This window comes from Rhizobium sp. 01T444, from assembly GCF_056398305.1.
Map to the genome: position 1 here is coordinate 54623 of NZ_JBFTPD010000026.1, position 47275 is coordinate 101897.

52 protein-coding genes and 2 pseudogenes are annotated in these 47275 nt (G+C 60.1%); 28 read left to right on the forward strand and 26 right to left on the reverse strand.

Going from position 1 to position 47275, the window contains the following annotated elements; genetic code table 11:
• The first annotated feature begins 36 nt into the window (after positions 1-36).
• Both AC1DTN_RS27830 and AC1DTN_RS27835 read left to right on the forward strand, forming a co-directional pair.
• The gene (locus AC1DTN_RS27830) at positions 37-693 is read left to right on the forward strand and encodes a glutathione S-transferase family protein (RefSeq protein WP_477923497.1); all 657 of its coding nucleotides are present in this window, start codon (positions 37-39) and stop codon (positions 691-693) included.
• Positions 694-888: 195 nt separating this feature from the next.
• A complete protein-coding gene (locus AC1DTN_RS27835) occupies positions 889-2115 on the forward strand; it encodes an NAD(P)-binding domain-containing protein (protein ID WP_477923498.1) in 1227 nt (408 codons plus the stop codon).
• A gap of 470 nt (positions 2116-2585) precedes the next feature.
• On the opposite strand, the gene AC1DTN_RS27840 is transcribed toward AC1DTN_RS27835, so the two are convergent.
• Positions 2586-2966 carry a pentapeptide repeat-containing protein gene (locus AC1DTN_RS27840; RefSeq protein ID WP_439015439.1) on the reverse strand — a complete coding sequence of 127 codons (381 nt, stop codon included), beginning with the start codon at positions 2964-2966 and terminating at the stop codon, positions 2586-2588.
• Between the two features lie 464 nt (positions 2967-3430).
• Here AC1DTN_RS27840 and AC1DTN_RS27845 point away from each other — a divergent pair, with 464 nt between their 5' ends.
• Positions 3431-3802 (forward strand): COG4315 family predicted lipoprotein, encoded by a 372-nt coding sequence (locus AC1DTN_RS27845; RefSeq protein WP_007797316.1) that lies wholly within the window; start codon positions 3431-3433, stop codon positions 3800-3802.
• Between the two features lie 321 nt (positions 3803-4123).
• Here the strand turns inward: AC1DTN_RS27845 and argS are convergent, their stop codons facing one another.
• Complete coding sequence (gene argS, locus AC1DTN_RS27850; RefSeq protein ID WP_477923500.1) at positions 4124-5827, reverse strand: arginine--tRNA ligase; 1704 nt, start codon at positions 5825-5827, stop codon at positions 4124-4126.
• A 409-nt stretch (positions 5828-6236) separates the two neighbouring features.
• On the opposite strand from argS, the gene gltS reads away from it, so the two are divergent.
• The 3 genes from gltS to aac(6') all read left to right on the forward strand — a co-directional run bounded on the left by gltS (position 6237) and on the right by aac(6') (position 9147).
• Positions 6237-7442: a sodium/glutamate symporter gene (gene gltS, locus AC1DTN_RS27855; RefSeq protein WP_477923502.1), complete on the forward strand. Its 1206-nt coding sequence runs from the start codon at positions 6237-6239 to the stop codon at positions 7440-7442.
• A 188-nt stretch (positions 7443-7630) separates the two neighbouring features.
• On the forward strand, positions 7631-8653 hold the full coding sequence (locus AC1DTN_RS27860; protein ID WP_477923504.1) for an alpha/beta hydrolase family protein: 1023 nt from the start codon (positions 7631-7633) through the stop codon (positions 8651-8653).
• Between the two features lie 50 nt (positions 8654-8703).
• The gene (aac(6'), locus tag AC1DTN_RS27865; protein ID WP_439017233.1) at positions 8704-9147 is read left to right on the forward strand and encodes an aminoglycoside 6'-N-acetyltransferase; all 444 of its coding nucleotides are present in this window, start codon (positions 8704-8706) and stop codon (positions 9145-9147) included.
• Positions 9148-9265: 118 nt separating this feature from the next.
• On the opposite strand, the gene AC1DTN_RS27870 is transcribed toward aac(6'), so the two are convergent.
• Positions 9266-10036, reverse strand: coding sequence for an alpha/beta hydrolase (locus AC1DTN_RS27870; protein WP_477923506.1), 771 nt, complete (start codon positions 10034-10036; stop codon positions 9266-9268).
• Positions 10037-10239: 203 nt separating this feature from the next.
• On the opposite strand from AC1DTN_RS27870, the gene AC1DTN_RS27875 reads away from it, so the two are divergent.
• Entirely contained in the window at positions 10240-11235 is a 996-nt protein-coding gene (locus AC1DTN_RS27875; protein WP_477923507.1) for a cupin domain-containing protein, read from the forward strand.
• Positions 11236-11264: 29 nt separating this feature from the next.
• Here AC1DTN_RS27875 and AC1DTN_RS27880 read toward each other — a convergent pair whose 3' ends face one another.
• Both AC1DTN_RS27880 and AC1DTN_RS27885 read right to left on the reverse strand, forming a co-directional pair.
• The gene (locus AC1DTN_RS27880; RefSeq protein ID WP_439015445.1) at positions 11265-11750 is read right to left on the reverse strand and encodes a RidA family protein; all 486 of its coding nucleotides are present in this window, start codon (positions 11748-11750) and stop codon (positions 11265-11267) included.
• 336 nt (positions 11751-12086) lie between these two features.
• A complete protein-coding gene (locus AC1DTN_RS27885) occupies positions 12087-12458 on the reverse strand; it encodes a VOC family protein (RefSeq protein WP_477923509.1) in 372 nt (123 codons plus the stop codon).
• Between the two features lie 68 nt (positions 12459-12526).
• Here AC1DTN_RS27885 and AC1DTN_RS27890 point away from each other — a divergent pair, with 68 nt between their 5' ends.
• The gene (locus AC1DTN_RS27890; protein ID WP_477923511.1) at positions 12527-12973 is read left to right on the forward strand and encodes a MarR family winged helix-turn-helix transcriptional regulator; all 447 of its coding nucleotides are present in this window, start codon (positions 12527-12529) and stop codon (positions 12971-12973) included.
• A gap of 327 nt (positions 12974-13300) precedes the next feature.
• Here the strand turns inward: AC1DTN_RS27890 and AC1DTN_RS27895 are convergent, their stop codons facing one another.
• From AC1DTN_RS27895 to AC1DTN_RS27905, 3 genes and pseudogenes are all read right to left on the reverse strand, one after another.
• Positions 13301-13390 (reverse strand): hypothetical protein, encoded by a 90-nt coding sequence (locus AC1DTN_RS27895; RefSeq protein WP_405049750.1) that lies wholly within the window; start codon positions 13388-13390, stop codon positions 13301-13303.
• Positions 13391-13394: 4 nt separating this feature from the next.
• Positions 13395-13660: pseudogene (locus AC1DTN_RS27900) on the reverse strand (integrase); the annotation flags it as partial.
• The gene (locus tag AC1DTN_RS27905) at positions 13657-14670 is read right to left on the reverse strand and encodes an AraC family transcriptional regulator (RefSeq protein ID WP_477923513.1); all 1014 of its coding nucleotides are present in this window, start codon (positions 14668-14670) and stop codon (positions 13657-13659) included. The pseudogene AC1DTN_RS27900 and the gene AC1DTN_RS27905, both read right to left, overlap by 4 nt.
• A 153-nt stretch (positions 14671-14823) precedes the next feature.
• On the opposite strand from AC1DTN_RS27905, the gene AC1DTN_RS27910 reads away from it, so the two are divergent.
• From AC1DTN_RS27910 to AC1DTN_RS27920, 3 genes are read left to right on the forward strand one after another with little or no spacing between them, the layout of a single operon-like run.
• Positions 14824-15348, forward strand: a complete 525-nt coding sequence (locus AC1DTN_RS27910) for a hypothetical protein (RefSeq protein WP_477923515.1) — start codon at positions 14824-14826, stop codon at positions 15346-15348.
• A gap of 55 nt (positions 15349-15403) precedes the next feature.
• Complete coding sequence (locus AC1DTN_RS27915) at positions 15404-16834, forward strand: DUF1254 domain-containing protein (protein WP_477923556.1); 1431 nt, start codon at positions 15404-15406, stop codon at positions 16832-16834.
• Between the two features lie 33 nt (positions 16835-16867).
• Entirely contained in the window at positions 16868-17050 is a 183-nt protein-coding gene (locus tag AC1DTN_RS27920; RefSeq protein ID WP_477923517.1) for a hypothetical protein, read from the forward strand.
• A 179-nt stretch (positions 17051-17229) separates the two neighbouring features.
• Here AC1DTN_RS27920 and AC1DTN_RS27925 read toward each other — a convergent pair whose 3' ends face one another.
• From AC1DTN_RS27925 to AC1DTN_RS27935, 3 genes are all read right to left on the reverse strand, one after another.
• Positions 17230-17643, reverse strand: a complete 414-nt coding sequence (locus AC1DTN_RS27925; protein WP_477923518.1) for a hypothetical protein — start codon at positions 17641-17643, stop codon at positions 17230-17232.
• A gap of 10 nt (positions 17644-17653) precedes the next feature.
• Positions 17654-20095, reverse strand: coding sequence for an arylsulfatase (locus AC1DTN_RS27930; RefSeq protein WP_477923520.1), 2442 nt, complete (start codon positions 20093-20095; stop codon positions 17654-17656).
• A gap of 159 nt (positions 20096-20254) precedes the next feature.
• The gene (locus AC1DTN_RS27935; protein WP_477923522.1) at positions 20255-21019 is read right to left on the reverse strand and encodes a bestrophin-like domain; all 765 of its coding nucleotides are present in this window, start codon (positions 21017-21019) and stop codon (positions 20255-20257) included.
• A 278-nt stretch (positions 21020-21297) separates the two neighbouring features.
• Here AC1DTN_RS27935 and AC1DTN_RS27940 point away from each other — a divergent pair, with 278 nt between their 5' ends.
• From AC1DTN_RS27940 to AC1DTN_RS27960, 5 genes are all read left to right on the forward strand, one after another.
• Complete coding sequence (locus AC1DTN_RS27940; RefSeq protein WP_477923523.1) at positions 21298-23100, forward strand: adenylate cyclase; 1803 nt, start codon at positions 21298-21300, stop codon at positions 23098-23100.
• A 235-nt stretch (positions 23101-23335) separates the two neighbouring features.
• A complete protein-coding gene (locus AC1DTN_RS27945; RefSeq protein ID WP_477923558.1) occupies positions 23336-24115 on the forward strand; it encodes a DUF2092 domain-containing protein in 780 nt (259 codons plus the stop codon).
• Positions 24112-24324: a hypothetical protein gene (locus tag AC1DTN_RS27950; RefSeq protein WP_477923525.1), complete on the forward strand. Its 213-nt coding sequence runs from the start codon at positions 24112-24114 to the stop codon at positions 24322-24324. Before AC1DTN_RS27945 ends, AC1DTN_RS27950 begins: the two co-directional genes overlap by 4 nt.
• Before the next feature lie 15 nt (positions 24325-24339).
• Complete coding sequence (locus tag AC1DTN_RS27955; RefSeq protein ID WP_477923526.1) at positions 24340-25626, forward strand: alpha/beta hydrolase; 1287 nt, start codon at positions 24340-24342, stop codon at positions 25624-25626.
• A gap of 195 nt (positions 25627-25821) precedes the next feature.
• Positions 25822-26547, forward strand: a complete 726-nt coding sequence (locus AC1DTN_RS27960; protein ID WP_477923559.1) for a hypothetical protein — start codon at positions 25822-25824, stop codon at positions 26545-26547.
• A 93-nt stretch (positions 26548-26640) separates the two neighbouring features.
• Here AC1DTN_RS27960 and AC1DTN_RS27965 read toward each other — a convergent pair whose 3' ends face one another.
• The gene (locus tag AC1DTN_RS27965; protein ID WP_477923527.1) at positions 26641-27093 is read right to left on the reverse strand and encodes a nuclear transport factor 2 family protein; all 453 of its coding nucleotides are present in this window, start codon (positions 27091-27093) and stop codon (positions 26641-26643) included.
• Positions 27094-27205: 112 nt separating this feature from the next.
• Here AC1DTN_RS27965 and AC1DTN_RS27970 point away from each other — a divergent pair, with 112 nt between their 5' ends.
• Positions 27206-28183, forward strand: coding sequence for a LysR family transcriptional regulator (locus AC1DTN_RS27970; RefSeq protein ID WP_477923528.1), 978 nt, complete (start codon positions 27206-27208; stop codon positions 28181-28183).
• A 204-nt stretch (positions 28184-28387) separates the two neighbouring features.
• Here AC1DTN_RS27970 and AC1DTN_RS27975 read toward each other — a convergent pair whose 3' ends face one another.
• The 5 genes from AC1DTN_RS27975 to AC1DTN_RS27995 all read right to left on the reverse strand — a co-directional run bounded on the left by AC1DTN_RS27975 (position 28388) and on the right by AC1DTN_RS27995 (position 32408).
• The gene (locus AC1DTN_RS27975) at positions 28388-28795 is read right to left on the reverse strand and encodes a cupin domain-containing protein (protein WP_477923529.1); all 408 of its coding nucleotides are present in this window, start codon (positions 28793-28795) and stop codon (positions 28388-28390) included.
• Positions 28792-30273 (reverse strand): 4-hydroxyphenylacetate 3-hydroxylase family protein, encoded by a 1482-nt coding sequence (locus AC1DTN_RS27980; protein WP_477923530.1) that lies wholly within the window; start codon positions 30271-30273, stop codon positions 28792-28794. Before AC1DTN_RS27980 ends, AC1DTN_RS27975 begins: the two co-directional genes overlap by 4 nt.
• Before the next feature lie 10 nt (positions 30274-30283).
• Complete coding sequence (locus tag AC1DTN_RS27985) at positions 30284-30808, reverse strand: flavin reductase family protein (RefSeq protein ID WP_477923531.1); 525 nt, start codon at positions 30806-30808, stop codon at positions 30284-30286.
• 85 nt (positions 30809-30893) lie between these two features.
• Positions 30894-31598 (reverse strand): GntR family transcriptional regulator, encoded by a 705-nt coding sequence (locus AC1DTN_RS27990; RefSeq protein WP_439015457.1) that lies wholly within the window; start codon positions 31596-31598, stop codon positions 30894-30896.
• Positions 31599-31775: 177 nt separating this feature from the next.
• Entirely contained in the window at positions 31776-32408 is a 633-nt protein-coding gene (locus tag AC1DTN_RS27995; RefSeq protein WP_477923533.1) for a TetR/AcrR family transcriptional regulator, read from the reverse strand.
• A gap of 124 nt (positions 32409-32532) precedes the next feature.
• Between AC1DTN_RS27995 and AC1DTN_RS28000 the strand changes: the two genes are divergently transcribed.
• The 3 genes from AC1DTN_RS28000 to AC1DTN_RS28010 all read left to right on the forward strand — a co-directional run bounded on the left by AC1DTN_RS28000 (position 32533) and on the right by AC1DTN_RS28010 (position 35163).
• A complete protein-coding gene (locus tag AC1DTN_RS28000; protein ID WP_477923535.1) occupies positions 32533-33525 on the forward strand; it encodes an NADPH:quinone oxidoreductase family protein in 993 nt (330 codons plus the stop codon).
• Between the two features lie 132 nt (positions 33526-33657).
• Positions 33658-34392: a phosphotransferase enzyme family protein gene (locus AC1DTN_RS28005; protein WP_477923537.1), complete on the forward strand. Its 735-nt coding sequence runs from the start codon at positions 33658-33660 to the stop codon at positions 34390-34392.
• A gap of 195 nt (positions 34393-34587) precedes the next feature.
• Positions 34588-35163 carry a GTPase domain-containing protein gene (locus tag AC1DTN_RS28010; RefSeq protein WP_113325092.1) on the forward strand — a complete coding sequence of 192 codons (576 nt, stop codon included), beginning with the start codon at positions 34588-34590 and terminating at the stop codon, positions 35161-35163.
• A gap of 81 nt (positions 35164-35244) precedes the next feature.
• On the opposite strand, the gene AC1DTN_RS28015 is transcribed toward AC1DTN_RS28010, so the two are convergent.
• On the reverse strand, positions 35245-35703 hold the full coding sequence (locus AC1DTN_RS28015; RefSeq protein WP_477923538.1) for a DUF3237 domain-containing protein: 459 nt from the start codon (positions 35701-35703) through the stop codon (positions 35245-35247).
• Positions 35704-35878: 175 nt separating this feature from the next.
• Here AC1DTN_RS28015 and AC1DTN_RS28020 point away from each other — a divergent pair, with 175 nt between their 5' ends.
• The gene (locus tag AC1DTN_RS28020; RefSeq protein ID WP_477923539.1) at positions 35879-36763 is read left to right on the forward strand and encodes a LysR family transcriptional regulator; all 885 of its coding nucleotides are present in this window, start codon (positions 35879-35881) and stop codon (positions 36761-36763) included.
• Positions 36764-36772: 9 nt separating this feature from the next.
• Here the strand turns inward: AC1DTN_RS28020 and AC1DTN_RS28025 are convergent, their stop codons facing one another.
• Positions 36773-37582: an AraC family transcriptional regulator gene (locus tag AC1DTN_RS28025; protein ID WP_442205534.1), complete on the reverse strand. Its 810-nt coding sequence runs from the start codon at positions 37580-37582 to the stop codon at positions 36773-36775.
• A gap of 73 nt (positions 37583-37655) precedes the next feature.
• On the opposite strand from AC1DTN_RS28025, the gene AC1DTN_RS28030 reads away from it, so the two are divergent.
• Positions 37656-38597 (forward strand): NmrA family NAD(P)-binding protein, encoded by a 942-nt coding sequence (locus AC1DTN_RS28030; protein WP_477923540.1) that lies wholly within the window; start codon positions 37656-37658, stop codon positions 38595-38597.
• A 692-nt stretch (positions 38598-39289) separates the two neighbouring features.
• Positions 39290-39934, forward strand: a complete 645-nt coding sequence (locus tag AC1DTN_RS28035) for a VOC family protein (RefSeq protein WP_477923541.1) — start codon at positions 39290-39292, stop codon at positions 39932-39934.
• A 332-nt stretch (positions 39935-40266) separates the two neighbouring features.
• Here AC1DTN_RS28035 and AC1DTN_RS28040 read toward each other — a convergent pair whose 3' ends face one another.
• Positions 40267-40671 (reverse strand): PAS domain-containing protein, encoded by a 405-nt coding sequence (locus AC1DTN_RS28040; protein WP_477923543.1) that lies wholly within the window; start codon positions 40669-40671, stop codon positions 40267-40269.
• Between the two features lie 245 nt (positions 40672-40916).
• Entirely contained in the window at positions 40917-41636 is a 720-nt protein-coding gene (locus tag AC1DTN_RS28045; RefSeq protein WP_439015462.1) for a helix-turn-helix transcriptional regulator, read from the reverse strand.
• A gap of 84 nt (positions 41637-41720) precedes the next feature.
• Here AC1DTN_RS28045 and AC1DTN_RS28050 point away from each other — a divergent pair, with 84 nt between their 5' ends.
• On the forward strand, positions 41721-42152 hold the full coding sequence (locus AC1DTN_RS28050; RefSeq protein ID WP_477923547.1) for a RidA family protein: 432 nt from the start codon (positions 41721-41723) through the stop codon (positions 42150-42152).
• Between the two features lie 202 nt (positions 42153-42354).
• Here the strand turns inward: AC1DTN_RS28050 and AC1DTN_RS28055 are convergent.
• From AC1DTN_RS28055 to AC1DTN_RS28065, 3 genes and pseudogenes are all read right to left on the reverse strand, one after another.
• Positions 42355-42639, reverse strand: a pseudogene (locus tag AC1DTN_RS28055) (helix-turn-helix domain-containing protein); the annotation flags it as partial.
• A 91-nt stretch (positions 42640-42730) separates the two neighbouring features.
• Positions 42731-43594, reverse strand: a complete 864-nt coding sequence (locus AC1DTN_RS28060; protein ID WP_439015464.1) for a class I SAM-dependent methyltransferase — start codon at positions 43592-43594, stop codon at positions 42731-42733.
• A 35-nt stretch (positions 43595-43629) separates the two neighbouring features.
• A complete protein-coding gene (locus AC1DTN_RS28065; protein WP_113325720.1) occupies positions 43630-44277 on the reverse strand; it encodes a TetR/AcrR family transcriptional regulator in 648 nt (215 codons plus the stop codon).
• Positions 44278-44350: 73 nt separating this feature from the next.
• Here AC1DTN_RS28065 and AC1DTN_RS28070 point away from each other — a divergent pair, with 73 nt between their 5' ends.
• The 3 genes from AC1DTN_RS28070 to AC1DTN_RS28080 are packed head-to-tail and all read left to right on the forward strand — an operon-like array spanning position 44351 to position 45903.
• Positions 44351-44566, forward strand: a complete 216-nt coding sequence (locus tag AC1DTN_RS28070; RefSeq protein ID WP_162748203.1) for a hypothetical protein — start codon at positions 44351-44353, stop codon at positions 44564-44566.
• Positions 44559-45452: an NAD(P)/FAD-dependent oxidoreductase gene (locus AC1DTN_RS28075; protein ID WP_477923549.1), complete on the forward strand. Its 894-nt coding sequence runs from the start codon at positions 44559-44561 to the stop codon at positions 45450-45452. The genes AC1DTN_RS28070 and AC1DTN_RS28075 overlap by 8 nt, the downstream gene beginning before the upstream one ends.
• Positions 45453-45462: 10 nt before the next feature.
• Positions 45463-45903 carry a RidA family protein gene (locus tag AC1DTN_RS28080; RefSeq protein ID WP_439015466.1) on the forward strand — a complete coding sequence of 147 codons (441 nt, stop codon included), beginning with the start codon at positions 45463-45465 and terminating at the stop codon, positions 45901-45903.
• An 89-nt stretch (positions 45904-45992) separates the two neighbouring features.
• Here the strand turns inward: AC1DTN_RS28080 and AC1DTN_RS28085 are convergent, their stop codons facing one another.
• Complete coding sequence (locus AC1DTN_RS28085) at positions 45993-46577, reverse strand: glutathione binding-like protein (protein ID WP_439015467.1); 585 nt, start codon at positions 46575-46577, stop codon at positions 45993-45995.
• Positions 46578-46701: 124 nt separating this feature from the next.
• Here AC1DTN_RS28085 and AC1DTN_RS28090 point away from each other — a divergent pair, with 124 nt between their 5' ends.
• On the forward strand, positions 46702-47079 hold the full coding sequence (locus tag AC1DTN_RS28090) for a winged helix-turn-helix transcriptional regulator (RefSeq protein WP_439015468.1): 378 nt from the start codon (positions 46702-46704) through the stop codon (positions 47077-47079).
• Positions 47080-47091: 12 nt separating this feature from the next.
• On the opposite strand, the gene AC1DTN_RS28095 is transcribed toward AC1DTN_RS28090, so the two are convergent.
• Positions 47092-47275 (reverse strand): hypothetical protein (locus tag AC1DTN_RS28095; RefSeq protein WP_477923551.1); only part of this gene is annotated, 184 nt, incomplete at its 5' end.

A 47275-nucleotide genomic window follows, 5' to 3' on the forward strand; every position in this document is an offset into this window, starting at 1 on the left:
CGCTCGTCTTCCAGACGGACAGGAAGGAGAACGATCATGACGATTACCATAACCGCCTTTGAACGCTCGCCCGATCGCGGCAAGGGTCTGGCGCGTGACATGCGCGTTCGCTGGGCGCTCGAAGAAGTCGGCCAGCCCTATGAGGTTCGCCTTGTCTCGTTCAAGGCGATGAAACAGGCGGCGCATCTTGCGCTTCAGCCTTTCGGGCAGATTCCGACCTATGAGGAAGGCGATCTCGCCCTCTTCGAATCCGGCGCCATCATCCTGCATATCGCCGAGCGCCATCCGGGCCTGCTGCCCGATGATGCCAAAGCCCGCGCCCGCGCCATCGCCTGGATCTTCGCCGCCGTCTCCACGATGGAACCCGTCATCGTCGACCGCGAAACCGCCAGATATCTGGAGGGCAAGGAGAGCTGGTACGAAGAGCGTCTGGCCTACGTCAACGACCGCATCCGCAAGCGGCTCGGCGAACTCTCCGCCCGGCTTGGCGATGCCGACTGGCTGGACGGCACATTCACCGCTGGCGACCTCGAGATGGTCTCGGTGCTGCTGAGGCTGGAGGGATCGGCCCTGCTGGACGAATATCCCAACCTCTGCGCCTACATCGCACGCGGGCAAGCGCGCCCCGCATATAAGCGCGCCTTCGAGGCGCAGAAGGCGGTGTTCCTGGCCGCATCGGCTGGCGGGCAATAAGTCTGATTAGGGCCGAAAGCCTCGACCGCTTTGCGCCCCCATTCCGGTCATTATCACAAAATTGGCGCAACGCATTCGGCCGGTCTCCGCCGTACTTGCCGGCATTGCGCTGACCACGACCTGTTAGGTCGGCGTTGTCCTTCCAGGTCGGCTTTGTTAGGCTCCTGCAGCTCTAGCCGGCCTGGAGACGCAGGAGTGCAGAACCGACACGACACTGTAGTTATCGGCGGCGGCCAAAGTGGCATGGCCATGAGCTACCATTTGCGCAAATGCAACCGAGAACATGTTGTTCTTGAACGCAAGCGCGTCGCGGAGCGTTGGTTGGGCGAGCGATGGGACTCGCTCCGCTTCCAATTCCCGAATTGGTCGTTGAGGCTGCCCGGATTCGAATACGCTGGCGATAGCCCGGACGCATTCGCGCATCATCGCGACGTTGGCAAGTTTGTCGAGGACTACGCAAAGTTCATAGATGCGCCGGTTCGCTGTGGCACGGAAGTCTCGTTGCTGCGTCGCGATCGCCACTCCGACCGCTTTCTCATTGAGACGAATGACAGTCTGTTCAGCGCATCGCGGGTCGTCGTCGCGACGGGCCCGTTTCAACGACCGTCGCTGCCGGCATGGTCGCGCGACCTGCCGCCGCATGTCTATCAAGTGCATGCAAGCGATTACCGAAACCCCGAGCAGCTCCCACCGGGCGCGGTCCTCGTGGTCGGTAGCGGTGCTTCTGGTTGTCAGATTGCTGATGAACTCAATGTCGATGGCCGTGTAGTCTATTTTAGCGTGAGCGCCCATCGCCGTGTGCCGCGCCGATACCGCGATCGCGACAACTTCTGGTGGTTCATGTCCATGGGCCGTTTTGATGTACCCATCAATAGCTTCCCAGGGCGCAAATATCCGACCACTACGGTGATCACAGGGGTCAACGGTGGGTATGACGTTGACGTGCGTCGCTTCATTCTAAAGGGGGGCGTCGTTCTCGGGCGGCTCGAGGGCGGCGCGGGCGGCAAACTCTACTTCAATGATGATGCCGAGTATGTTTTGACGGAGGCAGACCGAGCCTATAGCGACTTCAAGCATGCTGCGGATGAGTGCGCGAAGGCGAAATCACTCGACCTGCCCGTTGAAGATGCGAAGGACACGCCGGGACGGCCCGTTCCAGTTCTACCCATTCCAAACCTGGATTTGAAGACTGCAAACATCGCTTCCGTCGTCTGGTGCACCGGATACACCTTCGATTTTGGTTGGCTGGACATTCCGGTGTTCGACGAAGGCGGAGCACCTATTCAGGAACGCGGCGTCACCAACTGCCCGAATTTGTATTTCCTTGGGCTGCATTGGATGCACACATTCAAGTCCGGCCTGCTCTTTGGCGTTGGTGAAGACGCTGCGTATATTGCGGATCACATGGCCGAAGCCGGGTAATTCAACGAGGACCGCGCCGGGATGTGCGCAGCAGTGTGAAATAATCCGCGTTTCCAGGAGAGAAAGGGCGACTCGGCTGTTTGTGGACGGGTCCGCTTTGGGCGTTAAGTCGGTTTGGCTCCGACCAGATCATTTACTCTATCCGCCGGTGACCGCTTGGCCCCAAGAGCGGTCTTCCAACTCGACAAAAAATCGCTAATCGCGCTTGCAGTTACCAGAACACCTGAACGGCGAGGACGGCGAGAAAGGCAACCACCACCGCAGAAGCCATCCGTAAGACGGTTCGATTCGCCTGAGCGAGTACCTGTGGCCTGGGTTCTCGCTTGGGATTGAATTTGTGGCGACGTTTCGGTGACGCTCCCGCTTGCGACGATTTGTTTCCTGCTGCCATGGCCGTTCTGCTCAAGGTGGTGAATTTCAGGACGCCAATCTACGCTGTTTCTCGATGTGCACGAAGTCATCCACGGCCATCAGGTTTTCGCGTTTTCATAGGCCAGGAATAGATCGGTTACGAGAACGCCATTGATGCGCATCCCAGTCAAGTCGGCGTCTTTGATGTCTGAATCTGCCAACGTGACGCCGCTTATGGTCAACCGCGATAGGTTTGCATTCGTGATGGCGGCTCCAGACAGATTGACGTTGTTAAAGCGCGCATCCGCAAGGCTGATATCGTCAAAAAACGCTTCGCTTAAATTGGTGTCGGTGAATTTTGCCTTGGTCAAAACAGCGTAAAACCGGGCATCTGCAAGGTTCACGCCGTCAAAATTCGCACCTGACATATCGGCTCGCTCGTAATGAACTCCCTGCATCTGAGGGCCATCAAACTGGTTGTGTTCTTGGTGGTCGCTCATTGTCGTTTCCTCGGGTCAATCATGATTTTGACCCAAAGAATGCCAGATTGTGCAATCATTTACGACCGTCGAATCTGAAATAGAAACGAGCCCACGCCAATTCTGGCCGTGTCGTTTGTCGCGCAATTCCTAAAGCTTGCTACGTCGAAGGTTTTAGTTGCAAAATGTGTCGCAGGTTTTGGGATTTTTGCGTGTCTTCGCTCCAGCGCAAGCACAGGACAAGAAGCTCAACATTGCAATGCTCATGACCGACGGTGACTCAAATGACCGCTTTGGGGTCGAGACGTAACCCTTCTGCCATCATTGGCAAGGGTCCGCAGTTGGCGCTTCGTGGACCTTGTAACTATTGCTGGCCTGTCTTGTTCGTCCCCCATGGGCGGAACCGCTTTCACAGTTGGGCGTTTTTGTCAGTTAGATCGGGTACTGCTGGCATTCCGCCGGCACTGCCGAATGGGAGAAAAATCATGAGAACGATATTAATCGCGATAGGTGCGTTAACTGCTTTAACCGGTTCTGCTTTTGCGGCCGAGCCGGCCAAGATGGTCGAGACGAAAATGGGCAAGGTCCTGGCCACTGAAAAAGGCATGGTGCTTTACACATTCGACAAAGATACAAAAGGCAAATCCAACTGCGATAGCGATTGCCTGAAGAAGTGGCCGGCGTTCCACGCTGGAGCCAAGGCCAAGGCGGAAGGCGAATGGTCTCTAGTCAAAGCTGCGGATGGCAAAGAGATGTGGGCCTATGAGGGTAAGCCGCTTTACACCTATGTCGAGGATAAGAAAGCCGGTGAAGCCAACGGCGATGGCGTTGGAGGAGTGTGGCACGTGGCCAAATAGCTCCGGCAACGGTTCGAATGGGCGGTCGTCGGATCGCCCTGAACCCCAAGACCAACTTCTGGAACGGCCTATCTCTCTCTGTGGTTTCGCCGACAAACCCGGCCCGCCCGGCACGTCCGATGGAACCGACCGCTCAAGCCTGACTTTCCCAGCCTCGTCGATAATACAGATCGCAACTGACCGCAGTGACACGTCCAAGGCAGCATAAAACATCGTCGTCTCCCGTCATCTCGGTTGCATCGAGATTGTAATGGGAGCCTGCCCTTTGTGGGACCGCCCGATTACACATGCTAAGGGCCGGAAGCAGTCAAACCAATGGACTTACATACGCCGCACAGCTTCCATTCCAAGAAGCTCAAGACACTTTCCGATAACCCTTGCGACCAGCTTGCACGTGGCGAGCCGTCCCGACGGATCGTCCGCCTTCAGCACCGGGCAATCCGTGTAGAACCGGCTGAACGCATCCGCCACCTGATAGGCCCGATCAGCGATTTCGAAAGACTCGAACTGTCGCGCTGCCTCCGAAAGGGCGTGCGGATACCAGAGGCATTCCATCAGGACGGCACGTTCCGATGGATGGCTGATCGAGATTGTCTCGCCTGGAACGATGCTGGCCTCCGCAGCCTTGTCGAGGATCGAGCAGATCCGGGCGTAGGCGTATTGAAGGTACGGTCCGGTCCGTCCCTCGAAGGAGGTCATCCTGTCGATATCGAAGATGTAACCTGTCTTTCTTGGTGTGGAGAGGTCGGCGAACTTCAACGCGCCGAGGCCCACAACCGTGGCTGCTTGGCTGTCGGCGACCATTTCAGACGACTTGGCGAGCGCAAGATCGATCATGTCACCGAGCGAGGCTRCCGACCCGTCACGGGTCTTGAAGGGCTTGCCGTCATTGCCGCGGACTGTACCGAAGGTCACGTGCCGTAATTCGACGCCATCGGCATAACCTGCCGTGCGTGCCGCCGAAAACACGCTGGCGATATGGAGTGCCTGCCGATCGTCAGTGCAGTAAACGATCTGCTGCGCGCCGATGTCACGCACCCGCTGCCGGAGTGTTGCGAGATCGGTGGTACCGTAAAGGGCCGCTCCGTCTCTCTTCTGGAGAAGCAGAGGTGGCACATTGTCCGGAAGCCCGTCGCCGTAGACGTCGATGACAAGAGCCCCATCGCTCTCCCGCGCCAGCCCGCGGGTGGTGAGATCGTGGAGCATGGGCGCGACTTCCGCATGAGCATCGCTTTCGCCTTTGAATAGATCGAAATGCGCGCCGAGCATCTTCGCCGTGGCGGAGATCGATGCAAGGGAAATGGCCCGCATGCGCGCCCAGGCCTCCGCCAGAAGCGGATCTCCGTCCTGCAGCTTCGTGGTCAGCATCCGCGCGAGCGCGAGCGAAGCCTCGTCCTCGCAGGCAGCATTGCCTGACTTGTAAAGGGCGCCAAGCTCCTCGACGGTCATGGCATCAAATGCCGATGGATCGATGAAGTATGTGGGGTCACCTGCCTTCCATCCCGCGGCCTGAGCTGCGCCCAGAAGAAGCTTGCCCATTTGCAGGCCCCAGTCGCCAAGGTGAATGTCGGACAGAACGTCGTGACCGATCTCCACGAGGATGCGTCGCAGGCTCTCCCCGATGACGAAGGAACGCAGATGGCCGACATGCAGTGCCTTGGCGACGTTGGGTCCGCCAAAGTCAATGATCGTCCGCATCGGCTCCACCTTCTCTGCGGCGAGCGATGGATCGGCAAGCATGGCGCTTGCTTCCGCGGCAACGGCTGCATCGGCCAGCCGGAAGTTCACGAAACCTGGGCCGGCGACGGACACGTCCTCGAAAAGAGCACTCCGGGCTGCCTCTGCGACTTCCGCCGCAAGCACGCGCGGGTTCTTGCCCGCGGATTTCGCCAGCCGCATCATGTCGTTGCATTGGACATCGCCGAACTCGGGTCTGGTCGACCGGACGATGGAGGGGGCGGCTTCAAGGCCGTTCAGTTCATATGCGGAAGCAAGCGCGGCGAGCACGGCCGATTTTACGGACATGGATCATTTCCTGAAATTGCATGAGTAAAGGAGCACGGAAGCGTTAAGAGCTTCAGCGTCGCCGTTCTGCAATCTTCGGAGCCATGTTCATGTCGGGCCTCTAAGTTCGATTTTTCAATAGACCGTCCGATGACCGCTGGCAATCACGTGATCGACTGAATTTTTCAACCGCAACGATTGGAAGCGTCTCATTAAAATCTGCTGGCGATTGGTGGCTGACTGCGCGATCCGTGTTTCAATGACCAGCAAGGTCAACGCAAGCAGCGTCAGATTGGCTGTCGAGGCGCCAGATGCGAGATGGTGTCCTGGGAGCAGCGAGGGGACGAAACAATATTTTCACTGGTTCAGTCAAAGCGCGTGTGTCAGTGTTTTGCAACCGACAAGGCGCGTCTGGCGGTGAAGGTGGCACATGTCGACAATAGAGGTCCCGGGACTGCTGTCGTTCACCATAGCGATCCTCGTGTTCTTCGCGGGCGCGAACCTCAATCGGCTCATCCCCGCCCTCACCCGCTGGAGCATTCCGGAGGCAGTCACCGGCGGGCTCCTGGCAGCGTTCGTGACGCTCGTCGCCTATGAGTTCCTTGGCATCGAGATCAGCTTCGCGCTCGGCGCACGCGACCTGTTGCTGCTTTACTTTTTCACCGGCGTTGGCCTGAACGCGCGGCTCTCCGATCTCCTTGCCGGAGGCAAGCCGTTTCTCATCCTGCTGGCCGTCACGCTTGCGTTTCTTGTGATCCAGAACCTCGTTTCCATGGGGGCCAGCGAGGTGCTCGGTCTTCCAGAAGGCATGGCAATCCTTCTCGGGTCGACCTCGCTGATCGGCGGACACGGCACGACGATTGCCTGGGCTCCGATCGTGTCGAGCCGTTTCGGTCTCACAAACGCTCTCGAAATCGGCATTGCCAGCGCTACGCTCGGCCTGGTCGTCGCCAGCCTCGTCGGGGGACCAATCGCACAGTATCTGATCACCCGGAATGGCCTGAGCGGCCCCAAGGACGAGGAGTTGACGATCGGGGTGCCGCGGGATGCTGCCGATGGCCACGAAGACGATGTCAGCTACATCAGCCTGTTGCGTACGTTGCTGGTGACAAATGTCGCGATCATCATTGGCTACGCCCTGCACGAGATTATCCTTGAAGCCGGGATCAATCTTCCGCTGTTCGTCGTCTGTCTGCTGACCGCCATCGTGATGACGAACAGCATTCCGATCCTGGCGCCGCGCTTACCCTGGCCGACGCACACCCGCGGTCTGGCGCTTATCTCCGATCTCTCGCTGAACATATTCCTGGCGATGTCCTTGATGAGCATGCAGTTGTGGGGCCTGAGCGGGCTCGGCCTTTCGCTCGCGATCGTGCTGGCGGTGCAGACGCTTGTGGCCGTCGTCTACATCATCCTGGTCGTGTTCCCGGCCATGGGGCGCAACTACAATGCGGCGGTCATTTCCGCCGGCTTTTGCGGGATTTCGCTCGGAGCTACCCCGACGGCAATAGCCAACATGACGGCGGTCACCAAGATCCACGGAGCAGCAACCATCGCGTTCATCATCCTGCCGCTCGTCTCCGCATTCTTCATCGATCTTGCAAACGCAGCAGTGCTTGGGTTCCTTGTTCGGTGATTGGTCCCGCGGAGATATTTTCGTGAATCGTTCTGCGCACTCACTTGTCGCAAAAACTGTCGCTACGGCACGTCGAAATACGGAATCCAGCCCAATGGAAGTTTGAACAGGAAGCGACGATCCACGTTGACAATTTTAAGTAATTTTCCCCTCCTGTCAGAGGATAAAACTGGCGATGGATGGAGATCATGTTCAAGGTTGGCTTCACCAGAGGTAACGTAGAAGACAGCAGCCGATCGAATTGGGCTGGTGACGGCTCCCGGCCCCTGGCCTGGTCAGCATGGTATCCGACTGAAGATCCCTTAAGAAAAACCGCTGTTCCTGAGGAGCCGGTTCGATCCCTTTTCCTCACTGAGGAATCGGTGGACGATGCACGCCTGGCAAGCCGACAAGAGGCCTATCCCCTTGTACTGCTCTCGCATGGAACCGGGGGAACGGCAACCAGTCTTGGTTGGCTCGGTCAACGCCTGGCCAAAGCAGGCTTCGTTGCAATCGGCATCGATCATCATGGTAACACCGCTTCGGAACAATATCGTCCGGAGGGCTTCCTGTGCTGGTGGGAACGCGCTCGGGACCTGACCGTTTTGCTGGATTATCATACTGCCGAGGGACAATTTGCAGGGCAGCTTGATCTCGATCGCACCTTTGCGGCAGGGTTCTCTCTGGGCGGTTACACGGTACTGTCGTTGCTGGGTGCCATCACCGACATGACGCTGTTTCTCGACTGGGCTCAGAACAAGCCTTGGGGCAATGGTCCGAGAGAGTTTCCGGACATTGGGGAGCAGGTTACCCCACTGCTGGAAACCAGTGCCGTGTTCCGCGCCTCATGGAACCGGCAATCATCGTCCTATAAGGATTCAAGGATCAAAGCCGCTCTTCTTTGCGCACCGGCGCCCACGGTGCGGGGCCTGACAGGCGAAAGCTTGAGCAAGATTCCTGTGCCGGTTGCCATTGCGGCTGTCGGCGCTGATATCGAAGCCCCTTCCGACCTGTGCGCTGCATGGGTGCACGAACAACTACCAAACAGCACGATGGATTTGCTCGATCCAATGGCTGGTCACTACGCCTTCCTGTGCGAATGCTCCGAATGGGGTAAGGTCCATGAAACCGAAATATGCGCTGATGCGCCTGGCGTTGATCGCCGGTGGATTCATGATCGGACAGCAGCATTGGCGATCGAGCTGTTCTCGAAAACCGCGTCCGACTTTTGACACGCTCTGCGGGGTTCTTGCGACAAGGAAGGAGCCGCCATATGGGATCGATTATTGAGATTGGGACCATAAAAGATGTTGAGCCATGGGCGCAGCTTCGCATTGCGCTATGGCCGCATCACTCGCTTGAAGACCATTGTGCCGAGCTGGCCCGGTCGTTTCTTTCAGGAAATGGAAAAGCAGCCGCGTTCATCGCTCGAAATGATGCGGATGAAGCTATCGGGCTTGCAGAGGCCACTTTACGTCATGATTACGTGAACGGATGCACTAGCTCACCTGTCCTGTTCCTTGAAGGGATTTATGTCCGGCCCGCTGACAGGCGAAGGGGTATTGCGCGGTTGCTGTGCAACGCGGTTGCCGAATGGGGAAAGTCGCTTGGATGCGTCGAATTTGGCTCCGACGCGCCGCTTGAGAACGCAGCCAGCCATGCGCTCCATGCTGCATTAGGATTTGCGGAGACCCAGCGCGTCGTGTTCTTCCGAAAAACCCTGTAGTCCGTCTTGCCCTTTCACGGGGATGGCTTGTCGCGAAACTCACTCGCAAAAGTCGGAGCGCTGCGTGTTTTCAGCGTGGAGAGGTACTCCCGGCACGGTGGCGCCGGGAGCAGTATCGTCAGTTCGTGAGCGCGGCCTTTTCAATGGCCGCAGCGACTTCATTCGCATGGACGACGAGGGAGGCATGGCTGCCAGCCACCTCTGTGATCTTGGCCTTCATCCTGGCCGCGAACAGTTTCTGGGTCTCCGGTGCGATTACCTTGTCCTTCGTGCTGATCACATAGAATGTCGGCTTGTCGCGCCAGGCCGCCCTATCGACCGGAGCCTCGTAGGCTGTGTGGTTTAGCGGAAGCTGCGAGTTTGCCAGGGATTCGGCGACCTTCAGTGGAAGGTCCGCGGCGACCGCCGAGGGAAACACCTTGGGATCGATATAGAGGTTGCCCTTTTCGTCGGGATGAATTGCCTTGGTGCCTTCGGTTGCCGGGCCGCCCTTGGCCAGGTCCGCCAGAGATTCTCCGACGTCAGGCGCGAAGGCGGAGACGTAGACGAGCGCGGAGACCTTGGGATCGTCACCGGCTTGCGTAATGACCACGCCGCCCCAGGAGTGGCCAACGAGGACGGTCTTGCCATCCTGCTTCGCCAGTGCCTGCTTGGTTGCATCGACATCCGCAGCCAGCGACGTGAGCGGATTTTCGACCAGCGTTACATTATAGCCCTTCTTCGTGAGGATGTCGGCAACGGGCTTCCAGCTTGTCTGGTCGACGAAAGCGCCATGGACGAGCACGATGTTGTGCGCCGCCCCCTTGGGTAGACCAGCCGATTGGGCGGGCGCGGCAAACGCTGCCCCGGCGACGAGAACTGTGGTGGCTAAGTGTAGTATATTTCGCATTGCTTGCTCCTGTTTGGATGCCGACAACCCCGACCCACGAAAAGGGGCAGGCACTTGGGTACGTGTTGCGGCAGTTAGCCAGATTGCTTGCTGGGTGACCTGTTGGCTCACGTCGACACGAAATAATACGAAGGGTTCCGGGACGTTAGGCCCCGATCGTCCGGATATTGTGTCCGACCGTACAGCGGACTAACATCAGGGGCATGGACATCCTCGCCGAAGTGCTCGATCGCGTTCGACTGAGCGGCACCCTGCTCTTTCACTTCGAGCTCGGCCATCCCTGGAACCTGGCCTTGCCGGAGCGCCCCTACGCCCTGTTCCATTATCTCAGTCGTGGCACAGCCACCCTCGCGCTCGAACATGGGCAAGAGCTCCGCATGGCGGAGGGCGATCTCGTCGTCATCACACGCGGCGAGCCCCATTTGATTTACTCGGATAGTCGGACGAAGCCATTCCTGGTTACGGACCTCGATCGACCCGCCCATCTTGGCGTCGTGAGTCACGGAGGCAGCGCGCAGCCGCTCTCGACGATGATCTGTGGCAATTTCATTCTCTCGTGGCCCGCGCGCGGTAGCGTGATGGAACTGCTTCCGCCCGTACTTCTCCTGAAGCCGGCGATAGACGGTGACTGGCTTGAGGCTATCCTGCGCCGCATGGTGAGCGAGTCGGCGCTTGAACGTCCCGGCCAACGCGTCGCGCTCTCGCGAATGACAGAGGTGCTCTTCGTCGAGGTGTTGCGAAGCTGGATCAAATCTCTCCGGCCAGGAGAAGGCGGATGGCTTGGGGCGATGGCGGACCCCTATATTGGGCGAGCGCTTGAGTTGATCCACGAACGACCGGATCGGCCCTGGACGCTTCGCGACCTCGCACATCGCGTGGGGCTCGGCCGCTCGGTGTTTTCGGCTCGCTTCACCAAGCTCGTCGGCCAGTCCATGCAGCGCTATCTGATCGCACGCCGGATGTCGGAGGCTGCGTTCCTACTGGAAACAAGCGATGAGGGAATTGCCCGGATCGCAAGCCGCGTTGGCTACGAAACCGTCGCGGCGTTCTCGAAGTTGTTCCATCGGCACCACGGCCTCTCACCCGGCCGCTATCGAGCAGCTCGGCGCGCGGACGGCGGCCCAAGGCAAGGGGAATTTCCTGATCAGGAGTCGCCGACTGATCTTGACCAAGCTGACGTCGAGACCGTCCTGTCATAATCGCCAAAAACTCGTGCCGTGGCGGGTCGTTAAGGCCGTATAAGAACCTCAGCTTCAATCTCCACGGGAAGATCAAATGGCAGGCCTGCCACGCCTATCGCGGAGCGGGCGTGGGATCCGCGTTCGCCGCCGTAAACCTCTGCGATAAGGTCGCTGAAGCCATTGATAACGAGTGGATATGAGTTGAAGGAGGGATCTGTATTCACCATGCCAAAGACGCGAAGCCAGCTGTCCACCCGGTCCAGATCACCCAAAGCAACTTTCAGGCTGGCCAACATCGCCAGTGCGGTCAGGCGAGCGGCATGGTAGCCTTCTTCCAAAGACAGACCTTTCCCGACCTTTCCGAGCGGTCCAGCAATCGAGCCGTCTAAATTGAGCGGCCCGTGTCCGGAAATATAAGCCCTTGACCCTGAAATGCGGACCCAGGGAAAGGAAAGTTTCACGTTAGGCGGAAGCAGGATGGGTGCCGGAAGTTCTAGTCCCAACCGTTGTAGCTGGCTTTCGATATGCGACATTGGTGATCGACTCCTGTTATTGCTTGGGAAGTTCCAACGAGACGCGGTCAGTGGCGCCGCATCCGCTGATGCTAGGCAAGTTAGATGCTGTCGCCCGACAGGTGCAGCGCACTCGGCTGCCATAATCGAGGAGATACGGGTCCCCGCCGCTGCAACGAAAAGAGGTCTGCTCGAACCCAGCAGTCCCCGATCAGGTGTAGCGATAACTTCATCTAGTGAGAGGCCGCTTTGGGCCGAAAGCGACCGTTGGTCGCATTTGCCGCAGAATTCCGGAAATCCGCGAGAGAAAGTATTCACATTTGAGTTAGGGGCTGCGCGTCTGCGGGGCCGTTTCAGTTACTTTGTTAAGAGGGTATGCGCAGTTATCGTATAGCCAAATGGATCGACGAAGGCGAAATAGCGTCCGAACGGACCGTCCTTCGGCGGGAAAGCTATCCGCACGTCGCGCTCGCACAGATGAGCGTGCAATTCGTCAGCGTCGTCGCAGCCAAACCAGATCGCGATGCCAACTCCTAGCTTCTGCGTGTCGTCAAAGTCCTCGATCGGCGTGCGGACGGCGAATGGGATGGGGTGCGTTTCGAAAACAATCGCGCCCGGAGGGGCTTTTGCCGATGGCGTAAGCCCGACAATGTCCCGATAGAAGCTCCGTGCGGCGTCCAGATCCTTTGTCTGTATCCCGATGAAATCCGGTCCAATGAGGCGAGGCATGAGCTATCTTTCCTTTTTATACCCGACGCAGTATCGTCAGGGCCCTGATATAATATAAGGGTACTGATATGTCCAGCCTGATTGATCCGCCTGTTGATGACACCTACCGCTCGCTCGGATATGCGCTGAAGCGGGCGCAGCAAGCGCTGCGGGGCCATCTCGACGCTGAACTTAGAAACATCGGATTGACGACCCCGCAATACTCGGTGCTGGCGGGACTTGAGGTCAGCGCGGGCCTGTCAAGTGCGGAGCTCGCGCGGCGGGCCTTCGTAACACCGCAGACGATGCAGTCCATCATAGCGACGCTCGAACGGGACGGCCTCATCAAGCGAATGGCCCACCCGGTACATGGGCGGGTCCTTACGACCGAACTTACGCCGGACGGCCGGTCGGCCTTGCGTGCGGCACACGAGATTGTCGCCAACGCCGAAAGCCTGGTCCGAAATGCCGTTGCACCAAGTGATCCCGAGATCATATATTCTGCCCTGTTACGGATAGCAGAGGCCATCCCATGAGCTTCTCCGCCGACAAACGGCCGAAGAGGCTTCACGGTCGAGCCTGTTTCGTCCGCTTCGGGCCGACACCAGACGAGTACGTCGGCCGGAACGCGCCAGAAGCGGACGTCAAGCGGGACTGAGTAAGTGACGGAATTGGGGCCGGAAGCGGACTGGCGGGCTCTGGGAAGTCACGCTGGAAAAGCCGCCTTCAACTGGTCACGGAGCTTCGACGACAACGCATACGACAGTTCGGGCAGGTTCCCACCTCCCTCAGCCCCCAGCCGCCTTCTTCTTCCGGTGGTCGGCCAGTTGATCCCCACAGGCCAAGTACAAGCAGAGAATGGATCACGAGATCACTGCATTGATCATACCGCGCTCAAGAGTGCCGTGTGCAATCGAGTTCCACAGATTTAGTCCCCGAGGATCAGAGTACATGAGCCTTTTGCTGGACGACCATGGCGCGGATTCGAATTTCTTGACCTGTGACGAGGGTTCCGATCTTGACCTTAACAAGACCGCAGCCTCGGAGCTTACTGTCGATCGCGAGATCAAACAGCGCGCGATCTCTCAGGCGCCTCTCGGTCGAGGAAGAAGCGGATCGCCCAGATCTCGCGCTGCTTCAGTGGTTTCTTGACGCTGACCTTTCGGCCAGCGTTCCATGCAGGACGGCCCAGTAACTGCAGGATCGTGTTGTGCAATACCTATTTGAGTTCTCCTTCGGAGCGAAATTCCCTCGGCCCATTGCCGGTTGCCTTTCGGAAAGCGCGAGCGAAATTGGCTGGGGACGAATATCCCAGTTCCGCCGATACGCGCGTGATCGAATCGTTTGTATGCCGGAGTAATTCCGTGGCTCGCTGTGCCCTGACTACGTTCGCCAAGCTGCGAAAATCGGTGCCGGCCCGATTCAGCTCACGTTGCAGTGTTCGGACACTGGTGTCCATCAATAGTGCCGTGCTATCGATCGATATGCTGCCGGTGAGAACCTGGGTCCGGATCTGCTCCAAGATCACGTTGAGCAAATCCCTTGGAGCACCGCCCCGCCGGTCTCGCGCCACATCCTCGATGGTGACGATCGGCCATGAAGTGCTCCTCGCCATAGCGGACAGATGACGGCGTTCCGTGACGATGGTCACCGCGGGTGCGTTGAAATGGACCGGGCACTGGAAGACGTCTTCAAAAAGTCTCGTCTGGCTTGGCCTATCGGTATCAAGCTCGACGCGCAGCGGTCGCCAGTCAGGGGGCAAATAAGCCCTGAAGAGGCTAAGCAGGACGCCCGCCGCCGCGCACGCGGTGTTGCCCCACCCGGTACGGCCGGCTAGCGCAAAGACATAGCTGTATCGTACCTCGTTGCCGACGATCGCGACCGACATCCTGTCATCCGTACTATGAAAGCAAAGACCGGAGATGGCACGCTCGATGGCCTTCCCCAGGGTGCCGGCACCCATCACGTAGCGTCCGTAGCTGCCGTAGTTAGCGACGTTCATCATCGGGGCAATCAGAACCCCAAAGTTGGACTCACCGGCAGCGCGTGCAGCCGCTTCGACAAAGCCGATCACCGCCGCGTGCGGGATGAAGCAGTTCTCGCCCTCAATCAGTTCGAGATCAAAGCCTACGGCGCGATTGGCCTGGAGTAGTGCCTTTGGTCCCATTTCACGGCGTATGAAGGCCGGCATGCCATGCAATATGCGGTTGGAGATAACGGGAATCTCAGCCATGCATGCATTGCTCCAGAAATATTGCAACCGTGGCGTAAAATGAGTGGTTTCAAAATTAGGAATAGTGATTATTGCAGTAAAACGTGCGTGTCGCGCAAGCAAAGAAGCCTGCTTGCGAGAGAATTTCTCGCTGTATCAACCGGAGGGAAGACCATGACGACCAGACGAAACTTGCTGATCGCAGCCACAGCCGTTGCGGCGACAGCGGTGCCGCTTAGGCCCCGACTGGCGGGAGCAGCCGATGACGTAGCTGACTTCCTGTTCGTCCAGACCGCAAGCGCGATGACCTTCGACAAAGCGGCGAACAAGCTGACGCTCGAAGGCATTGGCGCTACAACATTGTTTTTCTCTGACCGCCCCGAGCGCATTGCCGGGAATATGGGTACGACAGCGTTTGTGCCTTTCTGGAGCAAGGGCAAGGACAGCTTCCTCTCTGATCCGCCGAATGCAGACCTGTCCATCCTCGAAGCAAACAAGCTCCAACAGGTCGTCGTCGCCCTGGAGAATCCGGAACTGAACGGCCAGAACTTGACCTACACGTTGAAGGTGGTTGGCGGCGAGATGCCGGAGAAGGGCTCGAAGGTTTCCGTGTTCATCGACATCATCGGCATGCCGCTGACGCCGCTTTCATACGCGGGCGTGGCAAGGCGTGGCTTCCGACGCGCTGTTCTTTACTAGCCTCAGCCTGAAGCGAGGCAACCGACTTCGACACGACCTAAGAGGAGTAAGGCAAATGTTGACGAAGCGAGATCTACTTCGCTCGGCCGCGGCGATCGCTGCTGGCGCCGCGATTGTGAAGCCAAGCCTGCTGATGGCGCAAAGCTATCCAGATATTGTCGAGGCCAAGGACATTGCCGAGGAAGGCTTGATCTACGGCCTGCCGCTCGTGATGAACTATGCCATCATGTACGAGTACGCGGTAGACCGCAATTCAGGGCAGTTCAAGGCGCCGTTCAACCAAATCAAGAACGAGCCCAACGTTTACACTTACAAGGACACGGCAATCGTCACGCCCAACAGCGACACGCCGTATTCCTTCGTCTGGCTGGATTTGCGAGCTGAACCGGTGGTGCTTTCGGTGCCGGCGATCGACCCGAAGCGCTACTACTCTGTCATGCTCTGTGACGGCAATACCTACAATTACGGCTATATCGGCACCCGAGCCACAGGGAGCGATGCCGGCGACTACATGGTGGTCGGACCTGACTGGGAGGGTGACACCCCGGCGGGCATCAAGCAGGTTTTTCGTTCGAGCACGCAGTTTTCCCTCGCAGGTTATCGCACCCAGCTTTTTGGCCCGGATGATCTCGACAACGTCAAGAAGGTGCAGGCTGGCTACAAGGTGCAGATGCTGTCGGCCTTTCTGAAGCAGACGCCCCCAGCGGCCGCGCCAACCATCGACTTCCCCAGGATCGACAAAGAACTCGCGAAGACCAACTTCTTCGACTATCTCGACTTCGCTCTGCAATTCGCGCCGGCGCAGGGCAATGAGAAGGAGATAAGGGCCAAGCTGGCACGCCTCGGCATCGGGCCGGGTAAGTCCTTTGACTTCAAGGATCTGCCACTGGAGCACAAGCTGGAGATTGGCCTCGGCATGAAGGAGGGCCAGCGGAAGGTCGACGAGGCCGTCGACGATGCCGGCAAGGCGATCAATGGCTGGCGGGTTAGCGGTCTTCCAGGAGACAGTGCCCACTACAATGGTGACTGGTTGAAACGCGCCGTCGCTGCTCAGGCCGGCATCTATGGCAATGACCCGGAGGAAGCGACCTATCCGTTCACGCGCGTCGATAGCCAAGGCCAGACGCTCGACGGAAGCAAGCACAATTACATACTGACCTTCCCCTCCGGCCAACTGCCGCCGGTGAACTCCTTCTGGTCGGTCACGATGTATGACGGCAAGAGCCAGCTCCTGATCAAGAATCCGATCGATCGCTACCTCATCAACTCGCCAATGTTGCCGGGCATGAAAAAGAACGAGGATGGTTCGCTCACACTTTATATCCAGAAGGACAACCCCGGCGCGGACAAGGAAGCAAACTGGCTGCCTGCGCCCAATGACACGATCTATCTCGTCATGCGCCTGTATTGGCCGAAGACCGAAGCGCCGTCCATATTGCCGGCCGGCGAAGGAACGTGGCAGCCGCCGGCCGTCGTGGCGCAGTAATTGTCCCGACCATGCTGGTGCGCGGTACCGGATGTGAAGGAGAAGAGAGCGACGACCACCACGACGAAACTACTTTGCGCCACCGCCGCGGTATTGCCAGGCTTGGTCATCTTATCCGCCGATACGACGGCTTCCGCACAGACCTATGAGATGACGACGCCCTTCCCACCGGGCGTCGCCGTGTCGGACAAGATTGATCTGTTTGCTGATGCATAGAGCCCCATGCGATGATCTGCTTGTCCGCTTTCGGGGCTGGGCTAGCTAGCTCCCTATGACACTCTGGGGGCGCAAAGCGGTCGTCTACGCCGAGATCGCCAAACGGCCGCTTCGGGCTGAAAGGCGGCCGACGCCCTTGGCCGCTTCGCGCCCATAGCTGACGTCGCGCCGGACGATTGCTAACGGTCAGCAATGCGGCTCGATGCCAAGCCGCACGCCGCGCACCAGACGCCCAGCGCGATGTGGGCCGCGACAACAGGCCAGAAAGCGATGCCGGCGATGCCGTGGCGAATCCATCCAAGAATGAGTATTGCGACCACGGCGAAGTTGTAGAACAGCATCGCTGTCACCAATCCCTTGGCAGCCTTGCCTGCCAGGTCATCCCGCGCAAGCCAGCAGGCGACGGCCAGGCTCAGCACGGCCGCTCCGGCGACACGGGCGGCCGTCATGCCGGCAGGCGTGTCCGGCGCGGCCCCGAGCAACACTTGAACCAGGAGCGCTGGTGCAATCAGCAATGCCAGTCCCGTCGCGGCTTCGACCACGCCCGTTACCGAAAACAGCAGCCTGGCATTTGCGGCCATCGTTCCAAACATGCCGCCCCCACTATTGCCCGAGCTTGAACGTCAGCTTGTCGATCTTGCCGGAGAACTTGAACGGAGCGTCGTAGCGATACTCGACCAGAGCGACTCCTGTGCGCGTATCCTGACCGACGTCGAAGCTTTCGTCCTCCGGAAAGGTGACGGGCGTCGTGTGTTCGACCGAGTTTGTCGCCACCTGCTTGCCGTCCACCGACAGGACGCCGCTACCGCCCTTGCCGAGGCCCGGACCATCGGACTTGAACTCGAAGACGATTTGGTGCTTGCCAGGGTCCAGTTCCGGCCCCTCCCACATCGTGCGCTTCAGGTCGAGAAGGTTGTAGAGAAACACGACCTTGCCCCGCCCGACGCCGAAGTCGCCTTTGCTGAGAAACAGGCCGTAGCCGCCGAACCGTCCGCCCTCGGTCACGATCATGCCGTCCGCACCGCCTTCGGGTATCTCGACCTCGGCCGTGATCGTATAGGACTTGTTGAGGACACTCGGTGCAGCGCTCGGCGGCACACCGCTCAGTGCCCCCGAATAGGTGAACTCGGTTCGCCCGGCCGTCAGGTTGGGGCGCGGCGTGTTCCAACGGGAAAGCGTCGAATTGTCGAGCGGCAGCACGTCGTACTTCTTCGCCTCGGAATAGAAGAGGTCCTGCATCTGCTTGAGCTTGTCGGGCATCTTGGCGGCCAGGTCGCTGAACTGGGTCGGGTCATCGTTAACGTTGTAGAGTTCCCAGTTATAGCCGGTGATGACGTCGGGCGGCGTTGCGGTGCTCAGCTCCCACGGCCGGGTTGCCGGCGTCGTCGCTGCCACCCAGCCATTGTCGTAGATGGCGCGATTGCCGAGCATCTCGAAATATTGCGTCGTATGCCGGGTGGGGACATCGGCATTTGCCTTGTCCCATGTGTAGGCCATGCTCACCCCTTCGACCGGCTTCTGAGCGATGCCGTTGATCGTCTCGGGTGCCGGGATGCCGGTGGCTTCGAGGATGGTCGGCACGATGTCTATGACGTGCGAGAACTGGCGGCGGATGCCGCCCACATCAGTGATGTGGCCGGGCCAGGACATCGCCACCCCTTGCGACGTGCCGCCGAAATGCGACGGCACCTGCTTCACCCACTTGAACGGCGTGTCCATCGCCCAGGCCCAGGCCGCGGCGAAGTGCGGGAATGTCCGTTCCGATCCCCAGAACGGATACCACAGCAACTGGTCCTTCACCGGCACCGGGATGCCGTTGAAGGTGGTGAACTCGTTCGGCGTGCCGTTGAGCATGCCTTCGGCGCTCGCGCCGTTGTCGCCGCCGATATAGATGATCAGCGTATTGTCGAGTTCGCCGAGATCGTCGACGGCCTGAATGACCCGGCCGATCTCATTGTCAGCGTAAGCAAGGTAGGCGCCGTAGATATCCGCCTGCTTGACGAAGAGTTTTCTCTCTTCCAGGCTCAGCGTATCCCATTGCGGCAGTTCCTTCGGCCACGGCGTCAGTTGCGCATTCTCGGGCATGATGCCGAGCCGTTTCTGGTTGGCGAAGATCGTCTCGCGCAGCTTGTTCCAGCCGTCGTCGAAGAGATGCATGTCGCTGATCTTCTTGATCCATTCCGGCGTCGGATGATGCGGCGCATGCGTGGCGCCCGGCACGTAATAGACGAGCCAGGGCTTGTCCGGCGCGATCTCCTTCAACTGCTTCATATATTGGATGGCCTCGTCGGCCATCGCCGTTTCCATGTTCCATCCGGGATTGCCTTCGAACGGGTAGATGGCCGTCGTGTTGCGGTAGAGGTTCGGCTGCCACTGGCTGGCGTCGCCGCCGACGAAGCCGTAGAAATATTCAAAGCCCATTCCCGTCGGCCATTGATTGAACGGCCCTGCCTGGCTCGACTGATAGGACGGGGTATTGTGGTTCTTGCCGAACCACGATGTCGCATAGCCGTTCTCYTTGAGGATCGTGCCTATGGTGCCTTTCTCGACCGGGATGATGGAATCGTAGCCCGGATAGCCCGTCGCAATTTCGCCGACCACCCCGGAACCGACCGAATGATGGTTTCGCCCGGTGATCAACGCGGCCCGCGTCGGCGAACAGAGCGACGTCGAGTGGAAATTGGTAAAGCGCAGCCCCTGGTTTGCAATGCGATCCATGGCCGGGGTGGGAATGACGCCGCCGAAGGTGCTTGGGGCACCAAATCCCTGGTCATCGGTCATGATCAGCAGCACGTTCGGCGCACCCTTTGGCGGCGTGACGCGCGGAGCCCACCAGGGCTGTGATTCAGACGCTTTTTCCTTGATCACCCCGCCGAAATTCGGCGTGGGTGGCGGAAGCTGCTTGCCGTCGAGGGTGATTGTGGCTCCCGGAGCCCCCGTTGCCGCCTGTGCTAATGCCGCCGGACAGCCAATCCCGGTCAACGCTGTAAAACCCAGTGCGACGAGCAAGCTGCGAGAGAGATACAACGCATTGCGACGGCACATATGAATTCTCCTCCAGGATCAAGCGGCGGCGTTTTGATGCTGACAAACAGTGCGCACGAAGGCTTCGCCTTCAGCGAAGGGCTGCCGGATGATCGCTCAACGCGATCCACAATCAACGTATGATACGGTAACAACGACAGCAGCTACGCGGTGGAGCCTTCACCCCTCGCTCATCCGTTCGAGCGCCTTTCGCAGCGGTTCATCGGAAACCTGGATAACTCCGAGATAGGGGTGCGCCATGTCTGTGATCAGAAAGACTGCGCCGGCAACCGACAGGGCGCAGAAGACCAGAACGACGATCACCGTGCTGTTGACCGGCGACAGCAGCCCGAATGTGAAGAACAGCAATGAGAGCCAGAACACCAGAATGATCAGGAACGCGAAGGGCAGATCCTCGTCTCCATGCTCGACGACAAGCCAATGCGCCTCGGCGACATTGCCGCTGACCTCAATCGCGCGATTTTGCAAAAGCCGCTGGGCGTCGGTTTCCGGTTTGAGCGATCGCAACTGATCCTGCACCGGTTCGATGCTGATCTCTTCGCTCGCCGGAGGTTCGAGCGCGCCCGCTTCCAGAGGCCTGTGCCAGTTCTGTTGCAGCCTCGCTTCCACCAGCCTTGCAAGCAGGCGCCGGGCTTCGGCCGTCTCCGGCCCGTAGTGCAGCATGACGCGATCGAGAAGAAGAACTCTGGCGGTCGATGTGCGAAGTTCGGTCTGTGCATCTTCGAACGACGTCTTTGCGGAGGCGATCAGGAAGCCGAGCGCCAGTGCCGAAAGAGTGCCGACAACGGCTGTCGCAAGCTTGATCACGTCGCGGGACTCGACGCTGAGATGGTGATGCGGCAGCCGATATCGAAGCATTATTCCGACCGCCGAGGTAAAGGCGAGGCATGCGAAAACAATTGCGGCGATCGTCGATGCACTCATGCGGGAAGACCGCGGCGATCGACGACATCATCCTGATATTGCCGTCTCACTGTCACCCCTTCCGCTTCAGAGATGGTTCCCTTCTCACCGCCGACGGCATGGTGGGCCGGACGTGTAAAAAAGCAACGTATGAAACGGTAGCATACCGTAGGCCGCATGGAACGGCACAACCCAAAAGGCCCATCCGAGTAAGTCGTGGACGCGGATGATATTGTGCAGTAGGTTATGCTAATGAAATTTCTGGTAGTTGCGCCCTCAAGAGCGGTGAGGTGCATGGCATGCAGAATGCAAGCGCAGCCGATGCTGCACTACCTTCAACGCGACCTCCTCCAGGCCCGGATGACGTTCGTCGGCAGCTTGAACGGATCATCGAGAATCCGGAATTCCCCCACACGGGACGCAGCGCCGACTTCCTGAGGTACATCACCGAAGAGACGCTGGCAGGCAATGCCAAGCGCATCAAGGGCTATTCCGTTGCGGTGGAGGTGTTCAAGCGCGCGCCAAGCTTCTCGCAGGACGACCCGGTCGTGCGGATAGGAGCAGGACGGCTGAGGCGGACCCTGGAGCGCTACTATCTCGTGGTGGGGCAGGATGATCCGGTTCGAATGGACATTCCGAAAGGGGGATATGTCCCGACATTCGCCTGGAACAATCCTGGAGACGCCACGACGTCCGTCACCTCGGCTGCACCAACAAACACATCGGTCGGTAATGGCGCCTTTCGCGGCTACGGAAGATGGCTTGTTGCCAGTCTGCTGATTGCAGCTCTGATATCGGCCATCCTCTATCAGGTGCAAGGCCGATCACCGTCTTTCGCCGCGGATCCGACGATGGCGGCCGCGGTGCACGCGCCCAGTCTCGCCGTTGCTCCGTTCGCCAATCTTGGTGAGGATCCGAAGGCGGAGATCTTTTCGGCCGGATTGACCGAGGAGCTTCTCACAGCACTGCCCCGCTTCAAGGAGATCAGGGTTTTCGGCCGCGAGACCTCCAGATCATTGTCGTCGGAAGTCGATATCTCTCGGGTCCGCAATACACTCGGCGCCGGCTATCTGTTGATGGGAGGAGTGCGCGTTTCAGGCGACAGGATGCGGGTTACCGCGCGGCTGCTTGATACTGACAACGGCGAAATCCTTTGGTCGCAGATCTATGACGAGAACATGGGTTCGGGCGATCTGTTCGCGATCCAGACAGACGTTGCAAACAGGGTGGCGACAGCCATTGCCCAACCCTATGGAATTATCGCGCAGGAAGATGTTGCCAATCAACCTCCCGACGATCTCGGCGCCTATGCCTGTACATTGAGCTTCTACACCTACCGGACCGAGCTAAGCCCCGAACGGCATCGGCAGGTCAGGGAGTGCCTCGAAAGTGCAGTGGCTCGCTATCCCACTTTCGCCACAGCATGGGCGATGCTGTCGATCGCCTACCTTGACGAGGAACGCTTTAAGTTCAACGCGATCGACGGATCCTCAGCGCCGATCGAACGCAGCCTGGTCGCCGCGCGGCGCGCCCTTCAGCTCGATCCAGGCAGCACTCGCGCGCATCAGGCCCTAATGATGGCGCTCTTCTTCAATCAGCAGCCGGACGAGGCCTTGCGCATCGGCGAAGCCGCGCTCGCGACCAACCCCAACGACACGGAGCTTCTGGGAGAGTTCGGGACCCGCGTGGCGATGAGCGGCGATTGGGCTCGCGGGGCAGCACTTCTCGAGCGCGCGCTCGTTCTCAATCCTGGCGGTGGCGGCTATTATCATGGAACGCGAGCGCTTGCCGCTTTCATGCTCAACGACGGCAGGACGGCGGTCGCGGAAATAAGACAGGCCGATATGCAGAAGTTCCCCCTCTTTCATCTCGTCGCCGCGGTGATCTACAGCAACAACGGACTTGAGGCCGAGGCGCGACGCGAAGGATCGAGGTTCATCGCAATGCGCCCGGACTTCCTGCCCAACCTATCGGGCGAACTCCGCTCACGAAACATTCGTCCGGTGGATCAGGAACGCTTGAGCACCGCGATCAGAAAGGCGGGGCTTCCCCTCGGCAATCAAGCCGCCGCGACCGTTCCGGCGATCGGATCGGGACTTTGATCCCGCCCGTGAAGCCACTGTCTGCGTTCAGCTACGGTACCCGTACTACAGAACATACCCGATGTTACGAGCGCCCCACTCGGTTTTGCAGCACAATCTCCGACAGCGATAGAGATATGCAGGCGCTGGTTCGTCGCGCGCTTAACCCGGTCCTCGCGTCCCGGCACGTTTGACTTCGATTTCCACCAATCGCAAGGAGCATAACGTCGTGTCAGAAACCTTCCGCAACCGGTGCCTGAAGGCAAGTTGGCGATCGTCCGTTGTTCTTGCGGCGGCCGTCGCGTTGGTCTCGCCTTCGGCCACGCGTGCCGACGAGCCCGCTGCCAAGCAATTGGTCAAGGCGATGTCCGACTATCTCTCGGGCCAGAAGGCGATTTCGTTCACCTACGATACAAATTTCGAGATCGTCACCAACGAGCACCAGAAATTGCTGCTGGCAAGTTCCGGTAAGGTTGAGATGGGACGACCCGACAAGCTGCGCGTCACGCGCACCGGCGGGTTTGCCGATGTCGTAATGACCTTCGACGGCAAGACGGCGACGGTCCTCGGCAAGGATCTCAACCTTTACGCTGAGGCAGATGTGCCCGGCACGATCGACCATCTCATCGATGAAATGCGTGATAAGCTTCATCGACCGGTTCCCGGCGCCGATCTCCTGCTGCCCAATGTCTACGATGAACTGATGCGCGACGTCGTCGACACGAAGGATCTTGGAAGCGGAGTGATTGGCGGCGTGGAATGCGATCACCTGGCGTTCCGGACCAAGGAACTCGACTGGCAGATATGGATCGCCCAAGGCGAAAAACCGTATCCTTGCCGATATGTGATCACTTCCACGAAGATCGATCAGGGGCCACAATACAGCATCCAGATCAGCGACTGKAAAACCGGCGCCGACGTCGTCGCCGAGGACTACAGTTTCAAGAACACCACGGCCGCCAAGAAGGTTGAGCTGCAAAAACTTGCCGACATCGATGAGCTTCCAGATCACTTCGCAAAGGGAGGCAGCAAATGACGTTGGTGCGGAAACTCAAGATCCTGCTGCTGGCCGCATGTGTGGCCATGTCCGGCCTCGAACTCGGCGAACGCCTGGCGCTTCCCGGAGTGATGGAGATCGTGACGCCGGCCGAGGCACGCGTCGGCCGGCCGCTTACGCCCGTCAGTGTCGCAGGCGTGGCGCGACGCACCGTCAGGAGATGCGCGGTCGGCGTCTATTATTGCTAGGAGAAGCCGAAACGGATGGCGACCAGAGAACTGCCCGCCAGTCTTATGGCGCTCCTATGCATCTCGCTCCTTTGTCTCTCGGGATGCGGCGGGCACCCACGGGGTGTCCTCAGCCCGATCGCGGACACGTCGCTGCCAAATTCGAGCCGGGTGAACCTCCTTGTCGCAACGACCCGTAGCCGCTCGACCGTTCCCGGCGAGATGTTTTCTGGCGAACGTGCGCTGAAGCCCGCCCTTGCGGAAATCACCATCTCCATTCCGCCTGACAACGCCCGCGAGGTGGGAAGCGTCGCATGGCCCAAAAGGCTGCCTCCGAACCCTTCAAGGGATTTCGCGACACTGAAGGCCCAGGAGATCGATATCGACGCCGCAAAATCCTGGCTCAACGCGAGCGTACGCAAGACACCGGACGGAAGCGTCCTGGTGTTCATTCACCGTTTCAACACCCGCTTCGAAGATTCCGTCTACCGCTTTGCCCAGGTCGTTCACGATTCCCGCGTGCGGAGCGCGCCCATCCTGGTGACATGGCCATCACGGGGCAGTATGCTCGCCTATGGATATGACCGCGAAAGCACGAACTACACGCGCAATGCACTGGAAACGCTGTTTCAATATCTCGCCCGAGACAAAGAGGTGAAGGAGGTATCTATCCTCGCCCATTCGATGGGAAACTGGCTGACGCTGGAATCCCTGCGTCAGATGGCCATTCGCAACGGCAGGCTGCCAACGAAGTTCAAGAACGTCATCCTGGCTGCGCCGGATGTCGATGTCGACGTGTTCAGCCAGCAGATCGTCGACATGGGCAAGCAGCACCCGCAATTCACATTGTTCGTATCGCGCGACGACCGGGCGCTCGCTGTCTCCCGCCGCGTCTGGGGAGATGTGTCGCGCCTCGGCGCAATCGATCCCGAGCAATCGCCCTACAAGGAAGAACTGGCGATCAACAAGATCAGCGTGATCGATCTCACCAAGGTCAAGCAGGGCGATCGTCTTCACCACACGAAGTTTGCGGAATCCCCCGAGATCGTCCGCCTGATCGGCTCCAGGATTTCGGACGGGCAGACCTTGGCCGATGACAAGATGGGGCTGGGTGATCACATACTCGATGCAACGATCGGAACGGCTGCGGCGGCAGGGCACGCTGCCGGTCTGATCCTTACCGCACCCGTCGCGGTCGTCGATCAGAACACAAGAGACAATTATGCTGATCGGGCGAACGCCCTGGTCGGCGGCAACGGGCACGCGCGCACGGCAGCAACGGCCTGTACGGCGGAACATGCGCGGGGATGCCAAGGCCAGTGACGGCCAGCGCCGGCGCGCAAGTTATGCGCGCCGGCGGTAATGGCAATTTACTTATAATTTAATTAGTGTTGAGGCATATTGATTCTGGGGGACCATGTCGAGAAAGCCTGACACTCGCTCGCTGACAGAGGGATGAACATGAAATCCACTCATACCGCCATCGTGTGCGCCGCACTGGCGATCGCATCACCTGCAATGACGGCGGATCTGACGCCGCTGACACCAGATGCAAGGCAGGTGGAAAGCCCGAGCGGCTGGACTTTCACGGTCGCACCCTATTTCTGGATGGCCGGCATCTCCGGAGATACCGCGCAGTTCGGATTGCCGGAGGTGCACATGGACGCCGACTTCGGCGATGTGCTGTCGAACCTGGACTTCGCCTTCATGGCGGCGGGCGAGGCACGGTACGACCGCTTCAGCGTTTTCGGAGACGTCATCTATACGAAGCTTGGGGCGGACGCGAGCACCCCTGCCGGCATCCTGGCCGACAGTGTCGACGTAACCTCAAAGACGTTTGCCGGCCTGCTTGGCGTCGGGTATTCGGTGCTGGAAAGCCCGTCCGGCCATCTTGATATCGTCGGCGGCGTCCGGGTCTGGTCCGTCGACACGACAATCGGATTCAGCGGCGGCCTGCTCGATGGCCGGGAAGGCGACGATGGCGACACCTGGGTCGATGGCATCGCGGGTCTCAGGGGCAATTACTTCTTTACGCCTGAGTTTTACATGACCGGATGGGGACTAATCGGTGCGGGCGGCGCCGACATCGACTGGGACGTTGCCTTGGCCCTCGGCTACAAATTCAACGATAAAGTCTCCGCGGTCGCAGGCTATCGGGCACTGGGGGTCAACTACAGCAACGACGGGTTCGTATTCGATGCCGTCCAGCAAGGACCGATCATCGGCGTCGCATTTCATTTCTAGCGTTTGGCAGGCGAACCGTCGCAGAAAGACCTGAAACGGCGAAAACAGCTATCGCATCGGCGACGAGCGACAACACCTTCACCTGGCCAGGCATCAAGGATGGCCTGATGAGCTTGGGCCATGCTCAGTTCGAGGCGCTGTTTGCAGGGCTTGAGCCAGGATCTCGGCGGCGAACACCTTCTGGACGATCTGCCAGCGCCCGTTGAGGTAAAAGCACGACAGCAGGTCGGTCACCTCGCGGGGCGGGATCCGCAGGCGGAGCTTGAGCAGCGCCATGTCACTGACAATGGCGATGGAGAGGATCTGGTCGGCGCGCACGCTGCCGGCATCCTGCGGTGAGGTCAGGCTCCGGACCGCATCGAGCCAGGCGGCAACAGGCGTAACCACCACGCTGTCGCCATCGCCGCGCCTGGTGACCAAGGCCGCGGGGTCGAAGATGGTCGCGAACGTGTCGGCGTCCATCGCGTAGGCGGCATCGAAGTAGGTTTTCGCCAAGGCGACCAATTCATCTATGTTTCCCGTCGGGGGCGTGTTCTGCAACGTCATTGTGGTTCCCTTCAACTCTCGTGTCCAGCTGAGTATAAGGACGGGCGCGGCAAGGTTTAGTCCGCGCGCACTAATCAGCCTTGTAAGCTGAGCTAAGCAATTGAGGGCGATCATGAAACATTCCCTTCCGTCTGCCGGAGACTACAACCAGCTCCGCGCCTTCGTGGCCGTTGCCGGTTCGCTGAACTTCAGCCGGGCGGCCGAGAACCTCGGCGTGTCATCCTCGGCGCTCAGCCAGATGGTCCGAGGGCTCGAGGAGCGGGTCGGAGTCAGCTTGTTCAACCGCACCACCCGCAGCGTCTCCCTGACCGAGGCGGGGGCCAAGCTGTTCGAACGGGTACAGCCCGCCGTCGAGGAGCTGGCGGAGGCGCTGGGCGAGACCCGCGAGCGCCGCGCCCATCCCGCCGGGACCGTGCGGGTGCACTGCTTCCGGGCAGCCGCGGACCTCTACCTGACACCGATCCTCCGTGACTTCAGCGACGCCTATCCGCAGGTCGTGCTCGACGTCACGCTCGACGACGCCGTCGTCAACATCGTGGCCGAAGGCTATGACGTCGCCATCCGCCTCGGGGAGGTGATCGACAAGGACCTCATCGCGGTGAAACTCGGCCCGGACCTGCGCCAGACCGTGGTCGCCTCGCCCGACTATCTCGCCCGGCACGGGACGCCGGCTCATCCGCGCGACCTTCTCGCCCATCGCTGCATCGCCTGGCGATGGCCGGGGCAGAAGACGCCCTACAAATGGGAGTTCATGGAAAACGGCAAGTGGTTCGAAGTCGCAATCGACGGCCCGCTGATCTCCAACATGAAGGACTTCGGGGTGCAGGCGGCGGTCGACGGAGTGGGTGTTGCATTCGCCAGCCAGCAGCTGATCGCGCACCACATCGCTGAAGGCCGCCTTGTCGCGCTGCTCGAGACTTGGTCCGCCCCCTTCCCCGGCTACTACCTCTGCTATCCGGCCCAACGGCAAATGGCGCCGCCGCTTCGCGCCGTGATCGACACCATCCGCGCCGGCCCGCGCCAGAGTAACGGCGTCGAGGCGGCGGCGATCGGCGCGGCTGTTCCTCGAGGTCTGCGTCTGCACCAGTGACGCCGGGCCTCCCGACGCCAAGCGCATCAACAAGAGTTTTCCGAAACCGCGCCGGGACGAATGGCTTTTCCCGGTAGCGTGACCGCCGGGGGGTGTCATGCCGCTGACGGTTGGAGCGCCTTTCCGAGAAGGCTTGTGGTGGTTAACCGCGACGTCCGCTTAGGGCCGAGAGCGGTCATTGCGCCCGTCGCCATCCACGGTGCTTCACACTCGCGGCTTCCCGTCAGATGCTGTCTCGTAATAGTGAATCTCAAGTAGCAGGCAGCCCATCTCTGATTTGAAGGGCCCATGAAAGACCCCTGGAGGACGGCATGCGTAAGTGTGTGCAGGGTAAGACACGGTTCCAGACGACGGATCGCCGACGATGAGGTCGCCTTCGAGAAGATAGACCTCTTCCCAATAGGTGTGCACGAAGGGTTTCTCGGTCCGCGCCTTCGGCAGGAAGCGGAGCAATCGCGTGCGATTACCCCTGCCGTTCTCTTCATCGAGCCATCCGGCCAATATCTTTTGCTCGATTCCGGCTGGATATCCGGGTGGGCTGTGCCAGCCCTCCCCCATGTTCACCTGGTGGAATTCCTTATGTTCCTTCAATGGAGCCAAGGGCGATGTCATACTTCCACCGCCGTGTGTGCGCGAAGTTCGCTTTCGAGTGAGTAGGAATCGAGCATCTCGTCGACCAATCGGGTGCCCGAATGCCAGTCGAACGTGCGGTAGCTGTGATTCCTGGTAACGAAATTCGCCCCCGCGTAAAACATCTCGTATTGGGTATGCCTGGAGCCGAACTCGGAGCCTATTGCGTCCCAGGCCAGCTTGAAGAGTTTCACCCGCCCCTCGGCACTTGTAACAGGCGATTGCTGGGTCTTTTCGATCAAGGTTTTGAGCTGGGGATCGGCGAAGTCCGCGATGCTCGACGGCAGCATGATCAGTCCGCCACCGGCGAGCTCGCGCAGCGCCGAAATCACTTCCGGATAGAGCTTCTGGGTGAGCACCTGTGCCGAATAGAGCGTGTGCCGGTCTGGAACGAAATAGTCGCCGCGGTTTTGGCCCTTGACCTCCATGGCATGCACCAGGGCGTCGACCATCGCGCACTGCGCCGCCAGTGTGCCGAGCGTCTCGCGCACCTGGGGAAAGCCGACAATGCCGTTAGCCTCGGCCATCCGATGCGCCAGCCCGACCAGAAAGCGCAATTTTACCATCAGGCGAACTTGTGCCTGATAGTTCTGCAGGACATGGGCAGGTGTGGCATGAAATTGCTCCTGACACATGCGGATGTCCTGATTGATGAAAACCCGATCCCACGGCACCTTGACATCATCGAAGTAGAGGATTGCATCATTCTCGTCAAAGCGGCTGGCAAGCGGGCTGTCGAAAACGCTGGTTGCGTGCCCTTCGTAGGACTTGCGGGACATTATCGTAAGCCCACGCGCGTTCATGGGGACCACGAAGGAAACAGCATAGGATTCGTCGCCTTCCGAAAGCGGCTGAATGCAAGTGACGAAGACCTCGTTGGCCATGATGCCACCCGTGGCCAGCATCTTTGCGCCACGGATCGTCAGACCTTCTCCGTCCTGGTCGACGACACCCGCCGTCAAGGTGCGGTCCTGTTGCTGACCCGCGCTCTTTGACCGGTCCGCCTGCGGATTGATGATTACATATGTCAGATAGAGATCGCTTTTGCAGGCATAGCGGTAATACTCCGCCAGAGCAGCGGCGCGCTTGGGATTGTAGGCCTGAAAGACCTCGATCCCCATCATCATACCCGCCAGACAGGAGGCCACGTGGTCCGGCGCGCGGCCGAGGAAACCGCAATGCAACGATGCCCAGGTCTCAATCGCCCGGCGCCGCTCCACCAATTCGGTGTAGTTACCCGGCATCTGCCAGATTCGGCTTGCAGGAGTGTTGCTGTCCGTCTGATAGGTCATGAGGGACCGGTTCTGTTCCGCGCATTGAAAATCATAGAGCCGCGCAATCGAACCAATAGTCCGGCTGAAGGCCGGGTGGACGGTAACGTCATCTGCAAGCTTTCCTTCGAGGAACACCTGTCGGCCGTCGCGCAGGGTTTCGATATGCTGTGAGCCTGTTTTCAACATGTCATCACCCTCAATAGTGCATTGGCAAAGGCCAGGACGCTTCCATGCGTACTTCACGTTCCAGCGCGGCATATCGACCCTTGCTGTAGACAAGCGGCCGACGGTCGCGAAACGATTGGAATGCTGTCACTTTGCCGATGAACAGCAGATGGTCGCCGCCGTCATTGGCAGCCCAAGGCGCGCAATGGAAAACGGCAGCGATTCCAGCAAGGATGATGCCGTGCCCCGCTTCAGTCTCGCAGGCGATGCCTTCCCACTTGTTGGTCAACGGTTTGGAAAACCGCTTCGACAAATTCGCCTGGTTCTCGGACAGCACATTGATCGTGTAACCGCTCACCTTCATCCATTGGGAGATGCTCGCGGCGCGGCGATCCATGGAGAAAAGGATCAGCGGCGGATTGAAGGAAAGCGAGTTGAAAGAGCTGATCGTGACACCCAGCCTTTCCGGGCCGTTCACGCTGGTGACCACGCAAACCCCGGTCGGGAACTGTCCCAAGGCCAGCTTGAATGCACTCACATCAAAGTCTGGTTCCATGCCCGCCCCCCGATGTCGACCGGTCTATTCGATAGCCGATCGCGTGATCTCAGTGATCATATTCGCTCTCCAGGATGTTGCGAGCCTAGATGACCGTCCGCGTGTCTTGCGACCAATGACGGGTCATGGGTGCCCGTAACGCGGCCAAGGTCCGAGCCAGATGCTCGCCAACCGCCGCAACGACCTGCTCCGCCTGCGAGGCGCGGATCGCATCCGCTATCGCCCGATGCTCGGCCAACACGTCGTCGATCCGACTGCCGACGGAGATTGCATGCACGCCCATTCTGACTTGCCGATCGCGAAGGCTTTCGTAAAACGTCGCGAGAACCGGATTGCCGGCGGCTCTCACGATTGTCCGGTGGAATTCCCGGTCACTTTCAATAAACGCCACGCGATCGCTTCGAACCTGCTCCTGCTGGACGATCAGCCGATCCAGTTCATCGGCCAGCGAACTTCCAAACCGGCTTGCCTCCCGGGAGCACCATTCCTCGACCAAACCGCGCGCCTGCATGATCGCGTCGACCTCGGATTCCGTGATCGGAGCGATATACGCGCCCTTCTTGGGCAAAATCGTCAACAACCCGTCGGCTTCCAGTCGCAGGAACGCCTCCCTTACCGGGGTACGTGAAACGCCTGTTTCTCGACAGACCTGCGCTTCCGTCAAGAAAGTCGCCTCATTGCGGGGCAGTGTCAGCACGTGCTGCTTCAGCCAGGCATAAACGACATCCTGCGCTGCATCACCTCGCTGGAGTGCGGCAAAGCCGCTGGCTGGTTTGGGTGACATAGACATGTTGTATACAAGATGTGTATAACAGAGTCAAGATGGTCTTTTTCACCGGTTACTCTCACTGGCCGTGTACGCTGATGGAGATGTCTGCTTCGGGTCGACACCAGACGAGTATATCGGCCGGAACGCGCCAAAAGCGGGCGTGCCTACCCTCCCCGGTGCCCTTGCTGTGCTCGCGGCCTAATTCGGTTGTTGACGTTCTAGAGCATCCGGTGCCAGCGTCTTCCAGGCGGCCATGGCCATGGTGATGACTGTCTCAAGTTCGGCACGGCTTGCGCCGTCGCGCGCCTGCACCGAGAGACCGTGCATCACGGTGGTATAGTAGCGAGCGATGGCCGTCAGGCTCCCGGTCGAGGCAGCGAGGTCGCCATCATGGACCCCTCTGACCAGCCGCTCCCTGATCTCCTCGAATTGCGCCCTGCGAATGTCGGCGAGGAATTCGCGTACCGGGTGGTTTTCTATCGTGCCGGTCGGCGCTGCAAGGACCAGCATGCATCCACGCGGCGAGCCGGGAATGGTGATTGTATCGGCCACGGCGCGCAGCATGGCGTGTATCGCCTCATAGGCCGTGGGCTGTTCGCGAAGCGCTACCCTCGGGGGCTGCCCCTGGGTCGCGGCATTGAGGGCCACGGCTTCGCGGAACAAGGCTTCCTTGCTTCCGAAGGACGCATAGATGCTGGCCGAAGCAATTCCCATGGCCTCGCTCAGGTCCTTCATGGAGGTTCCTTCGTAGCCGCGCTCCCAAAACAGATCCATGGCGCTGCGCAAAGCGACATCCCGGTCAAATGTCAGTGGCCTGCCACGCGTCGCCATCTCATCTCCGATTTGTTTGTCGATCGACAAACTATAACTTGACGGATGTCGAACCGCCATGCATTTTATTTATTTGTCGATCGACAAACAATTCTCGCAACCACCTTGAACAAGGACCAGTCCCATGAGCGTCCCCGCCTTCATGCGTGCGTTACAGCAGACGTCCCTTAATGGCCCGCGGGATCTGCGGATGATCACCGACGCGCCGGTGCCGGTTCCCGGTCGCGGCGAAATCCTCATCCGCGTCGCCGCCGGTGGTATCAACATGGCCGACATCTCCCAGGCCTACGGCAAGTTTCGCGCTGGCCCGCAGCCTCCATATATCGCGGGTTTCGAGGGCGTAGGTGAAGTCGTGGCTCTGGGCGAAGGAGTAACGACTGTGGCGACTGGCGCTCATGTCATCGGGGTCGGATATGGTGCCTTTGCCGAATACATGGTGCTTCCGGCGATTGCCGCAGTACCAGTACCCAAGGGATGGTCGGACGAGCAGGCGCTTGGCCTGGTTGTGAACTTGCCAACGGCAGCGGCAGCGCTAAAGCTGCTCGGGCAGATCGAGAAGGGTGAGACCGTGCTGATCCATGCAGCGGCAGGCGCTACCGGCCAAGCCGCAGTCAAGATCGCCAAGCACTACGGCGCAACGGTGATTGCGACGGCCTCATCGGAGAAGCACGAGATCGTGCAATCCCTGGGTGCCGATCACATCCTCGACTCCCGCACCGCCGATATCGCCGCCGAAGTGCTTCGTCTGACCGGCAACGCCGGCGCCGATCTGGTCATCGAGTCGGTCGGCGGTGAGACCTTCGAGGCCAGCCTGGCATCAGCGCGACGCGTCACCGGCCGTGTCGTCGTCACAGGGTTGCCCGCCGGCGAAGCACCGCTCACCAATTGGGACCTCGTCTATAAACATCAGGTCCACATTATCGGCTTTAACATGGGGGTGCTGATCGGCGCCGCGCCGCAGATGTTCGGTGCCGTCATGGGCGAACTCTTCGCGCTTATCGGTGCAGGCATATTGTCCCCCGTCCAGCCAACCGTCTACGAACTTGCCGACGGGCCAAAGGCGCTCGCGGCATTGGAGGGCCGCTCCAGCGTCGGCAAGTTGGCACTGCGACTCTGAACCCACTTCGTGACGTGGGGCATCGTGGTCCCTCAAGCTTCGACCGCTTTGCGCCACCAGAGGACATCGTGGCGTCGCAAACCTTCCCTATTTCTTCCGTCAATTTCATTGTGGCCGCCAAGGATACTGCCAATGGGATGGGAAGCGCTCGGCCAATGGGGTGAAGATGCGGTTCGCATCGAACCGCTTACGGGTGGAGTTGCCAACGACGTGTGGAGCGTTCGCGTCCACGGGCAGATCGCAGTCGGTCGTCTCGGCTCCAGGACCGACGCTGATCTCGCATGGGAAACCGAGCTACTCCAACACCTCGACCGTGAAGGCATGACTGTTCCGGTGCCGATCCCGACGGCTGACGGCCGGCTGTTCGTGGACGGTCTGGTGGTGATGAAATACATGGAGGGCGGACCGCCCGAGACGGAGTCCGACTGGCGTCGCGTGGCCGACACGCTCCGCGAGCTGCATCGCTTGACGCGGGGCTGGCCGCAGCGCCCGGGCTGGCGATCGTCGACCGACCTCCTGCATGCCGAAACCGGAACGAGGATCAACCTTTCCGCAATGCCGCCTGAGGGTGTTGTCAGATGCCGAGCAGCGTGGGCGCGGCTAATCGGGCGTCAGACATGCGTTGTCCACGGCAACCCGAACAACCCTGGCAACGTCCGCATGACCGCAGATCGGGTCGCGTTGATCGACTGGGATGAGTCACATGTCGACGTCCCTTACCTTGACCTGGTACTGCCCGGCAACGCTGCCGATCTCGACGACGGCGCGCATGACATCGCCGCGCAAGCGTCAGCCGCATGGGAAGCCGCCGTCTGCTGGCAGGACGAGTACGCAGTCAAGCGGCTTGCCGAAGTTCGAGCGGTCTGAGCAATTTCGGCGGATTGACGGGTCGTATCCATACCGGAACCTCGCGAGCTACGGCATTGCACCACAAGCAGCCTTTACGCCGGCCTCAGCGGAGTGCAGCCTTCGCGCTTGCACCACTGCGATTCTGTGGGTTTACGTCGCTGGGATGCTGGCATCCCCAACATATTGGTCCAAGTTCGGCAAGATGACGCTTCGATGCCTCGATATGTTTCTCTGATGGATGCGGCCAGCCTTTTGGCGACAGTCGAGCGTGTTCTCGTTATTGGATGTTCGGGAGGCGGCAAGACAACCTTCTCTGCAAAGATCGCGGATTTGCACCGCCTGGAATTCCAGTCACTCGACCGGGATGTGCGCTGGCTTCCAGGCTGGGTGGAGCGTGATCGTACCGAGCAAAGAGCAATCATATCGGATATGGTCCAACGTGACCGATGGGTCATGGACGGCAGTGGAGCGTCTTCCTTTGACCTGAGATTGCCGCGAACTGATCTGGTTCTGTGGGTTCGAGTGCCGAGATGGGTTGCACTGATTGGTCTGTTGAAGCGCGTATCTCGTTTCTATGGTTCAGTTCGCCCAGCGATGGCTGAAGGGTGCCCCGAGCCACTGCCGGATCGAGACTTCCTGTCATACATCTGGAACTTCGAGAAAAAATACGCCCCGCTTTTTGTGATGCAAATCGAGCGTTACGGGCCGGACGTTCCGGTAGCCGTGCTCAACTCTCATCGCGAGATGGACCGGCTCCTTCAACTCTCGGGCAGACCTATCGCTCGATAACGCAATGACCGCGATAGGCCGAGAGCAGTCATTTCCCATTCCGGAATGCACGGGAAATGCGCCGGATGCGGACGGCTGAATTCATAGAATCTCGAATACATCGTACTCGACACCATCAGCACGCCGGCCGCCTTGCGCAACCGCGACAATTTGGTTGAGCCACGCGTGCTGTGGTGCGGCCGTTTCGAAATAGGGTGTTGTTCGCAAATAATATTCCGAGGGGTCGACCGCCTCGCCATTCGCAAGACGCTCGTCGACGCTCTGGGAGGAGCGCCTGACGCCGCGATAGGTCATAAGGATCAGACCGCCGTCGTCAGCGGCGAGCAGGAGCCTGACATCCTGCTGAAACGTGCCGTCCGCGCGTCCGAGCAGGAGGTCAGAGCCGATCAGCGGCGACACCTCTCCTTTCAGCCGCTCGCCCCGGAAATGTCCGCCGGAAACGGGAAATATGCGCCGGCTACCAGCCGGCGTCTGGCCGAGCTCAAGCGCCGGGTGAAGTGTCATGAAGAGTGTCATTAAGTGCCGAGATTGCAGGGCCATGTCGGATCGCCTATTGTTTGTTTGAGCCCTGGAGCGTGTCGCGATCCTTCAGATCCGCTCGCCGCGCTTCAGGTCTTCGGGTTTGCGCGACAAGCTCTAGCTGAAGGCGCCCTGCCCCCAAAACGCGCTTTGCTTGGGACACTCACAAGCAAAACTCATCAAGAGAGAAGAGATCATGCGGCCGCCGTTGGAGTCTCTGCGAATTCTGGAAGCGTGCGTTTCCGCCTCCAGCTTTGCCTGGGCCGCCGAACGGCTGTGTCTGACGCCTGCGGCCGTCAGTCTCCGTATCCGCACACTGGAGGCCGAGCTTGGCCAGCCATTGTTCGTGCGGGCGGGGCGACGCGTCGTGCCGACAACTGCGGCCGCTCAACTGGCTGGCCGAATTCGCCACGCACTAGATGGCATCGCAGGCGCTCTCGATGAATTTCAGGCTGTGACGCGCCCACTCCGATTGACGGCGCCTCCGACATTCGCGTCACGCTGGCTGGCACCCCGGCTGGCGCGTTATCCCTCGGCAGGCGGATCGCCGATCGAGGTCGACGTTTCCGCCGATATTCGCGACCCCAGCGCGTTTGACGTCGCCATCAGGACGGGTCGTGGCGGTTGGGAAGGACTTGACGAATACCGGCTGGTGCCGGTCGAAGTCACGCCCATGCTGGCGCCCTCTCTGCTCGGAACGCGGACCCTGGACAGGCCGGAGGCGCTCGCCGATTTCGAGCTGTTGCCGCATCCGGATTGGCAGGCATGGTTCAGGGCCGCTCAATGCGAGATGCCGCAGGCTCTGCGGTTTGTGGCAGTCGATTACCCCACGCATGAGTTGGACGCCAATGCAGCGGTGGCAGGCGCAGGTGTCGCGCTTCTGTCGCCCTTGTTGTTTCGCCCGCTCCTGGAAAAGGGCCTCCTCATCGCCCCTTTCCCCTATGTACTAAGCGGGCCGGCCTGGCATTTTGCGTTGATGCGTGTCGACGACCCCCGTCTCGCGCCTCGCCAGCTCTGCGCCTGGCTTCACGAGCAGGCTCGCGAGCCGCTCCTCAGCCAGACTGACCGCCTGCCGAGCTAGGCCCGTCGGTCACGTCGAGAAATAGCGCGTTGGTGTTGTCCCGAGTGCCTTCTTGAACATCACGATGAAGGCGGTGACGGACTCGTAGCCGAGGTCGCTCGACACCCTCTGGACCGTCGCGCCGCTGGCGAGTTCGCGCAGCGCGATGACCAGGTGCAGCTGCCGCCGCCACCGGCCGAAGGTCAGCCCCGTTTCCTGAACCATCAGCCGCTTCAGGGATCGCTCGCTCATGGCGACATGGGCGGCCCATTCCCCGAGGGTGCGGCGGTCGCTTGGCTCCGCCGTCAGGGCAGCGGCGATCACGGCGATCTTCGGGTGGCTGGACACGGGCAGCTCCAGCCCCTCTTTCGGCATCAGCGCCAGTTCCTCCAGCAAGACCCGCACGAGACGGCCGACATGGTCATCAGGAGCATAGCTGCCCTGTACATCCGCCAGGCGCAGGATCATCTCGCGCAGCATCGGCGAAACGGACAGCGTGCAGCACTCCTGCGGCAGGGCCGCAGCATCCGGTTCGACAAACAGGTAGGACAGGCGAGCGTTGGACGTGACCTGATTGCTGTGCGGCACGCCGCCCGGGATCCAGATCCCGCAGTCCGGCGGGACAATCCAAAGGCCGTTTGCGGCCCTGCAGGTGACGGCCCCGTGCAAGGCAAGGATGAGCTGCCCCTGCCGGTGCTGGTGCTGCGGCACCTCGGCTTGGTAGTCGCTGAAGTCGACATGCAGGGCGACCGCCGGGCGACCCAACCGGTCGGGGTCGGGATCGAAGTCCACGCTGCAGGGGCGCAGCGTCCTAGCGGATTGGCCTGATTTGGAGATCATATGGCATTATCTCCAAATTCGCGTGCAGTGCAATTCGCTACAAGCGGACATCAACAACGCGATGGAGACTATCATGCGAATTGCTGTCGTCGGCGCAACCGGCAGAGTCGGCGCCCAACTCACCCGAAAGCTGCTGAGCGCAGGACATCAGGTAAAGGCCCTGTCGAGGGGCGGTCCAGCCCTAGAGGCACTGGCCGAAATAGGCGCGGAGCCATTCCTCGGAAGTTTTGACACGGGTGCGGGAGAGCTCGACAAATTCTTTCAGGATGCCGATGCCGCCTTCCTGATGGTCAAGACCGACTGGAACAACCTGCAAGGCCACTATCCCGTGGTTGCCCAACGCTTCGTCGATGCGCTTGGCAATTCCTCCGTCAAACTGGCGGTGAGCCTGTCGGCCATGGGATCGGACGTGAAAGGCGAGACCGGCCATTTTGAATGTTTCTACCATCTTGATGAGAAGCTGAACGAACTTACCAATATCGACCTGGTCCATCTGCACGCCGCCTGGTTCATGGAGGATGTGCTGGCGTGGACGGCGCCAGTCGCCAGATATGGTCGGATCGCCTGGTCCTGTAAGCCCGATCTGAAGATGCCCTGGGTGGCGACGGATGACATCGCATGGCTTGCGGCCAGGGAACTGACAAATCCGACGGGCAAGCACCGGGTGATCCGCGAGGTCGGCTCGGAAGATATTTCGATGAATGAATTGGCCGCGATCATCGGCAGGGAGATCGGCCGGCCGGTGGAGTACCGGTACATCGAAAGAACGCGCAAGGATGTGGAAGCCGAATTCCTGAAGCGCTTCGGGACATCGGAGAGATGGCACGATGACACCCTGACCGCCGACGCCTTGAACAATGGCCTGGTGCGGTTCCAGGGTGAGCGTGAGGTTCGCCCTTCTCTGCCCACCAAGATGGAAACGTTCATCAGAGACGTCTGGAAGCCGCGTTATCTGGAGTCGGTTGCGGACGGAGACGAACCCGAGACATTTCATATGTGGAGCGCAAAGGAATAGTTGGGAAGCGGCCGAACGCTGAGAACCTCCTTCCCGGGAAGGAGAAACTCAGCATCGGCCCATCAGTAACGTTTCCCTGGCCAGGCGGACCCGCCTGTCGAGCGACGCTTGGCCAGCGAATGCGCGGTCAATTTACGGTGGCCGCCTGATCAGCCCAGTCCTTCCTCGGCAAGTGCCCGGATCAAGGAGGGCAGCGCCGCATGTGATCGAAAGACTTGCGCAGCGCTCCGGCAACTCGACGCCAATTTCGTTGCTCGTTTTGAGGCAGGCCGTCTGATATGTGGTAGTAGTCACCTTTGTCGGCGCCGAAGACATGTTTGGCCAACCGGACATTCGTCTAACCAATCGCGACTGCCATCCAGTCCCGGCATCGAGGATCCCGATGGCTGCTCACGGCGGCCGAAAGTCTCGACCGCTTGCGCCAAAAGCAGTCATTGCGGTTGTCATGAACAGGGATGTCGCAGGAATCAGGAAAACAGGCGTCGCTCTAATCGAGCCTGAGTTTCGCGACAGGCGGGCTCGCATTTGCCGAAATTTCGAGTTTTTAAGAACTCTCCCTGTTCTGTGGCGCGGTCGGTCTGGTTCTTGACGATCCCCGCCTAATTTAGTTATTCTCAAATCGCGCTACGCAGGGTGCATCGGCATTGGACCGGCTGGGCAATGCCCGCCTGCGAATTTCATAGGTAGCGCCAATGCCGAACCTCGAAAACCTCAAGAAGCAGGCCAAGCAGTATTTGCGTTGGCATCGCGAACGGTATTATCCGGTCGCGGCCGAGATCAGGGCTGTATTGCCACGCTTTCAGCACCTCGACGACAATCAGATACTGGAAGCGAGTTTCAAGCTCAGTGACGCGCAAGAACTGGTCGCTCGTCAAAACGGGATCGAAGGCTGGCAGGCGCTCAAATCAGGAGCCGATGCCATGACCACTCAAATTAAACCTACCCCTCACCCCGTTCTCAGCTCGATCTCTGCACAACTGTTCGTCACCGACATCAAAACGTCGTGCGATTTCTTCACCAGCAAACTCGGCTTTGCCATCGACTTTGTCTATGGTGATCCACCATTCTATGGGCAGGTCATTCGTGATAAGGCACGACTCGCATTGCGGGTGATCTGCGAACCTGTGTTCGTTGGCGATATACGGACGCGTGAACACCTGCTCTCCGCCTCAATCGCCGTCGACACCGCAGCCGAGATCAAGCAGCTCTTTTTGGATTTCCAGGCCGCTGGAGTGCATTTTCATCAGACGCTCAAGAAAGAGCCTTGGGGTGCACGAAATTTTATTGCCCTAGATCCAGACGGAAATCTCATATTGTTTGCGGGACCAGCTGGCTGAAGGGAGGCGGCATGGCGGATGCCAATATTGATCTCGGGCCGCTCCATGTGTCGCAAAAATCCTGCAGACCGTCCTAAAACCTGGGCGCAGCCTAACCTTCGGAATCCCCGCTAGGGTTTTCGGACGGTCTGCCTGATGATTGCGACGATCGGCAAGGCTGTCGGTTCAGCCAACTTCCAACTGCCGCAAATATCGCAAAAGTTGGCGCCTCGCGAACGACTTTGGTGACACGCAAAAAGGGCCGAGCACACGCCGCATGAAACGATCTGCTTCGTCCGCGACCCGTGACAAAACCGCGGGATCGGTCAAGCGTGGATTGACGGCAAAGGCGGCTAATGCGCCAGCGATCCATCCTGCTCGCGCTCGGCCACCGGCACGACGATGCCGGAATAGAGAATGGGTGATCCGCTCTGATCGCGAAAGGCCCGGCCGAAGGCGGCGACCATCCGGTACCGCCCGTCCCTGCCCCAGACACGGTAGGTATTCTGCTGTGCGATATCGGCAACGAGCACTTCTGAGATCTTCTTTGCCAGTTCCGGCCGGTCATCGGGATGGACGCGTGCAAGGTAGTCTTCCAGCGGCAGGCCGCGCACGGTGGCGGCAGCATCGAGGCCGAAAAGTTCGGCGAGCGCGCTGTCTGCAAAGACGAGGTTCTTGACGATATCCCAGGTATAGATCCCCGCATCGCAGGCTACTTCCTCGAATATCGCGACCGAGTGAACGGATTGCCCAGTCATTGCCTGCATGTTCCCCCGACTGTTTTAGTAGAAACTAAAGGTTTGCCGGACAACTTCAAGGTAGGATTGACCGCAATACGGTGCAGGGCGCCGGCGCATTCAGGCCGGCGACCTTGAGATGATGCCCGTGCCGCCGAGACTGCACGGATCGGCCTGCTGGATGACTACGTTTTTCTCTGCGCCCTTAGAACCTCGGAAAAGGCCCTTTGCGCGCTACGTATAAAATGTTTCGACCTCGCTGATACTCAGCGCGCCATTTCGCTGAAAGGGCAAACATCATCTTCGAAAGGCACGTGCCTTCGACGAAACTGCGTGCCCTCCACAATCTCCGGCTTGCTGATCCGGTCCATGCGAAAGTGGCGGAAATCCTCGCGGGCGGCATCCCAGGCGACGAGATACCAAAGTGGCGGCAGGATGAGCATGGCCTGCGGTTCAACCTCGCGCAGTGTTTCCATCCCCTTGGCATCACGGTAGCGGAACCGAAGATGCAGCCGCTGGAGAAAACTCGTCTCGAAGGCTGGCAGCAGCCCGGAGTCGATCGAACCTATGTCCGAAATGTCCTGCTTGGGCGACAATTGCCCGACATACAGGCAGTCCAGAAGCCGGCGCAGGTCTCGCACCTTGTCTGCCGAAAGTGCCCTTTCGATCTTCGCGAGCCCCGCATCGGCGAGATCGGAGAAAGGAAGGGAGCGGCCCGCGCGCACGGCCGCAACGCTGATCAGGAGCGCGAATACCTCGGTCACGGAGAGCCGGGTGGTGGTCTGCACCGACTCCGGGTCAAGCTGCAGCCCGCCACCTCGGCCGGATTCGGAATGGATGAGGAAGCCCTGGTTACGCAGCGCTCCGATGTCGCGCAGCACCGTTCGCCTGGAAGCACCAACTTCCTCCGCCAGATCGTTGACCGTCGAGGTTCCGTTGCGCCGGAGGATACGCACGATGGCGTCGTGTCTGAGGCGGATGTTCATTTGCGTAGCCTAACACATTCGGTGCCAAAATTTGGCACCGATTTGCCCTAGGCAGGTCATGGCAACCCCACAAGGAGACAGACCATGACCTCCCTAGATCAAACACGCACGACCGCTGCAAAGCCGATCATCGTGAACCCTTCCCACCTGCACGACCCGACACCGAATGGCTACAGCACAGCGGTCATCACTCCTGCTGCCGGCCGGCTGGCCTTTATCTCGGGGCAAGGCGGGCAGAACCAGACCGGCGCTCTCTCGCCAGACTTCGCCACACAGGTGGGACAGGCCTATACGAACCTCGCCGCCGTGCTCGAAGCGCTTGGCGCACGCCTGGACCAGGTCGTGAAACTGACGGTTTACGTGGTCGACCACGATATGTCGAAGTTGGGCATACTGACGGAGAGCGTAACGCGGATGTTCCGCGATACGCTTCCGGCACAGACGCTGGTTCCGGTGCCGAAGCTCGCCATCGATCCCATGCTCTTCGAGGTTGAGGCTGTGGTTCTCCTGGATTGAGCGCCCGCCCGTGCAAATAATGGCTGGCCGGCTGCGCCTTTCCCGGCCAGCCGGACCGCCTGTCGAGCGACGCGCGGCCGGAGAACGTCAGCCGAGCCCCTCCTCCGCAAACGCCCGGATCACCGAAGGCAGCGCCCGCATGTGATCGAAGGACCTGCTGAGCGCCTCCGGCAGTTCGACGCCGCTCCTGGGCGCGACCATCAGCACCCAGCGCCGTCCGCTGCGCATCGTTCAAGCGTGACTTGGGTCCGGGAACCTTGCCATCGATCAGCCCGTCGGGGGCATTCGCATTGAACCGCAAGACCCAGTCACGCACGATCTGAAGGGTGACATTACCAAGACGCGCTGCATCCGAGCGCGAGCCTCCGCCATAGATCAAGGCAAGCGCCAAAAGACAACGCGCCTGCGCCGCATGCTTGCTCTTGCGGGCCAGACGCCGAAGACCTTCCGCGTCAAAATCCGCCCGCAATGAAATCGCTGCTCCCATCGCAAACCTCCCGTTTGCAACAGAGATTCTGATTCATCGTCATTTGGGAAACTCAAGTGTCTAACTCAGCAAGAGGGCGTATTAATCCGTGTCAGCTTGCCGGATTGCGCGCCGTGACGATCCACGCCGCACCGTCGATCATCACCGACCGCTCACCGGGGCAGCCCGCGAAGACGGCACGAACCGCAGCCGAGGCGCGGGCGCGGATATCGTCGGGCTGATCAGCGAGAGAGCGCGCCAGCGGGCCGACCTCGAGTGTCATCTTCACCGCGTCGTCGAGCGCCGCGTCCCGCGTCTCCCCCTTGCCGAACGGGATGGAGGCATCGAATGGCGCGATAGCGACATCGGTGAAGCCAGCCACCGTTAGAATACGCGCCACCCGCCCCTGGTCGCCAAACGAGAACGGGCCGGGGGCTTCGGGACCGGGCGGCGTCATCGGCGGGAGGATGCCCTTCATCGCGCCCATCGGCAAGCGCACCCAATCGTTCTCGGCCATGCCGCGCCAGCAGACGAAAGCGACCCGCGCGCCCGGCTTGAGCGCACGGCGCATATGAGTGAAGGCCGCCGTAGGATCGTCAAAGAACATCACTCCGAAGCGCGAGAACAGGATGTCGAACGCGCCCTGGGGCAATTCGGTGCTGCTGGCGTCGGCCACCTGGAACACGGCCGGCGTATCCTGCGGCGCTCGCGCGCGCGCTCTGCCGATCAGCGGTTCGGATATGTCCACGCCCAGCACATGGCCCCCCGCGCCGACGCGGGCGGCCAGATCCAGACTAGACGCCCCCGCGCCGCAGCCGACGTCCAGCACGCGTTCGCCCATGGCGGGCGCGGCGGCTTCTATCGCGGCCTGGCCGAACACCGCCATCATGGCATCGAGCCGGGCCTGGTAAGTGACCCAGCGCTCCCCGCTTTGGCCTTTCCAGTCGGCCACCTGATAAACATTTTTCTCCGTCATGCCATATCCTTTGTTCTTATCCGTTCTTAACCAGGCTATCCGCCCGCGTGGTCGTTCCCACCGTGTGCGGCGACGAACATGGCGACGGCGGACCGGCAATAGGATTCGATTTCGTTGTCGTCCTCTGCTCTCGCCTGATCGAAGCGTGCGATAATCAAGAGATCGGATCCTTTGATAAGCGCGGCAAACAAGCGGGCGGACCGGAGAGGATCGGGCACGTTCAGAACCGCCTTCGCGTGCAACTGACGCAACAGGGCCTCGATTTGGGCGATGACATAGGCGGGGCCGGCTTCGTAGTGGAGCTTGCTTAACGACTTTTGATTCGTCTTGTCGGCCATGATCATGGCTTCGACACTGCGGACGTCCGGGCTCAACAGCGTGCGAAGCAGGGATGTTCCCACCGCCATGAGCTGATCTTCTGCCGAACCGTCGACGCCTTCAATAAGAGCCTGTGGTGCAAACTGATGGCAGTGGGCCGCGATGGCCGCACTGAACAGCGCCTCCTTGTTCTCGAAGTGCCGATAGATGCTGAGCTTGGATATCCTCGCTCGCTGGGCGACCTTGTCCAATGTCGTCGCTTGGAAACCCAATTCCACAAAGAGTTCGCACGCGGCGTCGACTATCGTTTGGCCAAGCGCCTCGTTGGCGGGCCGGCCGCGCCGGCCCTGGCTGTTTTCGGTCACGACAAATCCAGTCCTTGACAGTATCCTAATTCTTGACTTACGATACCATATAGTATCTAAAAGGTGCAAGCCAATGCGTAGGTGCCCTCCAAATCAAGCTTCCCTTGGGCCGCCCGGCGATATCGAATGCGGCATCGTCCGGCCGGTCAACACAGTGATGGGCGACTTTCTCGTCGATGCCGAAGCCCTGCTCGCTGCCCGTCTCGAGCGCGTATCGCTGGACGATATTTCGCGCCAGGCCCAGCCCAACCCCTTCCATCCACACCACGGAGCTCATCACCATGGATGACGTCATCATCATCGGCGGCAGCTTTGCCGGTCTCGCCGCCGCCCTGCAGCTCGGCCGCGCCCGCCGCAAGGTCACCGTTCTCGATACCGGCCTGCCGCGCAACCGCTTCGCCGGCCACTCGCATGGCCTGCTCGGCCACGATCACAAGCCACCGCTGGACATCCTGGCCGAGGCGCGGCAGCAGCTGGCGCGTTATCCCACGGTCAAGCTGGTCAATGCCCGGGCCGACAGCATCTCCGGCACCATCGACGATTTCTCCGTCCTCACTGGCGATGGCGAAAGCCTTGGGGCGCGCCGCCTGATCCTGAGCTATGGCGTTGCCGACCAGATGCCTGACGTTCCGGGCTTTGCCGAAAGCTGGGGCACATCCATCGTGCCCTGCCCCTATTGCGATGGCTTTGAAGTCGCCGGCCAACATTGGGGCCTCGTCTGGTCCGGCCCGCCGTCGCACAATTATGTCAGGCTGTACCACGATTGGACCGACACATTGACCGTCTTCGCCGATGGTCACGACATTGCACCCGATATCCGGGCCGATCTCGCGCGCCGCAACATACCTGTCGTTGATGGCCGGATCACCGAAATCGCCCGTCACGGGGGCCATAATGCCACCGTCAAGCTCGATACCGCCCCCAATGTCGCAGTCGATATTTTGTTCGCGCATCCGCGCAACAAGCCGTCCGCAAGCCTGCATGAATCACTGGGACTCGCCACGGTCGATACGCCCCTCGGCATCGCCCTCAAGGTCGACGAGCGCCGCGAAACCAGCACGCCCGGCATCTACGCCGCCGGCGACCTCGCCAACCCAGCCATGGCCTCGGTCACCACGGCAACATCGTACGGCGCGACGGCGGGTATCTCCGCCCAGCAGTCGATGCTGGTTTGAGAAGACACACGTGGAGTTCGAACACGTCACTTTCGACCTACCACACGGCACCTTTCACGCGCTGCAGGGTGATGATCCCGATGGTCAACCGACGATCGTCTTGCACGGCTTCCCGGACCATCCGCCGACCGCGAAGCCCTTCCTTGCCGAGCTCGGCCGCCGTGGCGGTCAGGACCAGACCGGCGCTCTCTCGCCGGACTTCGCCACACAGGTGGGACAGGCCTATGCGAACCTCGCCGCCGTGCTCGACGCGCTTGGCGCCCGCCTGGGCCAGGTGGTGAAACTGACGGTTTACGTGGTCGACCACGATATGTCGAAGTTGGGCGTACTGACGGAGAATGTAACGCGGATGTTCGGCGATACGCTTCCGGCACAGACGCTGGTTCCAGTGCCGAAGCTCGCCATCGATCCCATGCTCTTCGAGGTTGAGGCTGTGGTTCTCCTGGATTGAGCGCCCACCCGTGCAAATAATGGCTGGCCGGCTGCGCGCCTTTCCCGGCCAGCCGGACCGCCTGTCGAGCGACGCGCGGCCGGGGAACGTCAGCCCAGCCCCTCCTCCGCAAACGCCCGGATCACCGAAGGCAGCGCCCGCATGTGATCGAAGGACCTGCTGAGCGCCTCCGGCAGTTCGACGCCGCTCCTGGGCGCGACCATCAGCACCCAGAACAGGTAGCAATCGGCAACCGTCATCTCGTCGCTGACAAGGAACGTCTTGTCGCCCATCTGCTCGGCCAGGATTGCAAAGGCCTGCGCGAGCTTTTCGCGAGCACGCTCCTTTTCCAGCTCGGGGAAATTCCTGAAGAAGGGCTGGTACCTTGAATGGATCTCGGAGGACATGAAGGCGAGCGCCTCGAGCGCCCGCCACCGAAGGATGGGATCTCCCGGCAGGAGCTTGCCGCTCTTCTCGGCGATATAGTTCAGGATGACCTGGTTCTCGGTCAGGATCGTTCCGTTCTCGAGTTCGAGCGTGGGAATATAACCCTTCGGATTGATCGAAAGGAAATCGCGGCCGTCCTCCGTCTTCTTGTCATGCTTGATGCTGATGAGCCTGTAGGAAAGCCCGGTCTCGATGAGCGCGATATGATCGGCCAGGCTGCAGGCGCCGGGATAGTAGAAGAGGTTCATAATGGTCTCCTGGTGGTGACCCATCTCCGCTTTTCCGCCGGGAGATAAGGTCTACAATGTTGACCACGGCCATTTATGAGACCTAAAATTATCCGTCAAAAGCATATCTTTGGGAGCTGGTCAGATGGATGTGACTGCCAGGCCGGCAGGAGCCGACTGCAGAGGTGTCAGCGAGATCCTCAGCCGGGTCGGCGACAAATGGACGATCCAGGTCGTCGTCGCACTTCGGCTGGGTGCGCGACGGTTCAATGGGCTGAAGCGCGAGGTTGGCGGCATTTCGCAGCAGATGCTGACGCGGACGCTAAAGACGCTGGAACGCGACGGCATGATCAAAAGAACCGTTCACCCCAGCACCCCGCCGCAGGTCGAATACACGCTGACGCCGCTCGGGCACTCCCTGTCGGAAACCGTGCGGCAGCTCGCCGACTGGGCGGCCGAAAACAGGCAAAATATCGAGGATAACCGCCTGAGCTACGACACCAGTCGGGAGGAGGAAGTCTAGAGCCTTTCCTGGTCAGATTGCAGCATTCTGCCGGAGCAGGTTTTCGTCAGGGCAAAGGCGATTGGCGAAGGGCATACCCCTCGGTACGTCCGAGCCGATCGCCTTTGATCCTGGCGGAAAGATGCCCGGCCCTAGCTGGTTTGCAAGCAAACCACCGGGGTTGGCTGAAACGGGTCGCCTGATCGATCGGCCGGCT

What these genes read in the sequence shown, in the direction of transcription:
- AC1DTN_RS27915 (WP_477923556.1), top strand. Translation starts at nt 15,404, where the DNA reads ATGTTGACGAAGCGAGATCTACTTCGCTCGGCCGCGGCGATCGCTGCT.
- AC1DTN_RS28015 (WP_477923538.1), bottom strand. Translation starts at nt 35,703, where the DNA reads ATGGCCCTGCAATCTCGGCACTTAATGACACTCTTCATGACACTTCAC.
- AC1DTN_RS27870 (WP_477923506.1), bottom strand. Translation starts at nt 10,036, where the DNA reads ATGCGAAATATACTACACTTAGCCACCACAGTTCTCGTCGCCGGGGCA.
- AC1DTN_RS27905 (WP_477923513.1), bottom strand. Translation starts at nt 14,670, where the DNA reads ATGGCTGAGATTCCCGTTATCTCCAACCGCATATTGCATGGCATGCCG.
- AC1DTN_RS27940 (WP_477923523.1), top strand. Translation starts at nt 21,298, where the DNA reads ATGCAGAATGCAAGCGCAGCCGATGCTGCACTACCTTCAACGCGACCT.
- gltS (WP_477923502.1), top strand. Translation starts at nt 6,237, where the DNA reads ATGTCGACAATAGAGGTCCCGGGACTGCTGTCGTTCACCATAGCGATC.
- AC1DTN_RS28005 (WP_477923537.1), top strand. Translation starts at nt 33,658, where the DNA reads ATGGGATGGGAAGCGCTCGGCCAATGGGGTGAAGATGCGGTTCGCATC.
- AC1DTN_RS27925 (WP_477923518.1), bottom strand. Translation starts at nt 17,643, where the DNA reads ATGTTTGGAACGATGGCCGCAAATGCCAGGCTGCTGTTTTCGGTAACG.
- AC1DTN_RS27985 (WP_477923531.1), bottom strand. Translation starts at nt 30,808, where the DNA reads ATGGAACCAGACTTTGATGTGAGTGCATTCAAGCTGGCCTTGGGACAG.
- AC1DTN_RS27960 (WP_477923559.1), top strand. Translation starts at nt 25,822, where the DNA reads ATGACGGCGGATCTGACGCCGCTGACACCAGATGCAAGGCAGGTGGAA.
- AC1DTN_RS28020 (WP_477923539.1), top strand. Translation starts at nt 35,879, where the DNA reads ATGCGGCCGCCGTTGGAGTCTCTGCGAATTCTGGAAGCGTGCGTTTCC.
- AC1DTN_RS27995 (WP_477923533.1), bottom strand. Translation starts at nt 32,408, where the DNA reads ATGGCGACGCGTGGCAGGCCACTGACATTTGACCGGGATGTCGCTTTG.
- AC1DTN_RS28060 (WP_439015464.1), bottom strand. Translation starts at nt 43,594, where the DNA reads ATGACGGAGAAAAATGTTTATCAGGTGGCCGACTGGAAAGGCCAAAGC.
- AC1DTN_RS27895 (WP_405049750.1), bottom strand. Translation starts at nt 13,390, where the DNA reads ATGTACTCTGATCCTCGGGGACTAAATCTGTGGAACTCGATTGCACAC.
- AC1DTN_RS27910 (WP_477923515.1), top strand. Translation starts at nt 14,824, where the DNA reads ATGACGACCAGACGAAACTTGCTGATCGCAGCCACAGCCGTTGCGGCG.
- AC1DTN_RS27970 (WP_477923528.1), top strand. Translation starts at nt 27,206, where the DNA reads ATGAAACATTCCCTTCCGTCTGCCGGAGACTACAACCAGCTCCGCGCC.
- AC1DTN_RS28050 (WP_477923547.1), top strand. Translation starts at nt 41,721, where the DNA reads ATGACCTCCCTAGATCAAACACGCACGACCGCTGCAAAGCCGATCATC.
- AC1DTN_RS27885 (WP_477923509.1), bottom strand. Translation starts at nt 12,458, where the DNA reads ATGCCTCGCCTCATTGGACCGGATTTCATCGGGATACAGACAAAGGAT.
- AC1DTN_RS27890 (WP_477923511.1), top strand. Translation starts at nt 12,527, where the DNA reads ATGTCCAGCCTGATTGATCCGCCTGTTGATGACACCTACCGCTCGCTC.
- AC1DTN_RS27955 (WP_477923526.1), top strand. Translation starts at nt 24,340, where the DNA reads ATGGCGACCAGAGAACTGCCCGCCAGTCTTATGGCGCTCCTATGCATC.
- AC1DTN_RS27880 (WP_439015445.1), bottom strand. Translation starts at nt 11,750, where the DNA reads ATGTCGCATATCGAAAGCCAGCTACAACGGTTGGGACTAGAACTTCCG.
- AC1DTN_RS28090 (WP_439015468.1), top strand. Translation starts at nt 46,702, where the DNA reads ATGGATGTGACTGCCAGGCCGGCAGGAGCCGACTGCAGAGGTGTCAGC.
- AC1DTN_RS28030 (WP_477923540.1), top strand. Translation starts at nt 37,656, where the DNA reads ATGCGAATTGCTGTCGTCGGCGCAACCGGCAGAGTCGGCGCCCAACTC.
- AC1DTN_RS27875 (WP_477923507.1), top strand. Translation starts at nt 10,240, where the DNA reads ATGGACATCCTCGCCGAAGTGCTCGATCGCGTTCGACTGAGCGGCACC.
- AC1DTN_RS27840 (WP_439015439.1), bottom strand. Translation starts at nt 2,966, where the DNA reads ATGAGCGACCACCAAGAACACAACCAGTTTGATGGCCCTCAGATGCAG.
- AC1DTN_RS28085 (WP_439015467.1), bottom strand. Translation starts at nt 46,577, where the DNA reads ATGAACCTCTTCTACTATCCCGGCGCCTGCAGCCTGGCCGATCATATC.
- AC1DTN_RS27990 (WP_439015457.1), bottom strand. Translation starts at nt 31,598, where the DNA reads ATGTCTATGTCACCCAAACCAGCCAGCGGCTTTGCCGCACTCCAGCGA.
- AC1DTN_RS27845 (WP_007797316.1), top strand. Translation starts at nt 3,431, where the DNA reads ATGAGAACGATATTAATCGCGATAGGTGCGTTAACTGCTTTAACCGGT.
- AC1DTN_RS28000 (WP_477923535.1), top strand. Translation starts at nt 32,533, where the DNA reads ATGAGCGTCCCCGCCTTCATGCGTGCGTTACAGCAGACGTCCCTTAAT.
- AC1DTN_RS28070 (WP_162748203.1), top strand. Translation starts at nt 44,351, where the DNA reads ATGCGTAGGTGCCCTCCAAATCAAGCTTCCCTTGGGCCGCCCGGCGAT.
- AC1DTN_RS27830 (WP_477923497.1), top strand. Translation starts at nt 37, where the DNA reads ATGACGATTACCATAACCGCCTTTGAACGCTCGCCCGATCGCGGCAAG.
- AC1DTN_RS28040 (WP_477923543.1), bottom strand. Translation starts at nt 40,671, where the DNA reads ATGACTGGGCAATCCGTTCACTCGGTCGCGATATTCGAGGAAGTAGCC.
- AC1DTN_RS28035 (WP_477923541.1), top strand. Translation starts at nt 39,290, where the DNA reads ATGCCGAACCTCGAAAACCTCAAGAAGCAGGCCAAGCAGTATTTGCGT.
- AC1DTN_RS28075 (WP_477923549.1), top strand. Translation starts at nt 44,559, where the DNA reads ATGGATGACGTCATCATCATCGGCGGCAGCTTTGCCGGTCTCGCCGCC.
- AC1DTN_RS28025 (WP_442205534.1), bottom strand. Translation starts at nt 37,582, where the DNA reads ATGATCTCCAAATCAGGCCAATCCGCTAGGACGCTGCGCCCCTGCAGC.
- AC1DTN_RS27935 (WP_477923522.1), bottom strand. Translation starts at nt 21,019, where the DNA reads ATGAGTGCATCGACGATCGCCGCAATTGTTTTCGCATGCCTCGCCTTT.
- AC1DTN_RS27975 (WP_477923529.1), bottom strand. Translation starts at nt 28,795, where the DNA reads ATGACATCGCCCTTGGCTCCATTGAAGGAACATAAGGAATTCCACCAG.
- AC1DTN_RS27950 (WP_477923525.1), top strand. Translation starts at nt 24,112, where the DNA reads ATGACGTTGGTGCGGAAACTCAAGATCCTGCTGCTGGCCGCATGTGTG.
- AC1DTN_RS28010 (WP_113325092.1), top strand. Translation starts at nt 34,588, where the DNA reads ATGCCTCGATATGTTTCTCTGATGGATGCGGCCAGCCTTTTGGCGACA.
- AC1DTN_RS27860 (WP_477923504.1), top strand. Translation starts at nt 7,631, where the DNA reads ATGTTCAAGGTTGGCTTCACCAGAGGTAACGTAGAAGACAGCAGCCGA.
- AC1DTN_RS27980 (WP_477923530.1), bottom strand. Translation starts at nt 30,273, where the DNA reads ATGTTGAAAACAGGCTCACAGCATATCGAAACCCTGCGCGACGGCCGA.
- AC1DTN_RS28045 (WP_439015462.1), bottom strand. Translation starts at nt 41,636, where the DNA reads ATGAACATCCGCCTCAGACACGACGCCATCGTGCGTATCCTCCGGCGC.
- AC1DTN_RS27965 (WP_477923527.1), bottom strand. Translation starts at nt 27,093, where the DNA reads ATGACGTTGCAGAACACGCCCCCGACGGGAAACATAGATGAATTGGTC.